At 38.2% G+C, this 57,671-nt stretch carries 44 protein-coding genes (1 of these 44 running past the window's edge); 38 read left to right on the top strand and 6 right to left on the bottom strand.

The genetic code is table 11. The features are described from left to right. The 4 genes from AC0KSB_RS00550 to AC0KSB_RS00565 all read left to right on the top strand — a co-directional run. Positions 1–300, top strand: a 300-nt coding sequence (locus tag AC0KSB_RS00550; RefSeq protein WP_472305715.1) for a transposase, incomplete at its 5' end; no start/stop codon positions are given. 3 nt (positions 301–303) lie between these two features. Then, positions 304–2,193 (top strand): DUF5050 domain-containing protein, encoded by a 1,890-nt coding sequence (locus AC0KSB_RS00555; protein ID WP_472305716.1) that lies wholly within the window; start codon positions 304–306, stop codon positions 2,191–2,193. A gap of 215 nt (positions 2,194–2,408) precedes the next feature. Continuing rightward, positions 2,409–3,044, top strand: a complete 636-nt coding sequence (locus AC0KSB_RS00560; RefSeq protein WP_472305717.1) for a TetR/AcrR family transcriptional regulator — start codon at positions 2,409–2,411, stop codon at positions 3,042–3,044. A gap of 49 nt (positions 3,045–3,093) precedes the next feature. Continuing rightward, positions 3,094–5,454: a hypothetical protein gene (locus AC0KSB_RS00565; protein WP_472305718.1), complete on the top strand. Its 2,361-nt coding sequence runs from the start codon at positions 3,094–3,096 to the stop codon at positions 5,452–5,454. Here the strand turns inward: AC0KSB_RS00565 and AC0KSB_RS00570 are convergent. Then, positions 5,420–6,847 carry a PQQ-dependent sugar dehydrogenase gene (locus AC0KSB_RS00570; protein WP_472305719.1) on the bottom strand — a complete coding sequence of 476 codons (1,428 nt, stop codon included), beginning with the start codon at positions 6,845–6,847 and terminating at the stop codon, positions 5,420–5,422. The two genes, AC0KSB_RS00565 and AC0KSB_RS00570, sit on opposite strands and share 35 nt — an antisense overlap. A gap of 253 nt (positions 6,848–7,100) precedes the next feature. Between AC0KSB_RS00570 and AC0KSB_RS00575 the strand changes: the two genes are divergently transcribed. From AC0KSB_RS00575 to AC0KSB_RS00585, 3 genes are all read left to right on the top strand, one after another. Then, positions 7,101–7,442: a hypothetical protein gene (locus AC0KSB_RS00575; protein ID WP_472305720.1), complete on the top strand. Its 342-nt coding sequence runs from the start codon at positions 7,101–7,103 to the stop codon at positions 7,440–7,442. Further along, on the top strand, positions 7,435–8,613 hold the full coding sequence (locus tag AC0KSB_RS00580; RefSeq protein WP_472305721.1) for a cation:proton antiporter: 1,179 nt from the start codon (positions 7,435–7,437) through the stop codon (positions 8,611–8,613). The genes AC0KSB_RS00575 and AC0KSB_RS00580 overlap by 8 nt, the downstream gene beginning before the upstream one ends. Positions 8,614–8,813: 200 nt before the next feature. Next, positions 8,814–8,939, top strand: coding sequence for a hypothetical protein (locus AC0KSB_RS00585; RefSeq protein ID WP_472305722.1), 126 nt, complete (start codon positions 8,814–8,816; stop codon positions 8,937–8,939). 160 nt (positions 8,940–9,099) lie between these two features. Here the strand turns inward: AC0KSB_RS00585 and AC0KSB_RS00590 are convergent, their stop codons facing one another. After that, the gene (locus tag AC0KSB_RS00590; RefSeq protein ID WP_472305723.1) at positions 9,100–10,479 is read right to left on the bottom strand and encodes a DEAD/DEAH box helicase; all 1,380 of its coding nucleotides are present in this window, start codon (positions 10,477–10,479) and stop codon (positions 9,100–9,102) included. Positions 10,480–10,835: 356 nt separating this feature from the next. On the opposite strand from AC0KSB_RS00590, the gene AC0KSB_RS00595 reads away from it, so the two are divergent. The 7 genes from AC0KSB_RS00595 to AC0KSB_RS00625 all read left to right on the top strand — a co-directional run bounded on the left by AC0KSB_RS00595 (position 10,836) and on the right by AC0KSB_RS00625 (position 18,604). Further along, positions 10,836–11,927, top strand: a complete 1,092-nt coding sequence (locus tag AC0KSB_RS00595) for a substrate-binding domain-containing protein (protein WP_472305724.1) — start codon at positions 10,836–10,838, stop codon at positions 11,925–11,927. 123 nt (positions 11,928–12,050) lie between these two features. Next, positions 12,051–13,535, top strand: a complete 1,485-nt coding sequence (locus AC0KSB_RS00600; protein WP_472305725.1) for a sugar ABC transporter ATP-binding protein — start codon at positions 12,051–12,053, stop codon at positions 13,533–13,535. 12 nt (positions 13,536–13,547) lie between these two features. Beyond that, positions 13,548–14,546 (top strand): ABC transporter permease, encoded by a 999-nt coding sequence (locus AC0KSB_RS00605; RefSeq protein ID WP_472305726.1) that lies wholly within the window; start codon positions 13,548–13,550, stop codon positions 14,544–14,546. Positions 14,547–14,560: 14 nt separating this feature from the next. Next, on the top strand, positions 14,561–15,541 hold the full coding sequence (locus tag AC0KSB_RS00610; protein ID WP_472305727.1) for an ABC transporter permease: 981 nt from the start codon (positions 14,561–14,563) through the stop codon (positions 15,539–15,541). 86 nt (positions 15,542–15,627) lie between these two features. Then, a complete protein-coding gene (locus AC0KSB_RS00615; RefSeq protein WP_472305728.1) occupies positions 15,628–16,638 on the top strand; it encodes a dihydroxyacetone kinase subunit DhaK in 1,011 nt (336 codons plus the stop codon). Between the two features lie 57 nt (positions 16,639–16,695). Next, entirely contained in the window at positions 16,696–17,322 is a 627-nt protein-coding gene (locus tag AC0KSB_RS00620) for a dihydroxyacetone kinase family protein (RefSeq protein WP_472305729.1), read from the top strand. 286 nt (positions 17,323–17,608) lie between these two features. After that, complete coding sequence (locus tag AC0KSB_RS00625) at positions 17,609–18,604, top strand: LacI family DNA-binding transcriptional regulator (RefSeq protein ID WP_472305730.1); 996 nt, start codon at positions 17,609–17,611, stop codon at positions 18,602–18,604. Positions 18,605–18,657: 53 nt separating this feature from the next. Here the strand turns inward: AC0KSB_RS00625 and AC0KSB_RS00630 are convergent, their stop codons facing one another. Continuing rightward, on the bottom strand, positions 18,658–19,254 hold the full coding sequence (locus tag AC0KSB_RS00630; RefSeq protein WP_472305731.1) for a TetR/AcrR family transcriptional regulator: 597 nt from the start codon (positions 19,252–19,254) through the stop codon (positions 18,658–18,660). A gap of 96 nt (positions 19,255–19,350) precedes the next feature. On the opposite strand from AC0KSB_RS00630, the gene AC0KSB_RS00635 reads away from it, so the two are divergent. From AC0KSB_RS00635 to AC0KSB_RS00690, 12 genes are all read left to right on the top strand, one after another. Next, positions 19,351–21,624, top strand: coding sequence for an oxidoreductase (locus tag AC0KSB_RS00635; protein ID WP_472305732.1), 2,274 nt, complete (start codon positions 19,351–19,353; stop codon positions 21,622–21,624). 16 nt (positions 21,625–21,640) lie between these two features. After that, a complete protein-coding gene (locus AC0KSB_RS00640; RefSeq protein WP_472305733.1) occupies positions 21,641–22,918 on the top strand; it encodes an aconitase X in 1,278 nt (425 codons plus the stop codon). After that, entirely contained in the window at positions 22,915–23,355 is a 441-nt protein-coding gene (locus tag AC0KSB_RS00645; protein ID WP_472305734.1) for an aconitase X swivel domain-containing protein, read from the top strand. Before AC0KSB_RS00640 ends, AC0KSB_RS00645 begins: the two co-directional genes overlap by 4 nt. Before the next feature lie 318 nt (positions 23,356–23,673). Next, positions 23,674–24,438: a DeoR/GlpR family DNA-binding transcription regulator gene (locus tag AC0KSB_RS00650; RefSeq protein ID WP_472305735.1), complete on the top strand. Its 765-nt coding sequence runs from the start codon at positions 23,674–23,676 to the stop codon at positions 24,436–24,438. A gap of 380 nt (positions 24,439–24,818) precedes the next feature. After that, a complete protein-coding gene (gene deoC / locus AC0KSB_RS00655; protein WP_472305736.1) occupies positions 24,819–25,559 on the top strand; it encodes a deoxyribose-phosphate aldolase in 741 nt (246 codons plus the stop codon). 137 nt (positions 25,560–25,696) lie between these two features. After that, on the top strand, positions 25,697–26,845 hold the full coding sequence (locus AC0KSB_RS00660; protein WP_472305737.1) for a substrate-binding domain-containing protein: 1,149 nt from the start codon (positions 25,697–25,699) through the stop codon (positions 26,843–26,845). 97 nt (positions 26,846–26,942) lie between these two features. Beyond that, positions 26,943–28,442, top strand: a complete 1,500-nt coding sequence (locus AC0KSB_RS00665; RefSeq protein ID WP_472305738.1) for a sugar ABC transporter ATP-binding protein — start codon at positions 26,943–26,945, stop codon at positions 28,440–28,442. A 15-nt stretch (positions 28,443–28,457) separates the two neighbouring features. After that, positions 28,458–29,483 carry an ABC transporter permease gene (locus AC0KSB_RS00670; protein WP_472305739.1) on the top strand — a complete coding sequence of 342 codons (1,026 nt, stop codon included), beginning with the start codon at positions 28,458–28,460 and terminating at the stop codon, positions 29,481–29,483. A gap of 1 nt (position 29,484) precedes the next feature. After that, a complete protein-coding gene (locus tag AC0KSB_RS00675) occupies positions 29,485–30,471 on the top strand; it encodes an ABC transporter permease (RefSeq protein ID WP_472305740.1) in 987 nt (328 codons plus the stop codon). Between the two features lie 152 nt (positions 30,472–30,623). Next, on the top strand, positions 30,624–31,529 hold the full coding sequence (locus AC0KSB_RS00680; protein ID WP_472305741.1) for a sugar phosphate isomerase/epimerase family protein: 906 nt from the start codon (positions 30,624–30,626) through the stop codon (positions 31,527–31,529). Positions 31,530–31,547: 18 nt separating this feature from the next. Beyond that, positions 31,548–32,663 carry a PfkB family carbohydrate kinase gene (locus AC0KSB_RS00685; RefSeq protein ID WP_472305742.1) on the top strand — a complete coding sequence of 372 codons (1,116 nt, stop codon included), beginning with the start codon at positions 31,548–31,550 and terminating at the stop codon, positions 32,661–32,663. Between the two features lie 11 nt (positions 32,664–32,674). Then, positions 32,675–33,829, top strand: a complete 1,155-nt coding sequence (locus AC0KSB_RS00690; protein ID WP_472305743.1) for a Gfo/Idh/MocA family protein — start codon at positions 32,675–32,677, stop codon at positions 33,827–33,829. A 53-nt stretch (positions 33,830–33,882) separates the two neighbouring features. On the opposite strand, the gene AC0KSB_RS00695 is transcribed toward AC0KSB_RS00690, so the two are convergent. After that, positions 33,883–34,356: a pyridoxamine 5'-phosphate oxidase family protein gene (locus AC0KSB_RS00695; protein ID WP_472305744.1), complete on the bottom strand. Its 474-nt coding sequence runs from the start codon at positions 34,354–34,356 to the stop codon at positions 33,883–33,885. Positions 34,357–34,615: 259 nt separating this feature from the next. Here AC0KSB_RS00695 and AC0KSB_RS00700 point away from each other — a divergent pair, with 259 nt between their 5' ends. Continuing rightward, positions 34,616–37,174 (top strand): GYF domain-containing protein, encoded by a 2,559-nt coding sequence (locus tag AC0KSB_RS00700; protein ID WP_472305745.1) that lies wholly within the window; start codon positions 34,616–34,618, stop codon positions 37,172–37,174. A 115-nt stretch (positions 37,175–37,289) separates the two neighbouring features. Here the strand turns inward: AC0KSB_RS00700 and AC0KSB_RS00705 are convergent, their stop codons facing one another. Continuing rightward, positions 37,290–39,296: a beta-galactosidase gene (locus AC0KSB_RS00705; RefSeq protein WP_472305746.1), complete on the bottom strand. Its 2,007-nt coding sequence runs from the start codon at positions 39,294–39,296 to the stop codon at positions 37,290–37,292. 210 nt (positions 39,297–39,506) lie between these two features. Between AC0KSB_RS00705 and AC0KSB_RS00710 the strand changes: the two genes are divergently transcribed. Next, the gene (locus AC0KSB_RS00710; RefSeq protein ID WP_472305747.1) at positions 39,507–40,313 is read left to right on the top strand and encodes an AraC family transcriptional regulator; all 807 of its coding nucleotides are present in this window, start codon (positions 39,507–39,509) and stop codon (positions 40,311–40,313) included. A gap of 268 nt (positions 40,314–40,581) precedes the next feature. Here the strand turns inward: AC0KSB_RS00710 and AC0KSB_RS00715 are convergent, their stop codons facing one another. Continuing rightward, on the bottom strand, positions 40,582–45,120 hold the full coding sequence (locus AC0KSB_RS00715; RefSeq protein WP_472305748.1) for an InlB B-repeat-containing protein: 4,539 nt from the start codon (positions 45,118–45,120) through the stop codon (positions 40,582–40,584). Between the two features lie 1,138 nt (positions 45,121–46,258). Here AC0KSB_RS00715 and AC0KSB_RS00720 point away from each other — a divergent pair. From AC0KSB_RS00720 to AC0KSB_RS00765, 10 genes are all read left to right on the top strand, one after another. Next, positions 46,259–47,305 carry a response regulator gene (locus tag AC0KSB_RS00720; protein ID WP_472305749.1) on the top strand — a complete coding sequence of 349 codons (1,047 nt, stop codon included), beginning with the start codon at positions 46,259–46,261 and terminating at the stop codon, positions 47,303–47,305. Positions 47,306–47,533: 228 nt separating this feature from the next. Then, positions 47,534–49,897, top strand: coding sequence for a methyl-accepting chemotaxis protein (locus tag AC0KSB_RS00725; protein ID WP_472305750.1), 2,364 nt, complete (start codon positions 47,534–47,536; stop codon positions 49,895–49,897). 283 nt (positions 49,898–50,180) lie between these two features. Next, positions 50,181–51,293, top strand: coding sequence for a substrate-binding domain-containing protein (locus AC0KSB_RS00730; protein ID WP_472305751.1), 1,113 nt, complete (start codon positions 50,181–50,183; stop codon positions 51,291–51,293). 106 nt (positions 51,294–51,399) lie between these two features. Continuing rightward, positions 51,400–52,884, top strand: a complete 1,485-nt coding sequence (locus AC0KSB_RS00735) for a sugar ABC transporter ATP-binding protein (RefSeq protein ID WP_472305752.1) — start codon at positions 51,400–51,402, stop codon at positions 52,882–52,884. Position 52,885: 1 nt separating this feature from the next. Beyond that, positions 52,886–53,902 (top strand): ABC transporter permease, encoded by a 1,017-nt coding sequence (locus AC0KSB_RS00740; RefSeq protein ID WP_472305753.1) that lies wholly within the window; start codon positions 52,886–52,888, stop codon positions 53,900–53,902. Beyond that, positions 53,902–54,975: an ABC transporter permease gene (locus AC0KSB_RS00745; RefSeq protein WP_472305754.1), complete on the top strand. Its 1,074-nt coding sequence runs from the start codon at positions 53,902–53,904 to the stop codon at positions 54,973–54,975. Before AC0KSB_RS00740 ends, AC0KSB_RS00745 begins: the two co-directional genes overlap by 1 nt. 60 nt (positions 54,976–55,035) lie before the next feature. Beyond that, positions 55,036–55,887, top strand: coding sequence for an L-ribulose-5-phosphate 3-epimerase (locus AC0KSB_RS00750; RefSeq protein WP_472305755.1), 852 nt, complete (start codon positions 55,036–55,038; stop codon positions 55,885–55,887). 29 nt (positions 55,888–55,916) lie between these two features. Then, the gene (locus AC0KSB_RS00755) at positions 55,917–57,074 is read left to right on the top strand and encodes an iron-containing alcohol dehydrogenase (RefSeq protein WP_472305756.1); all 1,158 of its coding nucleotides are present in this window, start codon (positions 55,917–55,919) and stop codon (positions 57,072–57,074) included. 11 nt (positions 57,075–57,085) lie between these two features. Then, positions 57,086–57,598: an ureidoglycolate lyase gene (locus tag AC0KSB_RS00760; RefSeq protein ID WP_472305757.1), complete on the top strand. Its 513-nt coding sequence runs from the start codon at positions 57,086–57,088 to the stop codon at positions 57,596–57,598. Between the two features lie 66 nt (positions 57,599–57,664). After that, a protein-coding gene (locus AC0KSB_RS00765) for an FGGY-family carbohydrate kinase (RefSeq protein WP_472305758.1) crosses the window boundary here: on the top strand, positions 57,665–57,671 show its 5' end (the start). It continues 1,490 nt past the right edge of the window; the window shows 7 of its 1,497 coding nt (coding positions 1–7); its start codon is at positions 57,665–57,667; its stop codon lies beyond the right edge, outside the window.

The raw sequence follows: 57,671 nt of genomic DNA on the forward strand, positions 1-57,671 counted from the left end.
GATAGCTTCGACGAGATTACGGCTGTTTTTGCTTTGCCGGAAGCCTATCGCAAACGACTGAGAACCAGTAACAGCATAGAACGACTCAACGAAGAGCTACGTCGTAGGGAACGCGTTATACGGATATTCCCCAATGATGACAGTCTTATCCGACTGATGGGAGCAGTTCTGATGGAGCACCATGAAAAATGGTTGACCGGCAAAAAGTATTTCATAATGGATCGCTACTTTGATGAGAGAGAAACAGCAAGAAAAGAAGCGTTAGCAGAACGAGCAGCATACCTGCATGTTGTCACCTGATTCATGCAGATACCGGAAGACAATTTACACCAACTTTTTGGACTTGACTGTTCTGAGCATACAGAAATTTATTATGATTATGATAATAACATAAGAAAATTTATGGTTCATGATGAAGCAATATATTATAGTAGAAACAATTATGATGATTTATATGATGGGATTTATTCGATAGATATTGCCAGTGGTAATGAAAAAAAATTGGTGGCCACATTTTGCGATAATTTTACATTCTATGATGGAAAACTTCTATACGAAGGAGACTCAAATAGTAGTATAGTTGCTACATATGCTTACGATTTTGATCTTGATAGTACAGTTTTAGTATTTGAAGGAAAAATCAGCTATCCTTGCATTATTGATGAGTATGTGTTTTTCTTGGCAAGTAATAATATAGACTACGCTAGAGAACTGACAAGAATGAATCTTAGAACTCTAGAAACTGAGACATATGAACCAAGAACACTTGGAAGAACCGTTGTTACGGATCAGTATATATTTTTTGTTGATGAGAGAGATTGGAGTATTTATCGCAGTGATAAGGATGGGCGTAATATCATTAAGTTGACTAGCGGTTATTGTAGAGAGCTTTATGTACATGAAAATACGGTTCTTTATATAGGATATGCTAACGGATATAGTGATGAGAGTGTATATGTAGATGGTGTTTTTGCTAAAGATTTTTTACCTTATGGATTATTTGCAGTTGATTTTGAAGGAGAAGAGGCTCGTTGGGTTGATAAAGAAGCAAGGTATGACTCAGTATTCTACAAAAACAATACTTTCAATATCCGAAAATCAAATATTTATTCTAAAGATATAGGTGTTGCAGAACAATCAACAAATAATAAGCCGATATTGACAGAAAATATTAACAATAAGATAAAGACTATTTTTACTATTGCTGATGATTGGATATATTGCAGTATTGAAAATGATAATGATCAATCTGCTTTGGCAAGAATATATATAGATGGTAGCCGAGTTGAATATTTATACGATAATAATGTATATAATCTTAAATATTATGATAAAATGCTTTATTTTTGCAGTTACGGACAATCACAACAATTTATCAAGATGCGTACAGACGGTACTAATGAATCAGTAATTACGACAGAACCAATTTCTGAATATGTAATTCAAGATGACTGGATATACTATATTGATAGAGAAACACAATTTATAAATAAAATCAGAAATGACGGAACTGGACAGAGGAGACTAAATGAGGTTTCAAGTGCCTTTATTCAGGTTGAACAATCTAAAATATATTTTACAAATATGTATGATAAAGGGAAAATTTATGAGATGGATCTCGAAGGTAATAATTCAAAAATAAGAGTCGATCTATTTAACGACTATAGTGATCATACAAATTATTTCACGTTTGGCGTTGATGATTATAAGAAAGCAGAAAAACCAACTGTAGAATATGCAGCAGATGAAATACTATCTTTTGAAGATTCGGAATTTGAACGATTCCTGTGTGCTATGTTTAATAAAGAGCCAGGTACAATAACAGGTAGTGATTTGCTTAGCGTTCGCTTTTTTGGATACTATGATGGACACCCACAATATGAATCAGATCTTAAAAATTTAGGCGCGAATGTTTTATTAGAAAAAAGCATGATTTATTTCAACACATCTTCATTGTCCTATAATATTGATGTTCCTGAAATCATGTTTGATGAAGCAAGCGGAGATACCCTTACATACCGAAACGAATGTATAAAAATGAGTGTTATTAGCAGAGATTGGATGTCAGAGCATGTTTTAAAATATATGTACTATTTCAAAAACCTGGAAGCAGTACTTTTGGCATATTTTGAATTACCCGATGAATTAAATTTACCAGAAGGTGCAGGATACTTTGGCATTAGTATATACTGATTTCGAAAAAAATATCTGTAATAAGCTATTCTTGAAACGCTTGCTTTGTCTAAAGGCCAGTGGTTATGGGAGAGAAAAAGCGAAAACTTTCTTGTGTAGAATCTGTTTTGCTGATTAACACTATACAAAGCGATTGTTTGCGTGTTAATATTAATTGACTACGGTCATTTAATGTTGAAATCGAAATATGTCGGTACGCAAAGGACGTGATAGTTATGTCTTATGACGGCAAGAACAGAAGAGAAATGGCTGATAAGACGAGGCAGAAAATATATGATAGTGCGGCAAAACTGCTTGCTATTAATGATTATAAAGATGTGAGTGTTGATTCGATCGTAAAAATGGCTGGTGTGGCTAAAGGCTCTTTTTATGTTCATTTTGAATCGAAGGACGCTTTAATTAGAACAATGATTCAAGAACAGGTCAGGGAAGCGGATGCCGACTATAAGAGTTTCCTAAAGTCTTTCGCTGATGATGAGTCAGCTGAGGTAATGATGCTTGCTTTGATCAGCAGAATAGCTGATGTTTTGGTAAATAAGATCGGCTGCGATAAGATGAAAGTGGTTTATAGAGCTCAGATCGCAAAGGATGTCGATACTGCTTTAATTTCCGACTATAATAGAGAAATTTATGCGCTGTTTAGTAATATTTTGGAGCGTGGAATCAAGAGCGGTGAATTTTGCACTAATATTACACTTGATATTTTGACTAAGCATTTTATGATGGCTATTCGGGGGATTACCTATGAATGGTGTATTCGGCATCCTGATTTTGACTACAAAGCACAGGCTCTGCTACATTTTAGAATTTTGCTGGAGGGCATCCGTAATTGCTCGGATGTGAAGGGTTAGCAATAGAGGTGAGTATAACTTATCGTGCAGGTTAAGCGAGGAGATTTTGATGATGATTAAGCGTCTGACTGCTGTTTTTATTTGTTTGTGTCTTGTTTTCATTTTTGTTCCGGTTTTTGGTGATGAAGAGCAAGGCTTTATTGTTAATATTCTTGAGGGCGAGGACAATAGTTATACATATTCTTCTGGTAGGTTAATTTTTACCAGAGACGGAACTTATGAAGTAAGCATGGCTGACGATGTATCAACTACTTCTGATGTGATTAAGATATCTGAGGGTGTTGTAGCTGTATTGAAGATAAATAATCTCAATATCGAATTAAATAATGACAGTGCTTTATCGGTTGCGGCGAAAGCTGTATGTGAGCTTGAATTGATGGGAGATAGTGAATTCGATGTCTCTGGTGCCGTTAATACTTATGCTGCCGTACATGTTCCTGATGGCGCAAGTTTAAACATCAAAGGAGAAGGTAGCTTATTGGCTATTTCCAATTCAGGTGCAGGCATCGGAGGAGGAGACGGCGAAAATGGCGATGCTGGCAATATAACGATAAGTGGTGGATCTGTTGATGCACAAAGCGCTTTTGGAGCTGGCATCGGTGATGGATATGGAGGCGCTGGCAGTAATATTACGATAAGTGGTGGAATAGTTTCGGTTCAAAGTCATAGTGGAGCAGGTATTGGTAATGGTGCTGATTATAGTGGTACTCCACAAGATAAAAGCGGTAATATTACGATCAACGGTGGTACTGTCACGGCTTATTCACTTTTTGGTGCCGGTATAGGTAGTGGTTCCCAGACGAGTAGTAATCATATTACAATAAAAGATGGTACAGTTGTTGCACGAAGTGAGTATGGAGCTGGTATAGGAAGAGGAGTTGATTCTGCGGACAAAAGCGGTGTGATTACTATAGATGGCGGTAAAATTATCGCAGAAAGTTTTCAGGGAGCAGGTATTGGAGGTGGCTCCAGTAGTTCCGGCGGTGTGGTTATTATAAATGGTGGCGAGATTACCGCAAATAGCAATTATGGAGCAGGTATTGGCGGGGGTGATCTCTTTGGCTACTCAATAGATCAAGATATCGGAACTTTAGTTACAATAAGCAACGGAACAATTGAAGCCAAATCCAAAAGCGGTGCAGGTATTGGTGGAGGGGTTTTTGGCAACGGCGGCATTGTCTACATCGCCGGTGGTTCGATTTTGGCATCTTCGGAAAGCGCCGAGGCATTTGGTCATGGCTGGGTGGTACCTAATCACCCTCCTCTTGATAATGGTATTCTGTTTGACCGGCCTGAAGGATCACCTGTTTATTTGACAGAGTTTACCACCGATCTTGGTGAGAGCACTTTTCTTGAAGCTGATTCTATAGTGTTAAGTGGCAAGGCATATGGTTATGGTACCAAAAACTTGCGAACAGATGAGGCTGGGAAGTTGTATTTTTATTTGCCAGAAGGATTAACAGTTGCAAAATATAATGGCACCAATTACATAGCATATGTGCAGTCAACTGAAACAAATTCTTTTGAACTGAGACCGGAACAGAAAACCGCTTCTGGTATCATTGTCAACAACATACCTTATCTAAAACTCTTAGCTAACTACGATGACTTTGGTTTTGAAATCAAAGATAATGAAACTGAACTGGCAGTATCAACAGATATTTTTCTGCCCATCGTGCGTGCAAAAATGTATAATTCTGTTTATCCAGAAGCAGTTAAATTATCTGTCCGTTTAGCTGATATATTTTCCTTATCATTTCAAGACGAAGTAAATGAGATTGACAAATTGCTCGCTGCAAAACTCATTGAAACTGCTCCTGATCCCTCTACACTGGCAAAAGCAGAGCAGCTTCTTGTGCTTGATATTTCTCTTCGTACTATAGCAGATGACATAGCTGTTCAGCCGGATAACGGTCTCGTAACAATTTCTATGCCTCTACCTGACGGTTATGATCCGAATAAGACTATGATAGCTCATAGAAAGTCAGATGGAACTATCGAATTTATGGAAAGCACGATTGAAAATGGCTGGATAACCTTTAGCACAGGTAGTTTCTCAAGTTTTATCTTGTTCGAAATGAATATAACGGTTGCCGAGCTAATGTCTCCCCTGCCCTCTGATAATTCAGATAATTCGCAGGATTATCAGGATTCAACTACAGACAGCAATTCTTCTGGTACCGAAGACATTGGCGGCGAAGAGGTCTCTCCTGACGATAGTGGTCAGGCAAATACTAATAACGAGGTTAAGGGATTTCCTGTCGATAGCAAAGAGATACCAAAGACGGGTGAATTTAGTCAAACTGGATCGTGGGCAATAATTATCTTGGCAGCAATCCTGGTTGCTTCTATCGTGAGAAGGAAAATAACAACTACTAGCCAATTCGATAGAGTCTTCCGCCGTCGGTGACTGCATAAAGAGCTCCGTCTGGCCCTTCGCAAACATCGCGGAATCTCTGCCCTTCGTCGGAAAGTAGTCTTTCTTCGGCGACCACTTTGCCGTTATCGATGACCAGTCGGGCTATATGTTGACTGACAAGACCTCCGATAAAAAGATTACCTTGCCATTCTGGCATCTTATCAGAAGTGTAGAACGTCATACCGCTTGGTGCAAGTGACGGATCCCAGTAATAAACCGGTTGTTCCATCCCGGGCATAGCTGATTTTGCTCCGGGAATTGGATCGCCGGAATATTCTGTGCCGTAGCTTATCTCCGGCCAGCCATAATTTTTGCCGGCTTTGATCAGGTTAAGCTCGTCACCGCCCTTGGGTCCCATCTCACTGATCCAGACATCTCCTGTATCTGGCTGAATTGCCAATCCTTGGACATTGCGATGTCCATATGAATAAATCTCCGGCAGCGCACCGGCTGTGCCGATAAAAGGATTGCTTGATGCGGGTTCGCCGTCAGATGTAATATGAACTACTTTGCCATGACCGTTGTCGAGAGTTTGAGCGTTTGGTCTGGTTCTCAGATCTGATCTTTCGCCGGTAGTAACAAAGATATTTCCGTCTTGGTCGAAAGCTAATCGGCTGCCAAAATGCATGCTGTTGTCAAAATATGGTATAGCTCTCCAGATGATTTCAAAATTCTCAATTCTGCTTTCGTCATCGGCAAGGCGACCTTTTCCCAGTGCAGTTAAAGAACCTTGATTTGTTGCTTCTGCCAGTGTGAAGTAAAGCATTCGGCTCGACAAAAAATCAGGTGCCGGTTTCACATCCAGCAGGCCGCCTTGATTCCGGTCATCTACTGCGGGAAAACCGCCAATCGGCTCACTTAAATTTCCTTCTGTAGATAAAAAACGTATTGTGCCGGCTTTTTCAGTTATGACAAGTCGGCCGTCCGGCATAGCAGCAACTGCCCATGGACTACGCAGATCTTCAGTCAAAATGGTTACGGAGAAAGGTGTTTTTGTAACCGTGCCGGGTGCTCTGGTTTGACCTTCAAAAGCTGGTGGGTAGTCGGTGTAAGGAGGATTAGTTTCTACTGGCGGTAGAAGTGTAAGTTCAGGTGTAGGACTTGGTGCTTCTGTTGTTTTTGTCGTGGAAGTTTCATTTGTTTCTTCGGAAGTGGTTTTTGCCGTGGAATTATCCGGGTTTTGTGTTGTGCTGTCTCTATCGCCATTTGATGTATCTGTCGCAGCTTCGCCCGGTGGTTGTGATGTTTCCTCTGTGCCCGAGTCTCCCGCTGCGCAGGCGCTTAGTACAAATGATAAAAGAAATATGATCATCAGAAAACCTGATACTTTCTTTATAGTAAATACGTTGGAAGCCTTTTTAGATGCAGATAATATTTTTTTCATGGAAAACACCTCATTATCGATTCATTATCGCTTCTTCATTGGCTCATTATCGATTCATTATTGCCTAGGTATGCGTTGATTATAACCTGTCTACCCGGGGGTATTGGAATAACCATGGTTACCAACGCTATAATTTGTGGGAAAGAAAAGCGATATAAGTTAATTAGATCAAATGATGAAGGAATGTCAGGTTTAAGTATTGGCTGAAGTTTGATAGAATGGGGGCATTATTTGTTTTTCGGAGGCAGAAAACATGCAAATGCTTGTACTGGTACTGAATAAAACAGAAAAACTGGATGATATTCTCAAGGCGTTGCTTGATATCGGCGTTCGTGGCGCGACGATTATTGATAGTACTGGTATGGCCAGGGCTCTTGATCGTGATGAGTTGTCCATTTTTGGTTCGTTGCGAATGATTGTGGATAAAGACAGGGAAACTAACAAAACTGTTTTTATAGCTGTTCAGGATAGCCTGGTTGACAAGGCTCGTGAAACGATCGATCTGGTTGTGGGTGGTCTGTGTCGACCGGATACAGGTGTTCTGATTGGATTGCCGATAAATTTCTTTGATGGAAAGGTGTCGGAAGATGACTGAACAGTTCGTTTATCTTGCTATTGCTATGATTCTTGGTTTGCTTGGTGCTGCCCTGGCCAATAAGCTTAAACTACCTTCTGTTACAGGGTATCTGACTGCTGGTCTTGTTTTAGGGCTGATCAAAGTTATTCCAATGGAAACTCTGCATGGTTTCGCTTTGCTGACAGACCTGGCGCTCGGTTTTATCGCTTTTTCAATAGGCAATGAACTGAAACTGTCGATTTTGCGCAGGCTTGGAAAAACACCGATTCTAATAACGGTTGGGGAAGCAATGGGCGCTGTTGCTGTTTTGTTTGTCCTGCTGCTGATCTTTGGCTATCCGCTGCCGACGGCTCTGATGTTGTCTGCGATTGGTGCTTCAACGGCACCGGCGGCAACCCTTATGATTGTCAGACAATATAGGGCAGAAGGGCCTGTGACTCGGATGTTGCTGCCGGTAGTGGCTATGGATAATACCATCGCGCTCATAACCTTTTCAATCGCAGCAGCAATTTCGGAAGTATTAGTTGCTGGCAGTTCAATCTCTTTTGTCTGGATGATTTTATATCCCATACTTGAAATCGGCGGATCGCTTTTGGCTGGTTTCGTCATAGGTCTCTTGCTTTCTATGATGATACGATATTTTGAAAAAGACAATGACCGTCTTGCGCTGGTAATTGCCGCAGTATTGCTTGGTGTTGGGATTTCGGCATGGATTCATCTTTCTGCGCTTCTGGTCTGCATGGCAGCTGGTGCGACGATGAGTAATCTCAGCAAGAGTTCGCTTCGTGTATTCAAACTGACAGATGCCTTTACACCGCCGCTTTTTTTAATTTTTCTAGTCTTGTCCGGTGCTGAATTAAATCTTACAATGCTTCGTACACTAGGTGTTATGGGTGTGATTTATATTATTGGCAGAGCTATCGGCAAAATTGGAGGCAGCTTTATCGGTAGTCGTCTGGCAAAGGCGGAACCAGTTATTCAAAAACATATGGGCTTCACTTTGATTCCGCAAGCTGGCGTCGCAATAGGTCTTTCTCTGGCCGCGGTCAGGATTCTGCCTGAGTACGGCGAACAAATAAGAGTTGTTATTCTGAGTGCGACGATGATATATGAACTTGTTGGGCCGGTTATTACACGCCTGGCGCTGAAAAGTGCCGGTGAACTTCCTGATCTTGAAAAAAACTGCTGATAAGAGGAAGTGTGCTAGCTTTTGTCCAAAGAAAACTTCAAATCAATGAAACAATTATTTTGATGATTTTCGACCGCCTCAGGGCAATCCGGGGATCGGGTGGATAATGGGATCTACGGGATATTTGGGCAATCCGGGATCGGGTGGATAATGGACAATGTGGGTAATCAGGGGGAGTGGCAGGATAATGGGGGCAATCCATGATCGGCTGGACGGTGCGGGCGCACAAGAATTTGGTGTTTGTGTCTGGAAATGACTGGTATAAGGTTGTTACAGGTGAATTAGATATAAATATGTGTGTGGCACCTGGTGCCACACATCAATAAAGCTTTTTCCCGTGGAAAAACTTCTACCACAGGCGTTTCCTGAGAAATTTAAAATAAGCTTGCCTGACACATGTGTCAGACAAGCCTTTTTTCGATAAAGCTGCTAAATCAGTAACCGCAAGCTTTTCCAGGGTTTCGGTTGCTTTATGTGAGTGGTACATTAAATCCGTTCTACGGGGCGGCTTCTCCCAGATGAGATAGGGCGTCTGCGCTGAGATTGTAGGGAGCGACCGCCTGTCTGCCCGGTGCGGTTTGATGCACTTCTATTGCTTCTGTTGCCCTGCCCTGATCCGGTCGCTGCTCTGTTGCTTCTGCCTGGTCTGGCGGTACGATTGCGATCAAACATTTTGGTTGTGGTAGCAGTTTCGGTACCGGTCGCTGCAGCTATTTCGTTAGTTTGTAGAAAGGGGTGCTCTTCTACTTTTGGGATGCTGCGGCCGCAAAGTTTTTCGATATCACGTAGGTATTTCTTTTCTTCTACATCACAAAAGGAAATTGCGACTCCTTCATGGCCGGCTCTGCCGGTTCTGCCGATGCGGTGAATGTATGATTCCGGAATTTCAGGCAAGTCATAATTTATTACATGTGATAATTCGTCGATATCGATGCCTCTGGCGGCAATGTCTGTGGCTACCAGGATGCGGATTTTGTGGTTCTTGAAATTGCTAAGTGCAATCTGGCGGGCATTTTGTGATTTGTTGCCATGTATTGCCTGGGCACTGATATTGCGCTTGTTCAATTCTTTGACAACACGATCTGCTCCGTGTTTAGTTCTGGTAAAAACAAGTAATGATGTTAGTGAATTGTCTTTTATCAAAAACTCTAATAATTTGAATTTGCTTTTCTTGTTCACCATATAAAGTGACTGGCTGATTTTGTCTACTGTTGGTGAATCAGGTGTTATAGATACCTTTACCGGATCTTTCAAAATAGAGCGTGATAACATTATGATTTCTTTTGGCATAGTAGCTGAGAAAAAAAGTGTCTGTCTTTCTTTGGAGGTCTGGGCGATGATGTATTTAACATCGCGTGCAAAACCCATATCGAGCATCCTGTCAGCTTCATCAAGAGTCAGAATTTCTACATTCTGCAAATCTACCAATCCTTGATTCATCAAGTCTTTTAGGCGTCCTGGTGTAGCTACCAGAACATCTGCACCTCTTGCCAGTGCCTGTTCTTGTGGTTTTTGCGAAACTCCTCCAAAAATAACGCTGATTCGGAGTTTTATATTACTGCCATAAGCACATAGATTTTCGTATATTTGTAAAGCCAGTTCCCTGGTGGGTGTTAAAATTAATGACCTGACATGGCCGCTGGAATTTCTTTTTGCTCTTACCGGTTCGCCTTTTTCGAGGTTTTGTAAAATTGGTACTGCAAAAGCGGCTGTTTTGCCTGTGCCTGTCTGGGCAACAGCCAGCAGATCTCTGCCGGCGATTATCGGTGGTATAGCCTGGCTTTGTATTGGCGTGGGTTTTAAATAGTTTTCTGTTTTAAGTGATTTGAGTATTGAGGGAATAATGCTTAATTCTTGGAATGTCATGAAATCTCCTTGATTATTAATTTGTTCGTAGTCAACCTGACACTTATACCACATATTCGGTACAAAAGATATAGAGAAATCTGAAAGTTGTGTCATTAATTCAAAATAACAAAAGTGTTTACTAAACAAATAAAAACAAAAATGCATGAGTTTACGACCTTGTTTTGTTGTTAAATACATAAATATTTGCTTTTTTTACAATTTTACTGGTTGTAATGTACATAAAATTTCAAAAATAGGCTTGACATTGCTGAAAAATAAAGATAATATTTCATTAACGTTTATTAAACAAATAAACGTTGTGCAGTAAATGGTTTTGTCAAACGCTAATGAGCACTATTGTAAAGGAGATTATTATGAAAAAGGCTACTAGAAAAGTTCTGGCATTGTTACTGTGTATGGTTTTAACACTTTCGATTGCAGGATGTGGTTCTGTTAATGACACAGAGGGTACTCCTACAACAGAAAAAGCTGTTACTGAAGGTAATGATACAGAAGGAAATGACACACAGGCTTCAGATGATGGTAATAAAGATGGTTACACAATAGCAGTTGTACCAAAATTGACCAGTATCGCCTGGTTCCAAAGAATGGAAGTAGGTGTCAATGAATTTGCTGAAGAAACAGGTATTGATGCTTTTTATACAGGTCCTTCAGAGGGTGATGGTGCGCTTCAGGCTCAAGTTATAGAAGATCTGATTGCTCAAAAAGTTGATGCTATTTGCGTAGTTCCATTTTCTACAGAAGCACTGGAACCAGTTCTAAAAAAAGCTATGGATGCCGGTATAGTCGTTATTGCACATGAAGCTGCTAACATGACAAATATCGATTATGATATCGAAGCATTCGACAATGAAGAGTATGGCAGACACTTTATGGAAAGAATCGGAGAATTAACAAATGGAGAAGGTGAATACATTTTAACAGTTGGTTCACTTACTTCTGCTTCGCATAATCAATGGGTAGATGCTGCTAAGGCTTTGCAGGAAGAAAAATTCCCTAATATGTCTCAGTTTGGAGATAAAATTGAAACTGCAGATGATCAGTCCGTATCTTATGACCGGGTTAAAGAAGCTTTGACTGCCAATCCCAATATAGCTGCTATACAAGGTTCTGCTATGCCGGATGTAGCGGGTGCGGCTCTTGCTGTTGAAGAACTAGGTTTAGCTGGTAAAGTCAAAATAGTTGGCACATCTTTGGTTTCTGTTGCTGGAAAATATGTTGAAAATGGAACTATAGATACCATCTCTTTCTGGGATCCTGCTTTAGCCGGTAAAGCAATGATACAGCTTGCTATTAAAGTTCTAGATGGTGAAAGTATTGAAAGTGGTTTGGACTTAGGGGTAGAAGGGTATAATAATTTAACTCTTGACGACAAGGTTTTTTATGGTCAAGCATGGATTGATGTAACAAAAGATAATGTAGATGATCCTGCTTTCGGATTCTGAGTTTTTATAAATAGGAATAGTTCAAACATTGTATGAATAAAAGTACGAACTTTATTGGCTTTATCTTAATTTAAAAATGAAGTTCGTACTTTTTTATTACACTATATCTGGCAGGTGGATGATATGTCTGATGCATTTATGAAATTGAAAAGAATTGAAAAATCTTTTGGTGGTGTGCAAGCCTTAAAAGGTGTTGATTTAGAGATAAGAAGAGGGGAAATACACTGCCTGGCTGGAGAGAATGGCTCTGGGAAATCTACTTTGATTAAAATTATATCCGGTGTTCACAATGCGACTGCCGGTAGTGTTTACATAGATGGTAAAGATGTTGGAAAACTGACTCCTATGGATGCGATTAATTATGGTACCCAGGTTATATATCAGGATTTTGCAGTTTTCCCTAATCTTACTGTGGCTGAAAATATTGCTATGAACCGAGCTGTTATGACAAAAGCCAAGAGAATGAATTGGAGTGAGTCAAGAAAAATAGCTTGCGAAGCAATGGAAAAAGTAGGAGCCCATATTGACCCTGATATTTTGGTAGAAAGGTTATCAGTTGCAAATAAGCAAATGGTTGCAATTTGTAGAGCCATAATCAATGATGCCAAACTTTTGATACTAGATGAACCAACAACTGCTTTGACAGCAAAAGAAGTAGAGAAATTGAATACTATTATCAGAAATCTAAAAGATAAGGGTATAGGAATTGTTATTGTAAATCACAAGCTGGATGAAATATATGAGATTGCTGATTATTTAACGATTTTGAGAAATGGTGAAAGTGTCGCTTGTGGTCCCATTGGTGAATTTGATAGAGCTAGGTTCATAAAAAATCTGACTGGAAGAGATATTGTAGATACTAAATATCAGCCTGTTGCGTCAAAAGAAGAAGTCATAAGAGTTGAAAATTACTCTAGAAAAGGTGCGTTTGAAAATGTAAATTTTGTACTCAAAAAAGGTGATGTTCTAGGAATCACCGGACTTCTTGGCTCTGGGCGTGGAGAAATTGCTGATGCTTTATTCGGACTTGCTCCTGCAGATTCAGGCAAAGTATATAAATATGGAAAAGAAATTGAAATCAACTCAGTAGAAGATGCTATTAATAATAAAATTGGTTATGTGCCCGAAGACCGTTTAACGCAAGGCTTATTTCTGGATATGTCAATTCAGGATAATACTGTATCCTCTTCGATAAAAAAGTATTACAAAAAAGGCAAAATTAATTACTCTAAGATGTATGAGGATACAAAAGATTGGATTTCTAAAATAGGGTGCGTTGCTCCTTCGCCGGACGTAAAAATCAGAACTTTGTCCGGAGGCAATGCTCAAAAAATTGTTTTAGCTAAATGGTTAAATGCGCAGCCCGATTTAATTATTCTAAATGGACCTACAGTGGGTGTTGATATAGGTGCAAAGTCAGATATTCATAGCAAACTTCATGATCTGGCTAGAAAAGGTGTAGGAATAATTGTTATTTCGGATGATTTGTCAGAGCTGATAATCAATTGTAACAAAATCATAGTTATGAATAACGGGAAAATATCTGTAGAAATCAATACCAGAGACTATGATGAAAGCGAGCTGGCTGGTTTGCTTAATCAGGATTAAAGGGGGTGCGATATGAAAAACAAGCTGAAATATAAAGTTGTTTCGAATGAAATGATAGTTATATGTATAATTTTTGGGCTTTCTTTGCTCATTGGATTGGTTAACAGTGCTTTTTTTGGCGTGCCAACATTAATCAGTCTTACTCGTTCGATGTTGGTGACTTTGATATTTGCTATAGCGGAAATGATAGTTGTGGTTTCCGGCGGTATAGATATTTCTTTTCCGGCGGTTGCATGTCTTTCTCTTTACGGAACAGTAAAGTTTATGTTGGCTATGGAAATAGACAATGCTTTATTTGCCTTTGTGATGGCTGCCGTAATAGGGATATCAATAGGTTTCATAAATGCAATTCTTATAGCTAAATTCAAAATACTACCGTTGATTGCGACTTTGGGTGTTAGCAGTTTTGTCAGTGGCGGAACGCTTGCTTTTTTAGGTACAAATGAAATTTCAAATATACCTAAAAATGTAGATAAGCTATCACAGATGTTTTTGTTTACATATACGAATCAAAATGACATTAAATTTTCTATGACGGTTTTAGTTTTGATACCGGTAATTATTTATCTGGGTGCTCATATAATTATGCGGCATACTATGTTGGGTAGAGGGTTTTATGCAGTCGGTGGAGACCCTAATGCTGCCAGAATAGCTGGTTTTAATGTCACCAGAATACAATTTATTTCTTATATGACTTCTGGTTGTCTTGCTGGCATAGGTGGTATGACATATATGATTTTGATGAGGCAAGCAAGTCCTCAAGCTTTGATGGGCAGTGAGATGATGGTTATCGCTGCTGTTGTAATAGGGGGGACAAGAATAAGTGGTGGCCATGGTTCTGTATTAGGAACTTTTCTAGGAGTTACTTTAATTGCACTTGTTCAAAACAATTTGATCATGCTCGGAATTCCGACGCATTTTCAAACCCTTGTTGTTGCACTGATCATAGTCATGGGTACCACTATTACATCTGTAAGAGCAAAAAGAATAGCTAATAGTGCAAAGATATAAGGAGGTGGCAAAAGGTGAACAAAATTATTTCAACTCTGAAAAAAACGGATAAAGATTCGGCTACCTTATTTTCAATTGCTGTTGTGATATTTGCAGTAATGAGTATTCTGTCACCAAAAACTTTTTTGAGTGCTACAAATCTTCAGGGGATGGGTATTCAATTTGCAGAGTTTGGTATTCTGGCTTTTGGTATGTTGCTGGCTATGATTTCCGGAGGTATAGATCTATCCCTTGTCGGTATTGCGAACTTTTCAGGAATAGTAGCATCGGTGGTAATGATCAGGCTTGGAGGCAGTAATTTTTCGATTGTTGTGGGTGTTTTTGCCGCTTTGATAATCGGTCTGCTATGTGGTTTGCTTAATGGCTTTTTTATAGGTTATTTGCAAATAACGCCTATGCTGGTAACTCTTTTTGGGTTGCAGCTTTATACCGGATTGGGGCTGCTGATTACCAAAGGGCCTGCAATTACAGGATTGCCTGCTGCTTTTAGCATGATTGCAAATGGAACGTTACTTGGATTCCCGATTGCAATCATTATATTTATTATAGTGGCAATTATTATGAGTTTTCTACTTAAGTCAACTATTTACGGTAGAGAAGTTCGTTATATGGGTACTAATTCAGTAGCATCAAAATACGCAGGTATAAATAATCTTAAAGTGACGCTGAAGACTTATGCATTTTCTGGAATAATGGGCAGCATAGGAGGTATTCTTATTTCTTCTCATTATAATTCCGCAAAATCAGATTATGGAAGTTCATATACATTGCTGACATTGCTGATAGTTGTGCTAGGGGGAACGAACCCTAACGGTGGGTATGGAAAAGTTGGCAGTGTTACTTTATCTATTATTGTATTGCAATTGATTTCCAGTGCTTTTAACATTTTGCGGGTAAATGCTTTTATAAAAACCTTTGTCTGGGGTCTTTTGCTGATATTGATTATGATTGCCAATTATCTGGTGGCAAGAAGAAAACAACAAAAAGCCAACTAATAATTATATGAAAACAAATAAGAGTATATTTGACAGAAACTGTTAACTCTAAAATAAAAAACTTGAAATACAAGGAGGAATTAGAAATGAAAAAAATAATTAACAAACCGGAAAATTATGTGAATGAGATGTTGGAAGGGCTATATATCGCACATCCTGATCTGATAACTTATACCAATGATGATCTTCGCTGCTTGGTGTCGGCTAATAAAAAAGAAGGCAAGGTAGCTATTGCTACCGGTGGTGGATCAGGGCATTTGCCTTTGTTTTTGGGTTATGTGGGAAAAGGTATGCTGGATGGATGTTCTGTTGGTGATGTTTTCCAATCGCCCAGCGCAGAACAGATGCAGGCAGTTACAAAAGAAATTGATTCTGGAGCAGGTGTCCTTTATATATATGGAAATTATAATGGAGATATATTCAATTTTGATATGGCCGCTGAATTGGCGGACTTTGAAGATGAAATACGAGTCGAAAGTGTTGTTGCCGGAGAAGATGTTGCGTCTGGTCCTTTGGCAAAAGAAGGTGAAAAAAACACAAGAAGAGGGGTTGCTGGAATATTCTTTGTTTATAAATGTGCTGGTGCAGCAGCTGACGCAATGTTGAATCTGGATGAGGTTAAGCGTGTGGCTCAAAAGGCTGCTGCTAATGTCAGATCTATCGGAGTGGCTTTGACTCCTTGTATAGTTCCTCGAGTTGGAGAGCCAGGTTTTTCCATTGGTGAGGATGAAATGGAAATAGGCATGGGGATACATGGTGAAACCGGTATACGTCGCGGGAAAATAGAAACTGCAGACAAAATAGTAGACGAAATGTTAAATAAGCTAATAGAAGATATCCCACATGAAGAGGGAGATGAATTTGCAGTCCTGGTCAATGGTCTGGGTGCAACGCCTCTAGATGAACAGTATATAGTAACTAGAAGAATTGAATCTCATCTCAAAGAGAAAAACCTTAAATCTTACAGATATTATATTGGCGAATATGCAACCTCGCTTGAAATGGCTGGTTTTTCTATTTCTTTGCTTAAATTGGATAAAGAGTTAAAAGACCATCTGAATGCGCCTGCGCAAACGCCGTTTTTCGTCCAGTTATAAGACCGTATATAAAAAACAAAGTTTGAATTAAAATTTAAGAAGAGGAGGTTTGATGTTTTGGACAGATTATATATAGATAAATTTTTTAAAGAGCTGCAAGATATTATGTGCGAGAATACAAAGTATTTAATAAAACTGGATAGTGTTGTTGGGGACGGCGATTTAGGACTGACAATGAGTGATGGTTTTGTAGCTGCTTATAAAAGCGTAATGGCAAACGAAACATCTGATATAGGCAAATTGCTTTTTGGTGCAGGTAAAGCAATGTCTCAGGCGGTGCCTTCGACTATGGGTACTCTTATGGCATCAGGTCTTATGCAGGCTGGTAAGGTTCTAAAGGGTAAACAAGAGTTAGAATTTGAAGATATTGTTGATTTTTTTCAAGCTTATTTTGATGGTGTTGCGAACAGAGGTAAGGCTAAGGTTGGTGATAAAACATTTTTAGATGGATTAGAACCGGCGGTTTTTTCGCTCAAAATATCTTTGCAGACTGGTGATTCTTTAATCACAGCGGCAGAGAAGGCAAAAAAAGCAGCTGAGGAAGGCTTTTTAAATACAACAAAAATGATTGCGGTTCATGGACGCGCAGCTTCAAGAGGAGAAATGTCAAGATCTTTAGAAGATCCGGGAGCTGCGGTTGCTGTGCTAATCATGAAAGCATTTGAAAATTCGCTCAAAAAATAATTATAGTTTTAAGAAAAGTTTAGCTGTTTTAGCCCTGCAGGTATTAGCATAATTCAATTTGGAAATCTTTTGCTAATGCTTTTCCTGCAAGGGCTGAAACATGTATTTTGAAACATGAAATGCCATTTGCTCTTGATTAAAATCTGGTTATAATAGAGAGCAGGTAACTAATATCTGTGACCTGAAGATATGAATTGCTGGTATATTTTCTGAAAGGTTTTATAAAAGCAGAATCTCAGGTTTGAAAATTTAGTATTTTATCCTATGTTTTAAGGAGCAAAAAAATTTGAATTTAAGAAAGTTGTCAAAAATCGCAGGTGTATCTCCTTCTACTATTTCGTTGGTGCTAAATAACAGGCCGGGAGTAAGTGAAGAAACACGCAAGCATGTCTTGGATGTTATTGCACAAAACAATTATATTTTGCCTAAAAAGACTGATAATAAAAAGCAAATAGCTTTTATTAAGTATATTAAAAACGGTATGATTGTTGAAGAAAATTCAGGTTTCATATCTAATATTATGGATTCTATCCATAATGAATGTATGAACCATAATTATAGTTTGAATATTATAGTTTCAGAAAATTGTCTGGAAAAAACTCTTATAGATCTCAATTATGATAATTATCAGGGAATAATTCTTGTAGGGACTGAATTAGAATGCGTGTCATATCCACTTTTGAATCGGATACCTATTCCTTTTGTTGTGCTTGACAATATTATGCCGAACCTAAACTGTACTAGTGTGGCTATAAACAATAGCGAAATAGTATATAAAGCTTTGGAATATCTTGCTTCAACTGGTCATAAAGAAATAGCCTATTTTAGAAGTGATATGAGTATTCAGAATTTTGAAGAAAGAACGGAGACTTTTTTGACGGCTCATAAACAGCATTCTCTAACATATAAACCTGAGCATGAATTTTTCCTGACTCCTACACTCATAGGGGCTTATGAGGCCATGAAAAAATATCTGGAAAAAGGAGTGTCTTTGCCGGATTGTGTTTTTGCCGATAATGATACAATCGCAATAGGAGCTATAAAAGCGCTAAAAGAGTTTGGCTATAAAGTTCCTGAAAATATTTCAATAATTGGTTTTGATGATATACATTTTTCTGCAATTAATTCCCTTACGACGATGTCCGTGCCGACTAAACTGATGGGTTCGGTTGCTTTTAAACAATTGTTAAACGCTATGGAAGAACCTTCAAAGTACAGCATGAAAATACGTATTGGTGGCGAATTAGTTATTCGTGATAGTGTTAAAAACAAGTTGGATTAAATATATTGAAAAAGTATAGCTTTCAATATGATCGTTATAGAAAATGAGCTTTTTCATCCTTTTTCAAAAATGGCGTCCATAATCAGATTTAATTCTTTTTCCAGGCGTTCGGCTATTTCATAGCTGAAATCATGCAGGCACCAGTCAATGATGCTGCCGCGAACATATTTTATTAGCATATCTGCAGCTTCTTCTGGGGCAAGTGTTTGGTTCAAAAATTGATCCGATGCCCTTATACAGGATAGAACTGCCCTGTAGTATTTTCTGTTTGGATCTACTGCGGAGTGATTTGAGTCATTCAGTATATTTAAATAATATTCTTTGATAAGTGGACCTGCTTCTGTAACAATGAAATTTGTCTGTTGAAGTAAAATTTTCATGATAGCTTTTTTAGGAGGTCTGCAATCTTCTGTGGATCTTTTTTTGTCCTCAAAATGTTCATTTAAAGTTTCGTCAAATAAAAGAAAAGACTTGTTCATGACGTCTTGTTTGGATTGAAAGTGATGATAAAAGGCGCCTATGGAAACATTGGCTTTTTTGCATATTTCTTTAATGCTGGTTTTTTTCCAGCCGCGTTCGCGAACTATTATTATTGCAGCTTGAAGTATAGCTTGTTGAGTTTCTTCTGATCTTTTTTGAACTTTTTTCATAAAACATACCTCTTTAAATTTGATTGTAATGTGCATATATGATAAATTAAAACAGAATCGTGTTCTGTTTTAATTATAACACAGGAGGTTATTTCCATGAAGACAGATGTTCTGATCCAGGAACTTGTTGACAGCTACGGCAGTTGGGTGAGAAATGATACCGATAATCAGGCGGGAAGTACCGGTCGTATGACAAAAGAGCTTTATCCATATGACAGTATGTTTTCCCCTATTAAGGTAAACAGTGTTACTTTGAAAAACAGGATCGTTATGGCTCCTATGGGCAATATCGATATGTGTGAAGAAACAGGCAGACCTAATGATAAAATGCTGCAGTATTTCTTTGCCAGAGCCAAGGGTGGAGTAGGCCTGATTACGACCGGACTGGTACCTGTTAGCCATGGGATAGACAATTCAATAACAGAGATGGATGATCTTTCTTATTTCCCACGGATAGACCGCAGCCGTACAGTTTTTGCCGGCTGGCGCGATCTGGCACAGGGTGTGCATGCCCATGGCAGTAGGATATTCATTCAGCTGACTCCGGGTCTAGGCCGCGTGGGTAATCCGCAATGTCTTATAAATGAACATAAATTCCCGGTTTCTGCATCATTTAACCCTAATTTTTATATACCTCAGATTCCTTGTGTGCGATTGTCTGACCGCAAACTCAAGAAAATAATCAAAAATGCAGGGCAGGCTACAGCCGATGCCAGAGCTGCAGGTATCGATGGTGTTTATCTGCATGGTCATGAAGGCTATCTGCTGGAGCAGCTTACCAATCCGGCTTTTAATCGAAGATCATTAGGTAAATATTCCGACTGGCAGCGCTTTGGCATTGATCTGGTCAAAGAACTCAGGCGCCGAAGTGATAATAAATATCCGATTATGTATAGAATTGATTTGTCTCTGGCTCTCAATGAGACTTATGGTGAAGAGGGTATGAACATATCTGCTCTCAAGAAGTTCAAAAATGGTAGAACAATTGAGCAGACACTTGATTATATGACCAATCTGGTAAAAGCAGGTGTGGATATGTTTGATGTCGATCTTGGCTGTTACGATAACTGGTGGCTGCCGCACCCGCCTGCAGGTATGCCGGCAGGTTGTTTTCTGAAAGTTTCAAAGCTGGTCAAGAATCATTTTTCCCAAAATAATATCAAGTCTAATGCAGGGCTTGATGTTCCTGTAGTTGCTGTTGGTAAGCTAGGCTACCCGGATATAGCGGAGCAAGCTTTGCGTGATGGAGAATGTGATATGGTCATGCTTGGCAGACCTTTATTGGCAGATCCGGATTGGCCAAACAAGGCATACTCTGGCAAGGTTGAAGATATCAGACCATGCATCGGCTGTCAGGAAGGTTGTATAAATGAATTCGTAGATGGCGGTCACCCACAGTGTGCAGTTAATCCGCGAACTGGTTTTGAGCATAACGTAGTAGAGCTGCCGATGCCAGCCGCGGTGAAGAAAAAAATAGCGGTAGTTGGATCGGGTCCAGCCGGCATTGTGTTTGCTATAACGGCAGCTGGCAGGGAGCATGAGGTCACGATATATGAAAAGAGTAAGCACGTTGGCGGGCGAGTTATCCCTGGCAGTATTCCTAAGATTAAATATGAGCTCGATAATTACAGGGCTTATCTCGAGAGGCAATTGATGCAGGTAGTCAAAAAAGGTAAAGTCAAGCTGCACTTAAATACAAAGGCTAATTTGGAAATGCTCAAGGAAAAGAATTTTGACAGTATTGTTTTTGCTTCAGGCACAGTAAATGCAGCGCCGAAATTTCCGGGAGCAGAAAAGATTCGTACTGTTCAGGCAACGGATCTGTTAAATGATCCGGCGTTGATCGGTGATGCTTCAAAGATTGTTGTTGTAGGTGGTGGGGTAGTTGGATGTGAGACTGCTTACTGGCTAAAATACGAATATGATCGCGATGTAAAGGTTGTGGAAATGCTGCCTTATATCATGCATGGTATCTGTACGGCAAATCGTGGTCACTTAATTTATTATCTCAAAAAAGAAGGTGTGGAACTGCTCAACTGCACTAAGGTAACTGGTTTTGATAAGGATAAAGTAAAAATTAGTCGTAATGCGTCTAAAGGGGTTCCCAATCCTTATAATACCTGGCAGCCGATACTGCCTGAAAATATAGAAAATCCATTGGCTCCTAAAATTGGTAATGAAACTGTGGAAGAGTTCTTAGAGGCTGACCTTGTAGTTCTTGCTCTTGGCGGCAAACCAGATAACAGTATGTTCTATGAGGCGCAGAAAAATAGAGCTTCTGATGAAATATTAAATATAGGAGACAGCTTTGATGCCGGCAAAGTGCTCGAGGCTACGAGAGCAGCTCAGGCTCTGGCATATACGATCTAGAAGGAGGTATGACAAAGTGCAGCTTACCAAAGAGCAACAATCTATTCTTGATGGACAGCAAGGCGAGATCATGGCCAAGGTATTGAAAACTCTTGTCATGTACGGAGAAACCTTTGGCGCTGAACATATGGTTCCAGTAACCGGAACAAAAGGACATCTGGTAACGAGTTTTGGTTTGTCGGTAATGAAACCTGTTTACTCTCTGATGCAACAGCTGATTGAGGCCGGAGTGATTTCCAAGCAGTCTTTTAGCGTAGATCCGAGACCTCTGGATAAAAATGTGCCTGCTAGTTTGTTACAGAACATAGTTTTTAAAGTCATGTATTCCAAACAAAAACAGTATGAAAAACAGTTGACAGATATGGGTCTGATGTCGGCAGATGCTTTTACCTGTACCTGCTATATGGATGAAATTGGCAATATACCTGAAAAAGGGCAGATTTTAAGCTGGGCTGAGAGTAGTGCTGTAGTATACGCAAATAGCGTATTGGGGGCAAGGTGTAATCGTAACTCGGGCATAATTGAAATGTTTGGGAGTATTGCGGGATTTGTACCATATTTTGGATTGCTTACAGACCAAGGGCGGAAGGCTTCGTGGGTTGTAGAAGTAAAAACTACTAAGAAACCGGAAGCCCAGATTTTTGGCAGTGCAATCGGGATGAAGGTTATGGAAGAAGTGCCGTATATAAGAGGTCTTGATCGTTTTTTGGGAAATGAATTAAATTCACAGACCAAAGATTTCCTAAAGGATATGGGTGCAGCTACTGCCTCAAATGGTGCGGTCGGCCTTTATCATGTAGATGGACTAACGCCCGAAGCAGTGAGCCAGAAAGACGACTTGATTTTGCCTGATGCCAAGACATATATAATTGATGATGCAGAACTTGAACGGGTAAAAGCTGGTTATCCTATCATCTGGGAGGATCCAAAAGCTACTCCCAGACTTTGTTTTATAGGTTGTCCTCATTTGTCTTTAAGTCAGCTTCGGGAATGGACTGAAAAGCTTGAAAAGTCACTTGAATCAGCCGGTAAAAACAAGGTGGAGCTGCCCGTTGTTATGACTGCTGCTCCAGCGGTAAAAGCAAAGTTTGAACAGACATCAGAATTTCAAAAACTTAAAGCTCTGAAGGTTGTACTCTCTGATATTTGTCCTCTTATGTATATGAACAATCCAATGTGTCGCAAGATGCCGGTAATAACAAATTCAAATAAGCTAAGAACATATACCACTGCCAGATACTGTACTGATGAAGAGATCTTAAATGCTATAGTAAAAGGAGGTCTGTCATCATGAAAACATTCAAAGGTAGAGTTGTAGTATCAGGAACGGCAAAAGCAGAAGCGCTTGTCAGCCGTTCCGGGTTCAATACTCTGGCAAGTTTCCAGAAAAGTCTGATGTCCGGCGATAAAGATGCAACTTGCTCAGATCAGAATAATCAGGAAATTTTCGGAAAACCAATGCATGGAAGGGCTCTGTGTCTGCCTCAGACTATCGGCTCAACGACAGGAGGAATGGTTTTATACTGTGCTTCTTCTTTGGGGCAGCAGCCGGCATGTCTGCTTTTTTCCGGGCCGATAGATTCTCTAGCGGCTGCCGGAGCCATTCTTTCCGATGTCTGGACTGATGTCAATATGCCAACCATAGACAATCTTGGTTTAGAGTTTTTGGAATATGTACAGACCGGCAAAAATGTGATTGTGGAAGAAGATGGAACAGTAATAGTTGAGTGAGCAGTTTTGTCAGATTACTTTTAAAGATCTTATCTTTGAGATTTTTATACCAATTCTTTGGTCTGGCTTAAAAGGTATGTCATAAAAAAGTCAGAGTATATTTTCTGAAAACATTTTAATCTAGGCTGAGATGTGATTTTTAATCCATAATCAGTTTAAGTTGATTGGTTATGCAAGAAAATGCAAGAAAATGTCTTGAGATACAAAGCCAAGCATGATACAATGTGGGAAATTAAATCTATTACCATAATAGCTCGACATTTTAACGTTTTTATTACTCGATTTTTGGAAAAGAGAAGGGATAGGTATATGTAAAAAATGATTGCATCAGAGAGACGGTTGTACATAATGGAACAATTAAGTATAAAAAGTGTCGTTAGTTTAAAAGATGTATCCCAGGCTTTAAATGTTTCAGAGGCGACTGTTCGAAGAGATTTCGAATTGCTTGAAAAAACGGGGAAATTGCTTCGTGTCCAAGGTGGAGCACAACGAGCTGACAGTATAGATGGTCAAGATGTTTCAGCAGAGCTAACGATGAAACAAAAAAAAACACTTAATTATGCAGCAAAAGTTCAAATTGCAAAAAGAGCTGCGCTCTTTGTGAAAGATGGAGATTGTGTATTTATTGATGGAGGAACTAGTTTAGCGCCTCTTTTAAAAGAACTCGCGCACAAAAAAATAAAAATAGTAACGCATAATCACCTTAATATTCACGAATTAATTAATCCTACTGCTGATATTTTTCTAGTAGGAGGTGTTTATTTACCTGCTTTTGGTATGTGTGTTGGGCCTTTGGCGGAAGACTGTTTGGCACAATTTAATTTTGATCATGCATTTATAGGCTGTACAGGAGTAGATTTAGCTCAAAAAATGGCTTTTACATCGGAAATCGACACTATGAACATGAAAAATATAGGCATTGCGCACGCAAAGAGGACACACCTTTTAATTGATCCCAGTAAATTGCAAGTGACAGCTTTTTGTAAATTTAAGTCATTGGATGTGTTTGATGATATAATTTGCAACCAATCTCCTTTGTTTTCTTCTTATCCAAGTAATTTTATATTTGCAGATCAAATGTAGAATAAGGCGAAATAACGAAAGTTGATATTGGCTTTGCATGAAAAAATTCGTGTTTGTTTTGTGAATTTTCTTCTAAATTAAAGATAAAAAAGAAAAATATTATTAATTTCACAGGAAAGTATTGAAACAGGCCGCTAAAAATTGTTTTTAGCGGCTTTTTTAGGTCTTGGTGGTGGTTTGAAATTTATTTGGCTTTTAATAATTATTTCTTTCGTCTTAGATAAAAATGAAAAAAAAAGATATAAAATGACGTAAAATGAAAAATAATGATTGACAATGAAAAGTCAAATGTTATAATTTGCTTGTGAAAGGGTGATGTTTGTCTCTAAAAAAAGATGCACGGAAATGAGTACACTAGCAAACATCATAATATTAGATTTATGAAACCGATAAAAAAAGCAAGTGAGATGAGAATAGATGAATTGGCTAAGTACATAGACCAGTCAGTATTGAAGCCAGAATTTACAGTTAATGAAATTAGAAAGTACATTCGAGAGGGAATTGATTATGGTTGTAAAACGGTTTGTATAAACCCTTTTGCGCTTGATATTGCTAAGGAAATGACAAGTGGCACTGATACAAAGATTTGCGTAGTATGCGATTTTCCTTTTGGTAATTCTTCAACTGAGTCTAAAGTTGCACAGACAAAAATGATTTGTGAACAGGGAGATGTTTTTGAGCTTGATGTAGTAGCTAATTATGGCTTGATAAGAAGCGGTATGTGGAATGAAGTGACAAAAGATATTCAAAAAGTTGTAGAAGTATCTCACCATTATGGGACAGCAGTAAAAGTAATTCTCGAAACTGATGCACTTAATATTGATGAGATTGTTAGAGGGACGGAGTGTGTTGTATCTGCTGGTGCTGATTTTGTTAAGACATCAACAGGGTTCTTTTGTGGCGGGAATAACATAGGAGCCTCTTTTGAAATAATTGATTTAATGTTGAAGACAACAAAAGGCCGCTGCAAAGTAAAAGGCTCTGGCGGAATTCGTGATCAAAAGCATTTTTTTGACTTGATTGATTTGGGAGTGGATCGTATGGGAATCGGATACAAATCGACGCCTGTAGTCCTTGGAATGGTTGAGCGCAAGAAAGAAATTTTAAATTCTGAGTACTAAATTTAGCTTGCACAAGAAATCAATTTTATATTTCAAGTTGTTTATATTTGAACGCTAGAAAACATAAGAAAGGAGTAGCCTAGTACTGAAATTAAAAAAGAATCATAAAAATTTATCAAATTTTTGAGGAGGAAATTATGATTAAAGTGGCTAAAAAAAAGATTTCTTTATTATTAGTGAGTATTATGCTTATTACCATCACCTTAACCGCTTGTGCTGGTGTAAAAGAAGAAAGCACAACCTTACAAACAAGCTCTGTTGAAACAACAGAAGTTACTGACGATAATGAAAAAAGTGATGAAACAGAAGTTAATGAAAATAAAAAAATACCGGTAGTAGGTATTTCAACTGGTTCTTCAGGAACATCGTGGCGAAATATAATGATTGAAGCCCTTGAAGAAGTAGGCACAGAATACAAAACAGCTGGAAAAATTTCTAATTATAAAATTGTCAACAATGTTACTAATGGGGATGCTACTGAACAGGCTAACATACTTAGAAATTTTATATCCGAGCAAGTAGATATTATACTGGTTAACCCAAACTCGCCTGATTCATTAAATGGTGTCATTAAAGAAGCACAAGAAGCAGGTATACTAGTAGTAGCTTTCGATGCAACTGTCACGGCTCCGGATGTTGTTAATATTACACTTGACCATTATGCGTGGAATAAAGCCAATGTGGATTATATCGCAAAGTATCTTGGTAAAGGCAATGTTATAGAAGTATATGGTTTGGATGGACATCCTGCAAATAATGATCGCGTTCAAGCGACAAAGGATGTTTTAGCAAACTATCCTGATATAAAAGTATTGCAAAGTACATCTGGTGGATGGGATCAGACAAAATCAAAAGAAGTAACGGCACAAATTTTGGGATCAGGTCAACCAGTTGATGCTATTATAACGCAGGATGGAATGGCATATGGCGCATTATCTGCATGTCTTGATGCAGGTGTTTTGCCGAAAATTATGTTCGGAGATCCTGGTACAGCTTTTTTTAGGGAGTGGAAACTTTTAAGGGATGCAAATGAAGATTTTACAGCATGCTCACAACCTAATCCTCCTGGAATTGGTGGCACTGCTTTGCGATTAGCTCTAAATTTATACAACGGTAAGGAATTTAGAGATAATGTTCTTAGTGGAACAACATATTATTACATTGTTAAATCTTTCTTTACAGATGAAAATTTTGATCAAGCTTGGGAAATGCTGAAGGATAAACCCGATGATTATTTGCTTTCAGAAATAATGTCTCAAGAAGATGCAGATGCGTTGTTCAAATAAAATAGAATAAATCAACTTATTTGGAAACTATTAGCCATATACAGGAGATAATGTGCTCCTGTATATGGATATTCATAATAAGGATAGGTGAATTATAGTGAATGCACTAGAAGTAACGTGCATAAAGAAGTGCTTTGGCGGTGTTACTGCTTTGGCAGACGGGAATTTGGTCTGCCAGTTTGGAAAAATAACAGGCCTTCTAGGCGCAAATGGATCTGGGAAAAGTACAATTTCTAAAATTATTGCTGGAGTTTATTCTGCCGATGAAGGCGAAATAAAATATCAAGGGAAAGTGAAAAAATATCGAAATCCTCATGAAGCAAAAAAAGATGGAATCTCAATGGTATTCCAGAACATGAGCTTAATTCCGGATTTAACTGTATGGCAGAATATTATTCTTGGTGCAGAAGTAAGAAATGGAATGTTTCTTGACAATGACCATGCCAAAAAAATGTCAAGAGAAATAATAAAAGAACTGCAACCAGATCTTAATATAGAAAAAAGAATATCTGAACTTAACACAGGTGAAATGCAGATTGTTGAGATAGCAAAAGCTATTTCTGCTAATCCCAAATTATTGATACTTGACGAACCCACTGCTGCTTTAGAGCAGGAACAAGTCAAAAATCTCTTTAAATACATGCATCAACTTAAAAATAAAGGTGTTTCAATGATTTTTACTTCACATCGTATGTGGGAAGTGATGGAGATATGTGACAATATTGTTATTTTTCGAAATGGGAAAAATGTTGGATCTATTGACTCAAATATAAAAGATGTAGATCCTGAAAAAATTATTTCCTTTATCAGCGGAGAATGTTCAGCAAAAAAGAAAACAAAAATTGAAATAAAACCATCAAACAAAGTTTTATTAAAGGTAGAAAAATTAAATTTAAGCAAAAAACTTAAAGATATATCTTTTGATCTTAAAGAAGGCGAAATTTTAGGGATAGGAGGGTTGGCTGGACAGGGTCAAAGTGAGTTGATGTTGGCTCTGGCAGGTAATTACTCTGAATTGAAAGCTGAAGTAGAAATGCAAGGAAAGAGCATTAAACTTAAAAATCCGCAAAAAGCGATTAGAAATAATATTTTGTTAGTTCCTGGAGATAGGCAAAAAGAAGGATTAATGCTAAAAAAATCTATTTATAATAATATAATTTTTCCTAAGATGGCACTAAAAAAACAGCCTTTTTTTATACCCAAAAAGAAATATGAAAAAGAGTGCTATAAAATAATTAAGTCTTTATCTATAAAGACAGAAGGTATAGATACTTTATTAGGAAATCTTTCAGGCGGTAATCAACAAAAAGTTGTTGTAGGAAAATGGATGCCGTTTGATGCAAAAGTTTTATTACTGGCTGATCCTGCTAAAGGAGTAGATATTGTTGCTAAGCAAGAAATGTATGATTATATCCTCAAACAGGTAAAAGAAAAAAGAATGAGTGCGATTCTTTACGCAAGTGACACAGAGGAATTGATGGATTATTGCGATCGATTGATGATTATGTATGAAGGTAAGATTGTTGCAATACTATCAGAAAACGAAATTAACGAGGATAAAATAGTTTCGACATCTATGAGAGTTGAAAATTGTTAGGAGGAGAAGAGAAGTATGCGTTTGATAACAAAATCAAAAATGACTATGACAAAACTTCTACAAAAACCCGAATCCTCCAGCATTTTGATTTTTGGCATAATGTTTTTGTTAACTGCTATTATACAGAACAATTTTTTTAGCAGAGCTGCAGTTATGCGTAATATTGACGCTTTTTCGCCATTGATTCTTATGGCAATGGGGCAGGCTATTGTTATAATATCCGGTGCTATAGACCTTTCCGCAGGAGCCTCTTTGTCGTTGATGACCTGTATTTTGACATTTGTAATGAAAACAGATCAACCTATTACGGGAATTACAGCGATGATTATTGCCTTTTTAGCAGCAGTTCTTATAGGTTTGATTAATGGTTTTGGTGCAGGCTTTTTGCGAATACCACCAGTTATACTAACATTTGCTACTTCATATATTTGGCTAGGAATAGCTTTATTTTTGAGACCTACTCCTGGAGGTGAAACTGTTGAATGGTTCAAGCTGTTTTATGATTTCAAAGCGATTAATAATATATCGCCCGTGTGGGTTAGGTTTGGAAACTATGTTTCACCTGCATTGTTATTATTAATTATCGGTTGTTTAATTTGGTTTTTTGTTTCAAAAACAAAATCTGGGCGATATTTTTACGCTGTTGGTAGTAATGGAGACGGAGCTTACGAAACTGGTATTAATCCCGCAATAGTTCAGATCAAAGCTTATATTCTGAACTCAGTATATATTTTTTTGACTTCCCTATTTTTTGTAGGACAAAATATGTCAGGTGATGCCCGAATGGGTGATCCTATGACTCTTAAAGCTATAGCTGCAGCAGTTATTGGAGGGGTTTGTCTTTCAGGAGGCAAGGGAAGTGTATATTTTGCACTAATTGGTGCTCTTATTATGGAGCTGGTCAATAAGATAATTTTCTTTGCTGACATTCCGAATGCCTTTCAAACACTGGTTGGCGGATTGATTGTTATTTTGGCTATTGCGAGTTCGACTATCTATAGCTGGGTGAGTCAGAATGCTTCAATCAAGGAGAACAGTTGATATGGAAAAAGCGATAAATTTCAAAAACAGAAAATCTTTTAAAGAGGTGATTGATTATTACAAAAAAACCATAGTAGTATTGTTATTAATCCTAGCTCTGTTTATAGCTGGAGAAATTATGGCTGGATACTTTTTTAGTGTTAGTCAGTTTTTGCTTACTATAAAAATGGCATCTTTTATCGCCCTTTTTGGACTTTGCCAAATGTTTGTAATCTCAGTAGGCAGTAGTGGTCTTGATCTCTCAGTAGGATACATGGCTACCATGACAGCAGTTTTTACAGCTGGTGTCATGGATGGGCAGAATGAAAATTTATATAAAGCAATTTTAATAGCGATACTCTTTGGTGCTATAATTGGGTTTATAAATGGGACATTAATTTCGTACATTAAACTTCCTCCTTTGATTGTGACACTTGCTATGTCTAGTGTTTTACAGGGGGTAATAAATGTTTATACTTCTGAACGTAACATTACAGGAAAGCCATCTCCAATGCTGCATTTTATAACTGCAAAATCCTCAGGCATAGTGCCAAACATTTTATTTCTGATAATCATTGTGGTGATATTTACAAATGTTTTGTTTACAAAAACAAGATTGGGAGTAGCAATTTTTGGAGTAGGAAGTAATGATCGGAATGCTTATTTGAGTGGTATAAATGTTCAAAGGATCCGTATGCTTGCTTATATGCTTAGTAGCATAATTGCAAGCATGATAGGACTGCTTCTGATTGGTAATATGGGTACAGCTTTCAAAGATATGGGTTCAAATTATGTAATGCCTAGTATAGCATCTGCGGTTGTTGGTGGCGTATCAATGTCTGGAGGAGAAGGCAGTTATATAAATGTATTCTTAGGTGCAGTTTTCTTACAAACCCTGACTAATCTTCTGGTTGCCATGGGTTGGGGGGATGCCGGTAAATGGTTAGGTTTTGGTATTGTTCTTTACATATTGCTCATTGCTTATGTTAGCAATCGTAGAAAACGCTAATCCTTGTTTGAAAATTTGATATTCCAAAATATCTTTGATTTTTAATATGTAAATAGATTTTAGAGTCATTACTATTTTAATTACAATTGAATCAAAAGCAAAACCCCGTTTTGATAATCAGTACAGAGAAAAAAGTTTTGGAGGAAAATGCTATGGAACTAGGATATTTAAGTGCTATTTTACCAGAATACTCGTTTGTTCAAGTTGTTGATTTAGCAGCTAAGCAAAAACTTAAATGCATAGAACTCGCTTGCTGGCCGCGAGGCGCAGCAGAGAGAAGATACGCAGGGGTTACACACATTGATGCAGATGATTATAATAAGGATGAGATAAAAGAAAAATTGATTGATACAGGAATTAGAATATCTGCTCTTGGTTATTATCCAAATCCACTAGACCCAGATTTAGATCTTAGAAAACATTGCATTGATCATATAAAAAAATTAATTGTTGCGGCCAATAATCTTGGAGTTGGAATTATAAATACATTTATCGGCAAAGATCCTAAGAAAAGTATTGAAGAAAATTTTGATGAATTTCGAAAGGTCTGGCCTGATATTATAAAATTTGCTGAGGAATATGATGTGACAATCTGTATAGAGAATTGCCCAATGTATTTTACAAAGGATGAAGCACCAGGAGGAAAAAATTTAGCTAGTACACCTGCAATTTGGGAAGAAATGTTTTCGATTATAGATAGTAAGAACTTTGCGCTCAATTATGATCCGTCCCATCTTGTAATGATGCAGATGGATTACATAAAACCTATCTATCAATTTGCAGAGAAAATAAAACATTTTCACATCAAGGATGTTAAGTTCTATAAAGAAAAATATGATCAATGTGGCTTTTTGGCACCTCCTCTCTCGTATCACCAACCTAAATTGCCAGGTCTTGGAGATATCAAATGGGGTGAAGTAATTACAGCACTTAATGATATTAAATATAAAGGATCAACAATAATAGAAATAGAGGATCGCGCATATGAAAGTACATTGCAAGATCGAATTAATTCAATTGAGCTGGCAAAAATTTTTATGAGTCAATATATTATTTAACAGTAAAAGGAGATCGGTGTGAAAATTGAATTAGCCAATATTATTGAAAAAATGGACGGAAATAAAATTAAGGCTTTAGTTGGGTTGGATGGTTTTATTGATGAAGTGGTGCATGTTGTTGATAAGCGTTTTAGTTTCAATAAGTTTGATAGAATACCAACTATGGAAGAGTATGGAAAAAGAATAATTAAAGGAGCAGGACTTAGTACAAATATTGAAATCGTACCGGTAAATAGAAAGCTAGGTGGAAATGGTCCTATTTTTGCTCTTGGACTAAAAAAATATGGAATAGAAACAATATATATTGGTTGTATAGGTGAAGTAGCAATAGATCCTGTATTTAATGAACTGGCAGAAGATTCAATAGTTTACGGCATTGCAGACCCAGGCAAAACAGATGCAATTGAATTTGAAGATGGAAAAATAATCAGTTCTAAACTAACATCCTTAAATGAAGTCAACTGGGAAAGCATTATTAGTAGTGTTGGCTTGAAAAGGTTAATTCGAATAATGAATGAATCGAACTTAATTAGCTTCAATAATTGGACAATGCTTCCTCACATGAGCGATATCTGGAAACATTTACTCTTAGATGTAATTCCTGAAATGTCGGCAGACCCTAAAAGTAAAACAATGTTTTTTGATTTGGCAGATCCTGAAAAAAGAACTAAAGAGGACATTATTGAAGCGCTTAATCTTCTAAAACAATTTAAGGCTGTTGGTTTCAGAACGGTTTTAGGATTAAACAGAAAAGAGGCTTGTGAAATTGCAGAAATAATCAGCAACGATATAGAAAACGTGTCAATGATTCCTCTTAAAGAATTGACAGAATGTATTGCTCAATATCTTTCAATTGATTGTTTGTTGGTACATCCCATAGACTGTGCAGCTTGCGTTACTAATGGCAATTACTATGAGGTGGAAGGCCCATTCTGCTTGAAACCAAGGCTTACGACAGGTGCTGGAGATAATTTCAATGCTGGATTTGTTTACGGATATATGAATGAGTTGAACCCAGATCTTTGCTTGCTTTTGGGAACCGCAACCTCTGGCTTTTATGTTAGAAATTGCAAGAGTCCTAAAATAAGCGAAATATGCCACTTTTTGAGAAGTTGGGATAAAGATTTAGTCTAAGGAGGAATTTTATGAATTGCATTAATGTAGGTGTAATTGGGACTGGATTTATTGGGCCTGTACATATTGAAGCGCTGAGGCGTTTAGGTTTTGTAAATGTTGTTGCATTATCGGATGTGAGCCAGAAAATTGCAGAAGAAAAAGCTGGTCAACTTGGTATAGCAAAAGCATATGGCAATTTTGAAGATCTTATCAATGATCCTGAAGTTGATAGTGTTCATATATGCACACCTAATAATCTTCATTTTATGATGGTAAAAGCTGCTATTGCTGCAGGTAAACATGTCGTTTGCGATAAGCCAATGGCAATAAAAGTGCAGGAAGCAGAGGAATTGGTTAAACTTGCAAAAAAACGAGAAGTTGTAGCTGCAATGAATTTTAATATTCGTAGTTACCCATTGATACATCAGGCTAAAGCAATGATTGAAAAAGGTGATTTAGGTGAAATTTTTGCTATAAATGGATCTTATCAGCAAGACTGGCTTCAAAAAGAAACAGATTATAGTTGGCGCCTTGAACCTTCAAAAACTGGTAATTCTAGGGCTGTTTCAGATATTGGCTCGCATTGGATTGACTGTATTGAATTTATCACTGGTCTTAAAATAAAAAAAGTTTGTGCTGATTTTGCAATTTTCTTTCCAAGCAGGAAAAAACCTTTAAAAGCGATAGAAACATATTCAGGAAAGATTCTTAAATCTGAGGACTATAAGGATGTTAAAATTGTAACGGAAGACTATGCAACGATTTTATTAAAATTTGATAATAGAGCTCATGGATCACTTACGGTAAATCAAGTAGCGGCTGGCAGAAAAAACAGGATGTACTTTGAAATATATGGCAGTAAGGCTTCTTTGGTTTTCGATTCCGAGAGATGCAATGAATTATGGATTGGGAAAAGAGAAGGGAATAATGAAATAATGATGAAGGATCCTTCTCTTGCGTATCCTTATGCTGCAGATTTAATGAATTATCCAGGTGGACATAATGAAGGTTTTGCAGATACTTTCAAGCAATGTTTCAAAAAAATATACACGTACATAATAAATGATGGAATTAAAAATAATCTGCCCGTTGACTTTCCTAGTTTTGAAGATGGTTTACGAGAAATGTCGATTTGTGAACTAATCGTTGAATCTGCAAAAAAAGAAACTTGGATAGACGTTTAAGAGGGTAAGTTTTATTGAAATCATACTTTTAAAGATCTTATCTTTGAGATTTTTTATACCAGCTCTTTTGCCTGTTTGCCTGTAATGTGATCAACATCTATCGCGATGATGTGTGAGCGGGAACAGCCGGTGATCTCTTTATGTTTGGCGTCGGCGGGCTGATCGCCGGAATATTTTTCAACAAGGGCGGTGAATGCATCAATCCATTCATCGCCTTCTGCTATGCGGGCTTGACCGAAAGCGACAATGCTTCTGAAATACGACGTGTATTCAGCGCTGACGATTGTGTCTTTGTCAATAACGGTGAAAGATACTTTGGGATTTTTGGCTATGGCATCTATTTTGTGTCCGGTTTTTGCCGAGTGGAAATATATGCGCTTATTGTGCCAGACAAAATTCAGTGGTACCGCATATGGATAATTATCGTCACCGATGCAGGCCAGTACGCCGTTTGTACATCTTTTCATTATGTTATTTATATCATCAATAGATAATTGTTGTTTGCTTCTGCGCATTTCTCTAAACATAATTTTGTCCTCTCTTTTTTGCGTTTTGAATAGTATTAAGATAGTATATCATCAATATTTTCTATAGCCCATAAGGGTATATTTTCAAGCCAATAATTTTGAGTGACTTTGTTGTACAACAAACTACATTTTTTACAAGAAAAAAGTGTAGGATTGCTACACTTTTTGCAGAGAATAATGTTTCAGGATAGCTAAATTGACATTTTGTGACTGCTTCATCTAAAATAAACCTTATCTAAATCAGGGGGGGATTTTTTAAATGAATCAATGGTATCTGAGTAGGCAGGGTAGTTCGCACGGTCCATATGCTGAAGGGCAGTTACTGCAAATGCAGTTGGCTAATCAAATTACTAATGAAGATTTGTTCTGTCTTGCTGGTGATTCGCGTTGGATTCCTTTGTCGCAGGCCCTCCCTTATTGGCAAAATAATCAATCTTCTGTTCATGGTGCTGCGCTGCAACCTGCAAATGCAGCGTCTTATAATGCTTCAGGTTTCTCAGGTGCTGGTGCACCTCCTCCCAAACGCAGGAAAAAGCATGGTTGTTTAATCTCTTTTCTTGTATTTGTGCTGGTGATTGCCGTTGCGATTGCTGCAATAGTTTTTACCAGAAAGAGTGATCGTGTAAGGGTAGGACGTAGTCAAGCTCTAACTAGTGAATCTATAGGTAAGCGTGGTGGAACTATTGTAATAGACAAAAATGGCGGTGATCTGTCAGGGATGACTTTGGAAATTCCCGGAGGTGCTTATGATGATGAGCGCCGGTTCAAAATATCTTCTCGGCCGGTTGAGCGTCATAAGCTTGGAAGTGATGTTGAGATTTTATCACCGCTTATCAGTATAGATAATGGTCATGATTTCTCGGCGGAGCCAATGCTGCTTACGATTCCGATTGAGCTGGAGGAAGGGCAGTTTGCGATGGGCTTTTATTATGATCGCAAAACTGGTGATCTGGAAGGGATACCTTTTTCAGAACTAACCAGCGATAGTATTACCTTGGTTACACACCATTTTTCAGATGTTTTAATTGCTGCAATGGATATTCAGACGCTTTTAGATATGAATGTGGATACGCAATATCGTCCAGGCCTTGATGACTGGCAGTTTACTAATTATGGTTCTTATGTTGCGCCTGATGGACATTGTGCTGGTCAGGCCTTGACTTCGATGTATTATTATACAGAGCAGCATCGGGCAAAAAGTCAGCCTCGTTTGTATGGTCGTTATGACAATAACAATTATGGCATATCGACACCGGATTTTCAGTTTGATGATTCCTGGGGATATCGTTATTCTTCAGTTGCACAAGCTGAATTAGTCTGGGATACAGGAGTTTTGAACTGGCAAATTTATATTGGAGATGCCAGTGACCGCTATTCTTTGGCTGCTTTTGCTTTTTCGATGCATCTTAGTGGTGAGCCGCAATTTGTTTATGTGGCTGGTAGTGGGGAAGATGAGCACGGAGTAGTTAATGATTATGCACATGCTATAGTTGCTTATCGCATAGAAAATGGCAAATTGTATGTGGCTGATCCCAATTTTCCGGGCAAAGCAGATCGTTTTATTTCTTTTACGGAAGAAGGTAATTTTGAACCATATGGTTCTGGTGACAATGCGGCACAAATCGAAGCAAACGGGTTGTTTTTCTATACAAGGATCAGGTATTTGGCAAAAACATCTTTGATTAACTATAGTAGCTTGGAAAAACATTATCAGAAAATGGTTAAAGGAGAAGTCGGTTCTGACTATTTTCCTGATTATTTTATAGAGTACTTAAGCGCCGTAGATCCTGATTCTGGTGAGGAAACTTGGACTGCACTTGGTGAGCATTTGGAGCTTAGCAGCGAGGATACTGAAAAAGCAGGCGAAAAAAACCGTGGTAAATTAGTTTTTCGTATGACTAATACTGGTGATGCCGAGATGATTTATACCTTGTTTGAAGATGTTGAGTATATTCATTGGACTTACGTCAGTTCCAATATTAGCTCTTCCGGTGGTGATTATATACAGACTATAGAGCTAGAACCCGGCATTGCTCATTATGGATTTAAAATAGAACATTTTTATGATGATAATAAGCATGCTTATTCTGATTTTTATCGGGTAAAAGTAGTTTTTGATCAGGAGGCAGAAATTTCTCTTACAGAAGATCGTTATAAAACTATAGCAGGGCAGGAAATAGAATTTTCGGCAAAGGTAAAGGATGAGCCTGATGAACCGGTTTATGTGTGGGATTTTGGTGATGGCAAGGATCTGATTGTGACAAATGAGCCGACTGTGCAATATACTTATGATTCTTCTGACCATGTGGTGCTGTCTGTAACTTTGAAGGATGAGGAAACTGATGAGTTAATGGCTGTGGATCAAACTTCGGTTGAAGTAATGGATCTTTTTGGCACTTGGTATCTTGACTATACCATAGAAGAATCTGATATGCTTGACGGTTTTCTGACTCAGATTGCGCGAATAATAGGTGGTTTTATTGTCCAGTTGTTTGAGTTGGATTTAGACCCTAATGAATTAGAAGTTACTTTGCGGGGTACGGTAGTCAATTGTGTTATGGAAGTTTTCCCGCCAGAATCGGGAAAAGAAGGTGATCCGGTTGAGATAATACTTATGCAGCTAGCTACGAACCGCGATTTTGTTGAGCCGACTGATGAAATTTGGGAAGGTACACTAAGTTATGATGATGAGAAAATTAAAATTGTTATAAGCGTAGATGGAGAGAGTATGAAATTCGAAGGAACAGTAGGGCAAGGAATAATGTATGGCAGTATGGATGCAGTTATTATTAAAGGATCATTCCAGGCGCAGAGGTGATTGTTTTGCAAAGTGGTTTTGCCATTATTAAGGCTAGTGCTACAATATCAGTTTTAATGATATTAGATAATTGTGGAGGTGTGGGAGCTCGCTCTCCACACCTTCTTCGATGTTCTTAATGTTCTTTTATTATATAAGTATCAAAAGGTGCAAGTACAGTTTTTGAAGTTAAGTTTTTGCCGCTGAGTATATCTTCCTGACCTTCAAATATGTCAGGTAGATTTTGGTTTTCTCCGCTTAAGTTGATTATAAAATAATAACGTTTGTCTTCTGCAATTCGGCAGGTAATTTCAAGTTTGGTATGTTCAGATATTATAGGATTAACAGTCGATGTTTCAGCTGCTAGAGACAATGCTTTTGCCAGGGCTGATGTTTCTGGTTGCGTGCCGATGTAGTAAACCGTACCTTTGCCGAATTTGTTTTTTGTTATTGCAGGTGTGCCTTTGTAGAAATCGCTGGTATACTCTGCTATCATTTCAGCTTTTTCCAAATGTATAATATCGCATAAAAGATTGCATTTGTATTCTTTTCCGTCTGCAAATTTTATCTGGTTAAAGGTTTCAGGTGCCAGCGCATCGATTTCTTCCACCCATATGCCTGCAAGTTTTCTCAAAGGTCCGGGGTACCCTCCGAGGTGGACATTATCTGACTGGTCTACGATGCCGCTCATAAAACCGGTGATAAGTGTGCCGCCATTGTCTACGTATTCCTCAAGCGCTTCTCCGACTCTTTCTTTTACCATATAGAGCACGGGCGCTGCGACTAATTTGTATTTGGAGAAATCTGCATTTATGGGTATCATGTCTACTGCTATATTGCGCTCGTAGAAATATTTATAGTATTGATGAATCTGTTCTAGATATTTCAAATCTGTATTGGGGCCGCTTGTATATTCAAGTGCCCAGTAATTTTCCCAATCAAAAATCAAACCGACTTTCGCCTGGTTTTTTGTGCCGATTATCTGATCTCCCAAAGCCGTAAGTTCTTTGCCCAACTGACTGACTTCACGAAATACTCTTGCATTCTCAGTGCCAGCATGCGCTATAACAGCACCGTGGAATTTTTCACAGGCGCCAACAGAGCGGCGCAACTGGAAAAATTGAATCGTATCTGCGCCGTGGGCGATTGTCTGGTAACTTTGTGCACGCATCTGACCAGGTTTTTTGAGTGAATTATAGGGCTGCCAGTTTTGCTGGCTGGGAGTTTGCTCCATGAGCATGAACGGTTGATCTTTTAAGCCGCGCATAAGGTCATGACACATTGCTACATAACTCCAGGGAGTATCGTATGCAGGATAGTTATCCCAGGAAATAATGTCGATCTCTTTTGCCCAACTAAAATAATCCAGCCACTTATAAGTGCCCATCATGTTTGTAGTGATAGGTGTTTTTTGGTCGAAACATCTGATCGCATCGCGTTCCATTTTGAAATTATCAAGCATACTGTCTGACATGAAGCGGCGATAATCTATGGATATTCCTGAAAAAGCAGTTTTATCTGTTTCGATGCCTTCACTAAGAGCGTTTGGCAAAACAATTTCCTCCCAGGTGTAAAAAGTATGCCCCCAGAATTCGGTGTTCCAGGCCTGATTAACAGCGTCAAGAGTTTTATATTTATTTTGCAGCCAGACACGAAATGCCAGTTCGCAATTTTCGCAAAAGCATTCGCCGCTATACTCATTATTAACATGCCAGCATCTGATAGAAGGATTATCACCATAGCGTTCTGCAAGTTTAGCCGCCAAACGGCCGGCATATTTTTGATAAACCAGACTATTAGGACAGGCATTATGACGTTGGCCGAATTTGTGATGGCGGCCTTCATAATCTGTACGTGTTGTTTCTGGATATTTTGCTACTAACCATGCTGGTAAAGCTGCTGTAGCAGTTGCAAGAACAATATCATAATTTTTACTGCTAAGCATAGCAATGATTTCGTCCAGCTCGGCAAAGTCGTAAACTTCCTCTGAAGGTTGCAATTTTGCCCAAGAAAAAACGTTGATTGTAGCACTGTTAATGCCCGCCTTCTCAAATAAAAGCATATCTTCCTGCCATATATTGCGCGGCCACTGATTAGGGTTGTAATCGCCACCATACAGAATCCTGTCAAAAAATTTTTTCATTTAAATAACCTCCGATAATTTATCTTGTTAAAACTACCAAACTGCAAAATAAATTAATTCTGAAAATACATAGAACTGATTTGGTGTGTGCTTTGATATGTTTTTTTTATTGTCTGCAGTGCTTATTATAGAAGATAGTTGACCAGTGATGTACAATAAGAATAACTAAAAATACCATAAATCGAAACAGTCTTTAAGCAGGGGTGACATATGCCTATTTTTTTTACTTCGGATCGAATGAATTTGCCTATTTATATTTATAGCATAGGAAATAACTGGTATCAGAGCACTGTCAGTAGAGATGCTGGATTTCCATATTATCACTGGCTGCAAACTGAACGTGGTGAAGGCGTAATATATGTAGGTGGTAGATCAATAATTTTGAAACAAGGATGTGGAATTATGCTGTCACCCCATATTCCACATAGATATGAACCGATTGCAGAGGAATGGCAGACGTCTTTTGTGTCCTTTTGTGGTACCTTGCAAAATCAACTTGATTTGTTTTCTGGTCAAAAACCTTATCTGCTTGCGGAAAATAGCGACAGCTTTTCAGTATCGGACTGGATAGACAAAATAATATACAAATTTCAGAAAAATATTTATGATCCTGAGCAAATATCGGTTGAATGTTATAAGTTTTGGCTTGGAATAAGTAGATCACAAACACTAAAAAAGTCTAATTCTCAGCATAAGTATAAAAAATACGTTGAACCTGTATTGGCCGAAATCAGTGCCGATTATGGCGATAATATAACTGTGCAGCAGCTTGCTGATAAGGTTTATGTAACTCCTCAGTATTTATCACGTCTGTTTCAAAAATATCTTAAAACCACAACGCATGAATATTTAACAGACTATCGGATAAAAATGGCAAAAGAAATATTATTGAATAGCCCTGATTTGTCCGTACGGGATGTAGGTATTTTGATAGGAATACCTACCACTAGTCATTTTATTTCCGTCTTTAAGGCACGAGTAGGTTATACTCCTCATGAATTTCGTAATTTGCATTAATTGGAGGAAAAAAATGCTGTTTTCTCTAGTATGTTTTTTTGGAATTCCTGTTTAATAAAACAATTTAATGGAGAAGTAAAATCGAAAAAGCTAATAATATACCTCGAACAATGCAATCGGTACGTTACCATGGTCCGCTTGATTACAGGCTTGAAACTATCCCTGCTCCAGAAATAAAAAAGATGAGGCTCTCGAATTTTACTTCGCGAACCTCGTCTTTTTATATATTGATCAAAATTTTATGGAGTGAGTGAGTAAAGTGATGATTTTATACTGAATCGCTATCGTCAGTCGTATTTGTTTCTCCTATGTGAAGGTTTGCACATTCGGAAATTAATTTTTTGTTTTTGCTATGCACATAGATTCTAAATCCACCTGCAAGTAACAATAAGGACATTAACACAAAGAGATAGACTTTTGTTGAATCATCACTGGTTTCGCCGGTTTTGGATATTTCCACCTTTTGGTTTTCGGCCATCTGCATTATTGCAAATACAGAGAAACTATCCGTTGTGAAACTTATCATACCGTCTTTTACTGTTGATTTAAGTATTTCGACTGTTCCGTCTGATTTTATATGTGCAACAGCAATTCTGTCAGGGTTAAATCCGGCAGGTATAGGCATTGTGATTGTTACTGTTTTGTCGGCATTAGGTTGTACGCTTCCGCCGGCTGCCGTGATTGCCTCTATGTTAAATAATGCAATCTCTTCTATTCCATTGATGCTTCCGCTAAGTTTCTCCAAAGCAGCAATGCCTTCTTCACTAGTTTTGCTAATAGGTCTGATTTTTATCCTTATTGATTCATTAAATGCGCCCGCATCTGCTTTGGCTACTGCGTTTGCTCCTTCTTCTAAATCAACGTTTAGAGCTTGTTCAGAGTCACCGATGATTTGTGTTGGCTGTATCGTTTCCTGGTTGATTTGTTCAATGGTAGACTTCGTCGTTGGGGCTATTGATTCGGTGACTTGCTTGGTAGATTCTGTGATTGGTTTAGTAGTTGGTTCGAGAGTTGGTTTAGAAGTAGGCTTAGTAGTTGGTTCAGTCGTAGGCTTGGTTGTTGCTTCAGTCGTAGGCTTTGTGGTAGGTTTGGTTGGTGTAGAATACCTTGCGTATAGAACAGTGTTCGATTCAAGAGGAGTATTAAAATTAAATTTTACACCGCCTTCTAGAGATGTATACCAACCGTCAAAAACAAATCCTGACTTTTCTGGAGCGTCAATTGTTGTTGCTTTTGTGCCTATATTCAGACGTGTGCTATACAACAAATTTCCTTCATGATCATTGAAGAAAAGAGATGCAATTGTATCGCCGCTTTCGAGTAGATTTACTATCATATCTCCGTAACGAGCTCCGCCTGCAACGTTTCCTTGTGAAAGATATACGCGTCCGAATATTCGTGGATCACCAGTTACACTTCTTACATCTGAGTAGGCTAGGGTTCTGTTGTCATAAGGATCTTCAACTGTACCTGTTGGCTCTATATTGCCTGCTATATTTAAGAAACTTTCAGAAATTTTGGTCCAGGTGCTTCCGCCATCTAATGAGCGATATACACCATAGCCGGTGTTTTTGTCGCCGTTTACAGGTGAAGTTCTACCATGAGCATAAAGTGCGCCGTTAGTGTTAATTATACCGTCAATTGTTTGTCCTAAACCTAAACCAGCACGCCCGTTTGAACCTGTCATACCAAATTGTTCAGAGTTAATGTCCGTCTTTATAACCTGTGTTGATTTGGCTTCGTTAGTAAGTTTGTCGTATTCGAGCTTGAACAAACCATTTCCGTCAATCCAAATAACTCCAAAATTACCTACTTCTCCTCGTATTTGACGACCGGCATTTTGTACTGTATTTAGACCGCTCATAGGTAAAGTAATTTCGTCCTCGTATGTTATAGTTACAGGATAGAAATTTAAGCCGCCATCTCTACTTGCATATAGTGTTGAGGGTCCAAAAGCATAAAAAACATCGGGATCTACTCGGTCTGAAACAATTTTTATACCTGTATTATTGGCTATTTCGGTTGTTCCTTCAGAGTTTGCCCAAATTATGGGATAAAACCAGTCTTGTCCAAGTCCCATAGGGTTGGTTGCTTTTGTCATTACTAATCTGTCATATCTGTTTGTTGCTATACCCCAGAATAAAGTTTTTGCATCTGCTCCAATTGTTACCCAGCCACAGGCGGTTCCGCCGGCGCTGTTATTCCCTTTTAGTGTTTCAACGAGAGTTTGCAAGGCTGTAGATGGATTATTCTGTCGATCTACAGTTGGCATTCCGTTTCCGACACCAAGCAAAGCATATCCTGGAGGATTTTGTTGAGATCCTTCAAGATTTGGAACCCAGCCGTCAGGTACATTATGCCAAATCATACCGCCGTCGAAACTTATTATGGGGCCGCCCTTGGCGTTAAAGTGCCAATCGGTGCGGGCTGTTGAAATAATTATGTCTGGATTGGCATCAGGGTAATCTGTATTATCCCCAGAAATACCACGATTGGTTGGTGCATATATTGTGTAATTCTTTCCGTCGTCAGGTTTGGCAGGAAGGTATTTAGGGTCGATATTATTTGTGTATTCCTGCCAGTTTATGGTGCTGTCTGTTCCATCAAATAGGTGATTCCATTTAGGATCAATCCATTGTGCGTAGCTCCAACCATTCCAAGGTAAATGATCAAGACTTTGGAATGCCCAACCGGGATAATCCCAAGTGTTTGTAAGGACGATGTTTTTGCCTGATGGAGGACTAAACATTCCAGAGGCTTTTTGTACAGTCATAAAAAGATCTGGAGCGGTTTCCCATTTGACTGATTGTTCTACAGAAATTCCAGTAGGGAAATCTGCTGTTTTGATTCTGAATGCGGGGTATGAACTTGTTCTTCTATTTGTGTCAATTCTTCCGTCTGTTGTTGTGAATAATTTGCTGCTTGCATCTTCAATGGAAAGATTTGCCTGTTTTCTGGCATTAGGCACTGCATTTCCATGGATTTTGGCAATGTTATCTATAGCAGTTAGGTTGTAGGTTACATACGTACCAAGTCCCGAATTAAGCATCAACATATCTGAATCGTGTGGATTTATTTTGGGGCCAAAGCTCCAATGTAAAAATGTCCATGGTTCCCACCAGTATTCTGAAGCTATCTGAGTAGCGGCTGCATCCGAGTTAGGATTTTCCCATCTGTTTGTGTTGAATTCTCCATTAACGGCTGGAGCTGCATAGGGTGCTAGGTCTCCCCAACGCAAATCGCCGAACATGTTGTAGCCGCACAAAATAGGGAACCATGTTTCTCCATAATCGAGTGAACGGAAAATTGCCTCCATGCCTCTCTGATTTCTTCTGGTGTCAACATGATAAGGATCTGTATTATGGGTGCTTACCACCAAGGCTCCGGGAATATTCGGATCTACACTGAGGCCGGCCATTCCAACACCAGCCATTCTATTTTGGGTGCCGCTTGCAGCAACACTTTTAACTGGAGTTTCATAAATCATGGTTGGAGTTACATTAACTCCATCGCCTATTATATTCCCTTCGATATCAATTTCCCATCGGAAAACACAGCCGTCTGCTCCATTCCCATCATTGACGCCTGCAGTGTTGCTGCCTGAGTCATTATATGTAACAAAAAGATAGCGATCACCTTCCTGATTATGAGGCTGTGTAAAAGCTGCTTTACAGGGGAAATAAAAACTTCCGCTTGATCTGCGAACAGGTTCTCCTGGCAAAGCTGACCATGTATTGCCGCCATCGGATGTGAAGTATACTGTCCCGTGATCTACGCTTGTTGTTGCATTGCGAGCAGATCCAACAACTTGTAGATTGGTATTGTTTTGATCATATGCAACAAATGTGTATTGAGTAGAACCACCAAAGTTTGAGTTGATATTTGTCCATGTTGCAGCATCATCGTTAGATAATCTTATACCACCGTTGGAGACTGCATATATGGTGGGAGCATCATAATCCGCGGGATTTTTAGATCCAGCTTGGGCTCCGTCCTTTAAATTAGGTATTACAACAATATTGTCGCCACCAAGACCACGGAGATTGCCAGAGTTTCCTCCCATGCTGATGCCGATGTCTCCGCTATTGATCCAAGTATCGCCACGATCTTTTGAAACTAACAAACGACCTGTTGAACCATAGGATAAATATACCCAGTTTTCGCGACCTGGAGTGGGATCAATACCAAGTCCTCTCGACTGTCCGACTCCTTGAGTGCTGGGTGTTATCCACTGTGTCATATCTTCCCATGATTTTGTTTCAAAATTGAATCTATGGGCTCCGCCTACGTCGGTTTGAGCATAAAGTATGTTAGGCTGGGTAGGATGGAATATATATCCACAAACTGCACCGCCGCCAGGAATTTTTAAATTGCCCCAGTCGTATTCTCCTGTGTCTTCGTATAGGTTCACGGTAACTTTGAAAGTTCGAGAGGTGGTGGCTGTCCCTTTCTTTGCTGTGACTGTTACGTTAGTATGACCTGTTTCGCCATAAGAAACTAATGTTAAAACATTGCCGTTCAGACCACTGAAAGATCCATTAATAAGCGTTGGATCTTCAATTTCTAATGTAAAATCAACATCTGCATAATCTTCGCCGATAAGCCTTATCGTAAGCACAATTGGTTCGGCTCCCCAATTAACACTTTTTGGATTATCCGATGCTTGAATAATTCTTAGAGTTTGATCATCAATGTTTTCGATGGTCAAACTAGGATTGGTTTCGGCAATAATAGGAATTGCTGGTATTAAAGTAATGCACATCATGAGAGTAAGCAGTAATGCTAAAAATCTCTGTTTAGTAGTCATAAATTTCTCCTTTGATTTTAATGCTCTGATAGTTATCGGAGCATGGCTGCTCTATATAAAGGATCAGCTTTACGCTTCTCCGTTGTCTTTGGTAAAAAATAGAAAGAAAATTTGCCAAAGTCTTTTAGAATGTATGGCAAAAAATATCTAAACAATCAGGTTGTATATGCTGGGTTGCTTAATATAGTTATATTAAACGCTAAAAAACAGGCTCTGCAACAAGTGTCTTCCAAAGCGGTTCAAAGTTCAGACTTATAAAATATCTAAGCAACTTAGTTTGCTAATAAATAAAAAATATAAGAGGCTTTTATCAAGTTATAGTTGATTGGTTGTTGTGATTATGAAAAAAGAATAAAATTTGCCTGATTGTTGTTATGTTTATTCAAGGAAATCAATTTTTAAATCTTTTTATACATGAAAAAACAGATTGATAATATTTAGGCGCAGATATTTTAGAAAACAGCATCTTTATCCCCTCCTCTAGTTGCATTTTCCTTGACATTTTCCTTGATAATATTTTTACTAAAACGGTTTCTTTTGTTTGTATTGTATTAGGAGGTAGACATTTTCGCAATGATATTTCGTAATTTGCCTAATTTTTGTACTTTTAACATATAAATGAATGCTCTAGTGATGCATTTTAAACATTTATGTCTTAGTGTCTTGATAAATAATCCAAATAAATATCACGAAACACTTTCGTTAAAAGTTTATTAATGGTTAAACTGTATTGAGTTTGGTTGCTAAATAAAAGGTTTAGAGAAACAATATTGATAATAAAGTTAATTTATGACAATTTATTTATAAAAATTTGGTGGCTTAAATTTTATCTAAAACGGTTTCGAGATGCGGGTTTTGGTGTCATTTAATAAAAATAAAATTTGTTTTTTAAAAAAACAAGCATTAGTAATTCTTGCTAGGCGATTTTAATAAATTTATAATGCCTCAAATTGCTTAGTTTTCCTATAAGAAAAGGCAAAATACTAGTGAATCATACTTGAATAAATTTGTTGCAATATTTTTCATTGTACCAAAGGAGTATACCCCGTATAATTAATTGTGTGAATGCTTAGTATTCATATGAGAATCGAAACCTTCTGCAGCTCTGTTTCGATTAGAAGATTAATTGGGGTTGATAATGAGAATAATGATAGTTGAGGATGAACTGCTAAATCTTGAGAGTCTGATATATAAGGTATCAGACTTTTCTGTCTGTGAAACGAGAGTTTTTTCATTTGATAATCCCAAAGATGCAGCAGCAGCGGCAGATAAGCAGATTTTTGATTTAGCACTTATAGATATCAAGATGCCTGGAATGTCGGGTATAGAACTGGCGCGCATTTTGCGGGATAAGCAAAATGAATTACAAGTTGCTTTTACTACAGGGTATAACAATTACGCTACGGAGGCTTATGAAGTTGGTGCGGTAGATTATCTTCTTAAACCGGTGAAAAAGGATCGGTTGCACAGGCTTTTGAATAAAGTTTTTTGCGAGTTGCAACAAAAAAAAGAATTAAGAGGTATAGAATCAGCAAAAAATAAAGTTAAAGCAGAAAACCAGCAGCCGGTTATTAAACTTTTTGGAGGTTTAACCGTATTTGCAGGTGATGAAGTTTTGCGTTGGAAGCGCAGCAAATCTGCGGAGCTTTTTGCTTACCTTCTTGTGCATATGGGTAAACCGGTCAGTAAATATCAGATATGTGAATTTTTGTGGTCTGAGTTAACTGAGAGTAAAGCTTTGGTGAATCTGCAGACTGCAATTTATCAGTTGAGAAAAAATATTTCTGTTTTTGGACGCTCTCACATGAAAATAGAGTATGCAGATAATAATTATAGGATGATTACCAATTGCTGCAAGGTGGATTTAATTGAATTTGAAGCTGCTTTTGTAATGGCAAAAAAGGCTATGCTCAATTCTGGTCAGTATTCGCCGGAACAGATCGAACAGAGCTTTGTAAAGGCTGTTCAACTTTATAAAGAGCCTTTGCTAAGTAGTGAAGGTTGGTCATGGGTTCACTCTTATCAAGTTGAACAGGAGCATAAATATGTCGAGGCTCTCAGATATTTAATATCTGCTGCTTATATAAAAAATGATAAGATAACTATGAGAGGATATCTTAAGAAATTAGCTGCTGCTTATGGAGAAGTTGATCTTAGTTTTGAAGATTTTTCTGAATTTTATTAAGCAAATTCGAAAGTAAAACCTGTTTAATGTCTAAAATGCTTTTGTAAAATCAAAAACGATAATTGTTGTTTAAAAATTATAATAAAAGCAGTTTCAATAAGAAACAAATTATGCTTTTTGTCAGAGTTTTGTCAGAGTTCTTTTCTATAATCATCCTTGGATCTTTTTTTTGTTAATTTAATAATTTTTTTATTAAATTGTTGATGATTGTGGATGGGAGGCACTGGAATGAATTGGATAAGAAATCTTAGAATTGGCACAAAGTTGATTAGTGCATTTGTTATAGTTGCGCTGATCGCAGGTATTATTGGTGCGGTGGGATTATCAGGAATTAATCATGTGAAAGAGCTTGATTATAAAATGTATGAAACCATGACAGTTCCACTAGGTGAAATGGTATTGATTGCTGAGTCTTTCCAGATAGTACGTGCTTCTATAAAATCGATTGTGCTTGCGGAGTCTGCTGAAGAAATTGATCAACACAGTGCAACAATAGAGCAATATGCAGAAGAATACAGAACTAATCTGGATAGCTATTATACTACTTTGTTTTCCGATGCTGGTCGGGAAATGACTGCAGAGATGAAAGAGCAATTTGATGAATACATGGTTTTTGTGGAATTGATTACAAAACATGCTAGAGTGGGTGATACGGAAACGGCTGTTAATCTTCTTAGAAGCAGGGAGCAGACTTTAAGTTCAGGAATAGAAGAAAATTATAGAACTATGCTGGGTTTAAAGGTTGCTGCTGCAACAGATACAGTTAACAGTAATGCGGATATTGCTCAAAATACAGCAAGAATCGCTATGATACTTCTGGTCGGTGGAGTGCTCCTGGCACTTGTGCTTGGATTTGTAATTTCCAGATCTATTGCCAATCCTGTTAAAAAGGCACTTGTAATGATCAGAGAAATGAGCCAAGGCAAGCTTTCTTTGCGTATCAATAGTAAAAGCAGAGATGAAGTCGGCAAAATGGCTTTTGCAATGGATCAATTTGCCGATGATTTGCAAAATAAAATCGTCCACAATATGAAACTTATTTCTGAAGGAAAAGTAAGTATGGAGCTTACAGACCTTGGTCCTGAAGATGAAATCACACCCGCTCTTAGAGAAATGATCAGAGCGATAAGAAGTATGGTCAGTGACGCAGGAATGCTTGCAAATGCTGCCATTAAAGGCGAGTTGTCGATACGCGCTGATGCTTCCAAGCATGGCGGAGATTTTAAAACTATTATTGCCGGGGTTAATAAAACTCTTGATTCAGTTATCCAGCCGTTAAATGTTGCAGCAGAATATGTAGACCGCATATCTAAAGGAGATATACCAGAAAAAATAACTGCTGATTACAATGGTGATTTCAATACAATTAAAGACAATCTAAATATTTGTATTGATGCTGTTAATAGTTTGATAGAGGATACAGGTATTCTCTCAGAGGCTGCTTTGGCTGGAAGATTGTCAACCAGGGCAGATGAAACCAGACATCAAGGTGCTTTTGCTGAAATAGTTAAAGGTATAAATGGTACATTAGATGCTGCAATCAAGCCGGTTCAAGAAGCGTCTGTGGTTCTTAGCGAAATGTCACGTGGTAATCTGCAAATTCGTGTAAATGGGGAATATCTTGGTGACCATGCTTTGATAAAAACATCCGTTAATAATACAATAGATGAATTTTCTGCCTGCATAAAAGATCTTTCTTATGTTCTGACAGAAATGGCAAATGCTAATATGCAAATTGAAATTGAACGTGAGTTCCCTGGAGATTTCCAGGCGATAAAAGATGCTCTCAACCTCATACTTGATTCTTTTAACAATATGCTGTTTGACTTCAATAATGCGGCTGATCAGGTTGCTGCAGGGGCAGGGCAGGTCTCAGAAGGAAGTACCTCCTTATCACAAGGTACAACAGAACAGGCTAGTTCGATAGAGGAATTGGCTGCTTCGATTACTCAGATATCCAATCAAACAAGGGAGAATGCTTCTAATGCTGATCAGGCTAATAAACTTGCTTTTAAAGCAAAAGATAATGCTGAGAGTGGAAATAGTCAAATGCAGCAAATGCTTGGTTCGATGAGAGAAATCGCAACTTCATCGAATAATATTTCCAAGATCATAAAAGTTATTGATGATATTGCTTTCCAGACAAATATTCTGGCACTTAATGCTGCTGTCGAGGCTGCTCGTGCAGGACAGCAAGGCAAAGGGTTTGCCGTAGTAGCAGAAGAAGTAAGAAATCTTGCTATGCGCAGTGCGCAGGCCGCAAAAGAGACAACGGAGCTTATTGAAAGTTCAATTGGTTCGGTCGAACAAGGCTCGGCATTAGCAGATACTACAGCAAAAGCTCTTGAGCTAATAGTAGATGATATTACTGCAGCAGCCGATCTTGTTTCATCAATTTCGTCTGCCTCAAATGAACAGGCATCTGCTATAGTCCAAATTAACGAGGGTGTACAGCAGGTTTCGCGGGTTGTCCAATCTAATTCTGCAACTGCTGAGCAAAGTGCAGCTGCAAGTGAGGAATTATCCAGTCAGGCTGGACTGCTTAAAAATCAGGTTAGCAGGTTCAAACTTAAATCAGTAAATATTAATTAAAAACTGATTCGAAGATTAAAATTCAATACAAAAGTCATCTCTGGTTTGAAAGTGGTAAAAGCTTCAGAGATGACTTTTTTGTCGTTTTGATTAAGAAGTTCAATATATAGGCGGGATAGTTGCGATAAAGTGCACAACATATGTGTTGACAAACGTCAAAACATATGTTAGATTGATCACAACGCATTTTACAAATTCCAAGACAATTGTCAAAAATGTGAATTCCCATTTAATCACTTGTTAAAAAAACAAGCTTCAAAGCAAAAAACAAGGAGGAAAAACAATGAAGAAGACACTATCCATTTTGCTTGTGTTAGCGTTAATTGTCAGCCTCGGTATGATCGTTGGCTGCCAGGAATCGCAAACAGAAACAACAAAGGCTCCAGAGACAACTACTGCAGCGGCTACCGATGGTGAAAATACATCGGAAGAGACAACAGAAACAGTTGAAGAATCGCTTAAAATTGCTTTTTTCGTCTCCGATCTGAGTAATGTTTTCCATCAGGCTCAGTTTGCTGCTGCGAAAGAGTATGCAATGGAAAAATACGGTGCGGAAGTGTTTGCATTTGATGGTCAGTCTGATGGTAATATTATGACACAAAATGTTGATCAGATACTGGCACAGGGTATGGATATGGCGACTTTACATGTATGGGATGATGAGTCTGCTATTCCTGGTATTATGGCAGCTTTGGATGCTGGTGTAACAATGGCTTCTTTCTTTGGCCCCTTCCCTGGCACAGGTATACCTGTTGTTCGTAGTGATGAAGCTGGTATTTCCTATGCGATGGGTGTTGAAATGGCTACACAGTGGAAAGAAACTTTCCCTGATAAACCAATAGTTATGGTTCAGCTTGGCTGGCCTAACCATACAGAAGTTAAATCTGGGCGTACAGATCCTTTTGTTGAAGGTGTATTATCTGTAGATCCAGATGCAACGGATCTCGGCTGTTTAGATGCCAGTGGTGGTGCTGATGCTGCTAAACAAATTATTGCTGACTTGGTTGTTACAAATCCTGAGGTCAACCTGATTTATTCAGAAGCTTCAAATCTTACAGTTGGTACAATGGCAGCTTTGAGAGAAGCTGGTAGAGGTAAATTTGATAATGGCACACCTATTACAGAAATCGTCTGCAGTGTAGACTTTGATGAAGTGGAAATGACAGATGTTTATGATCCCAACAGTTCTCTTAAACTTTCAATGGGTCTTCCCCCTATCGAAACAGGCAGAGCAAGAATTGATAATCTTTTTGCAATTCGCAACGGAGAGCTTGATCAGGTAGGAGAAACAGAAGTTGAAACTTTTGCCAAGGCATATAATATATCATATTGGACAATGGATCGTGCTGATGCGGTAAAATGGTTAAATGAGCAGTTTGGTACAAATTTAGAGTAAAATAGTAGAAAACTTCCTATAACTTCTTATTAACTAGAGTTTTATGGCGGGAGAAGTTTAGACTTCTCCTGCTATAAAATAACAGAAAATTTCTGGTGGCAAATTTATGAGTGATAATGTTTTGGAAATAAGAAATTTGGTTAAAGACTATCCTGGTGTTCGGGCTGTTAATGATGTTAGTTTCAATATACAGCGTAATACTGTGCACTGCCTTGTTGGAGAGAATGGGGCAGGTAAGTCTACTTTGATAAAAATATTGACTGGTGCGGTTGCAAGGACAGATGGTGTAGTTTTGCTGAATGGCAAAAATTATTGTGCTAGCAGCCCTAAAGAGGCAAAAAATAAAGGCATCAGCACACTCTTTCAAGAGCTTAATGTTGTTGATCAGCTTACAGTTGAAGAAAATCTTACATTGGGAGCAGAAGACACTCGTTTTGGCTTTCTTAGAAAAACAGATAAGATAAAAAAAGTTATTGACGTACTATATAGCTTAGAACCATCTATTAATCCTAAAGAATCGGTTGCCGAGCTTAGTGTTGCTCAAAAGCAAATTGTTGAGATTGCTCGGGCAGTTGCCAGTGATGCCGATATCATTATTATGGATGAGCCTACAGCCGCGATATCTGAATCTGAGATTAACCGGCTTTTTCAAATAATCCGTTGCTTGCGTGAAAAGAATGTTACTGTTATATACATATCACATCGACTTGATGAAATTTTTGCTCTTGGAGATAATGTGACGGTTATGCGCGACGGACGCCATATAGATACTTTACCTGTTTCTTCAATTAAAGATCGTTCAGAGTTGATAAAGCTAATGATAGGAAAAACTGTATTTGAGTCCTATACACCTCCTGAAGAAGAAACTAAAGAGAATATATTAGAAGTAAAAAATCTAACAAATCATAAACTTAAAGATATTTCGTTTAGTGTGAAAAAAGGTGAAATTGTTGGTTTCTATGGTTTAGTTGGTGCTGGCAAAACGGAACTTGCCAGAGCGATTTATGGAGCTGATTCATGTGATGGTGAGATTATATTTAAGAATGAAAGATTAATTTGCTCACCTAGCAATGCCATTGAAGCAGGCATTGCATTAGTTCCTGAAGAAAGGCGCTCTCAGGGATTGTTTACAATATTGACAATCAGAAATAATGTTCCGGTAATGAATATGAAAAAAATATCCAAAAGTGGAATTATTAATTCTGCAAAAGAACGTAAAGTTGCGCAGGAATATGTTGGACAGCTCAATATTGGCACCAGTGGAACGGAGAAAGAAGTTTCCAAACTTTCTGGTGGGAATCAGCAAAAGGTAGTATTTTCAAAATGTTTATTTGCAGATGCGGATCTGTTGATGCTGGATGAACCTACGCGAGGTGTCGATGTTGGAGCTAAAAGTGAAATATATAGTATTATTCGGCAATTATCCAAGCAAGGCAAATCAATAATGATTTTTTCATCAGAACTGCCGGAAATTATGAATATGTGTGACAGCATATATCTTCTGTTCGATGGCTATATGAGAGCCAACTTGAAAAACAGCAGTGATATTGATAATGAAACGATTCTTCATATTGTAACAGGAGGAGAATAAAGTGGCGAATCAATCCTCTCAAAATGTCATCAAAGATAAGATTAGCAATGAAAGCTTTATAAATCTATTTATGTTTATAGTTTTAGTGGTTTTATTTAGTGTAGCATCGGTATTTGTGCCGAATTTCTTTTCTCTGCGTATCATTATTAATCTGATAACCAACTATTGGTTCATAATCTTAATTGGAATAGGTGTCACTTTTTTGCTGACCACAGGTAATTTTGATATGTCTGTTGGCGGTAATATTGCTATGACAGGAGTGCTGTCGGTCTATTTTTGCCAGTATTCAGACGGGGCGATGCCTTTATCGACCGGACTGGGACTGCCTTATGGTGTAGCTGTTGTTTTGGCACTTATCTGTTCTCTTGCAATTGGAGCTATTAATGCATTTTTTATTGCCAAACTAAAAGTGGCATCAATAATTATCACCCTTGGAACGATGTCCTTGGCTCGAGGTATAGCACAAATCGTTACTTTGGGCGCACAAAGAAATACAAGTTTGCCCCCTGTTTATGGTGTGATTGGTAATGCTTCAATACCTGGAACATCAATAAAAATTTCAGTATTGATCATGGTGGCATTTGTAATAATTGCTATATTTGTTGAGAAAAAGACTGTTTTTGGACGTAGAACCTATCTGATAGGAGCTAATGCTGAAGCGGCAAAGCTTTCTGGTATAAAAGTTGCTAAACATGTAACTGCTTTGTACCTGACCAGTGCTTTTTTATCTGGTGTTACGGGAATTCTTCTTGCATCAGAATACAAAGCAGGTATGTCTAATCGTGCAACAGGGAATGAGTTTGATGCACTTGTTATAACTTTGCTGGGTGGAACCAGTATTAATGGTGGCTTTGGTTCTGTAATCGGTACTGTTGTAGGTGCACTTATTCTTGCTGTGGTTACTTCCGTTGCCACAGGTCTGCTTTTCCCGCCTGATATGCAGTTCATTATCAAAGGTGTAGTAACCTTTCTGGCTATTTTGGCGCAACGATTTGCACTTGACAGGAGAAAAGGCTGATGTCGTCAGTAAACTTTAGCGATGCCAGAAATGCACAAGGAGTAAAGAAAATGGCTGAACCAATGAAAAAACAAAGTTCGTCTAAAAACTGGAGAAATATAGCAAAAGACTTTTATATTTATGTTTTACTGTTTTTGATCGTAGTGGTGTTTTCTTTAATGAAACTAGATCAGGTGCAGATGTTTGGACGAGGACATTTTCTAAGTCCTGACAGTATTATTAATCTGCTTCGAATGTCTATACCCATAATAACTCTTAGTGGCGGCTTCACATTATTAATGATTTCAGGACATATTGATCTTTCTGTTGGCAGTGCAATGAGTTTAAGTGCTGTGGTTTATTCCTGGCTTGCCATCAGAGGTGTTCCTTTTATTCTTGCTTTTGCTGCTACCTTTATACTTGGTTTGATTTTGGGATATATTAATGGTTTTCTTGTAGTTAAGCTTAGAATCACGCCGGTAATTGCAACTTTGGTCAATTTAAATCTCTACAAGGGAATAGCGCTTATGATTGTTCCCAGAGGAGTTTCAGCTATAAAAAGCGGTGATGATTTGCGCATGCCTGCATGGATAAACGATTATGGACGTCAAAATGTATTCCTGGGACTGCCTGCTGCCTTTTATGTTGCTCTTTTGGTTATCGCGATTTTGATGATTTTGCAGCATAAAACAGTTATTGGTAAATATTCTGCAGCTATTGGAGGAAACAGAACGGCGGCTGAATTGTCCGGAATAAATGCCAAAAAAATGATTTGGATATTATATATGATTGTGGGAGTTCTGGCTTCTATGGCAGGTGTTGCAAGGGCAAGTTATATGTCTCTGGGTGATCCGTTATCTGGAGATGGCATGGAAACAGACTGCATTATTGCGGTGCTTCTTGGTGGTACGGCTTTTACCGGCGGTGAAGGTTCTGTTATAAAAACAATTGTAGGTGCCCTGATCATAATGTGTATGACCACCGGCTTGATGACTGTAATACAGCCTTATTATCAGACTTTTGCTAAAAGTGTAGTTTTGATTTTGGCGGTAACCTTGAATCATCTGCTGGTTAGACGTAAGGAAAATGCATAATCTTAAAAAATAAACAAATTAATATGAGGCATGCATATATAGTCAAGATGAGGTGTCTTTGTGAAAGATATTAACTTAATTGGGCTCTATGAAAAAGCTTTGCCTAAATATTTTACATGGGAAGAAAAGCTTTCGATTGCAAAATATGCTGGTTATGATTTTGTTGAAATGAGCGTTGACGAAACTCCAGAAAAGCTAAATAGAGTTTTTGATTTGGAAAAACAAATCAAGGAAATATCCCAGGCGATTAAAAAAACAGGGGTGCCTGTTGTTTCAATGTGTTTGAGTGGTAACCGTCGTTATCCGATTGGCAGCAAGTCTCTGGAAATAAGAAAAAAAGGTATTGAAATAATCAAGGGAGCGATCATGCTTTCTGTTGGTATAGGAATACGTACAGTGCAGCTGGCGGGATACGATGAGTTTTACAATGAATCTGATCAGATAACAAAAAAGATTTTTGAAGAATCTCTGCAGGAATGTATTGAAATTGCTGCGAGAAATAGTGTTATGTTGGCCATTGAAACTATGGATACAGAGTTTATGGGTTCAATTACCAATATTATGACGCATATCAATCGGATAAATTCACCTTGGTTGAATGTTTATCCTGATATAGGAAATCTTTCTTCCAGAAAAGTAAATATTCGAGAAGATTTTCTGGCAGGGAAAGATCATATTGTAGCAATACATGTTAAAGATACTCGTGAAAACGAGTTTCGCCGGGTTGCTTTCGGTGAAGGAATAGTAGATTTTGATTCTTTTTTTATATTACTGATGGAAATGCAGTATAAAGGCCCATTGGTTGTAGAAATGTGGTCAGATGATGATTTAAGTTATATTGCTGAAGTAAAAAAAGCCAGAGAATTTTTGCTTGCGAGAATTCTTGAAGCCAGAAAAATTGCCGTGCTTTAAAAGTCAATTGAAAGAGAGGAGAGAATTATATGTTAAATTTTGAAAACTTTGTTCCCGTAAAAGTGGTTTTTGGTAGAGGGAAGTTAGATGCTATTGGTGCTCATACAAAAAATTATGGTAAAAAAGCTCTGATTGTCACAACGGGATCGTTTTTCAAACAATCTGGTCTGGTTGATAGAATTCAAAGCATTCTTGCTGCCGAAGGAGTCCAGAGTGCAGCTTATGACAATATTTCACCTAATCCACATGTGGAAGAGGCTCAGGCCGGTGCTGATTTTGCCAGAGAAAATGATTGTGATGTTGTAATCGGTCTTGGTGGAGGAAGTGCCATTGATGCGGCAAAGTGTATTGCTGTAGCAGTTTCTCAAGGGAATGATATCTGGCCGTATTGGATGGGTGAAAAAGATATTTATGCTGCATTGCCAACCATAGCTGTTACTACTACTTCTGGAACAGGCAGTCATATATCTTCTTATTCGGTAATAACAAATCCTGAGACAAATGAAAAACCTGGTGCGGGTTCAGAGCTGCTTTATGCTAAAGTTGCTATTGTAGATCCGGAACTTATGATTTCTTTGCCACGTGAATTGACTGCTGCTACAGGTTTCGATGTTTTGGCACATGCAATAGAAGCTTATACAAGCAAAGATGCAACACCCTTTTCAGAGCTGTATTGCGAAAAATCGATTAAACTGGTAGGACAATATCTTAAACGTGCAATGGCAGATGGTGGAGATTTAGAAGCAAGAGAAATGATGGCGTTAGCAGATACTTTGTCGGGTTATTCCATTGCGATTGCTGTTATAACTATGTGTCATGCTATAGGACATGCAGTAGGTGGTGTCTGTAATACTGTTCACGGATTAACTTTGGCAGCAATGACACCAAGTACAATGCGCCACAGTATGAAATTCAGTCCGCAAAAATATAAAAACATTGGTGCATGGCTATCTGGGCATGAAGTGACACCGCAGGAATGGACTGCAGAACAAAGTGTTGAAGCTGTCAGTCAGTTTATCAGTGATATAGGAATGAATATTCCGTTATCGCAGCAAGGCGTAAAACGTACAGATTTTGACAAAATTATTGAGGGAACCATAAGTTATATGGGTGGAGGTTGTGATCTTGATCCTGCTGCTCCTATTAGTGCAGACGATGTACGTAAAGTTCTTGAAGAATCATTCTGAAAGGGTATATTATGAAAAGCGTAGGATACCGAACCTTGACTAAAGAAGCTTTTGCGAAATATGGAGACTATGCAGGTATTATGAAACCTGCCGGCATTAAATTTGGTGAACCTCCGGTTGAGTTTTATCGTGATATGGTTCAGCAATATCTTGGTAATGCTAATAGTGTTTCATATTCTGCTTGTGTTGTCTGTGCAAAGGAAGAGTGGATAATAGATAGTGCTGAATATCACAATCATACATGTGAAGCGATAATATGCCTGGATGGCGATTATTTGATGCATGTTGCACCTGCTTGTCAAGAAGATTGTGAGCCATGGGATGAAATGGAAGTGTTTCTGATTCCAAAGGGTACGATGGTAGTTACACGGCCAGGCGTATGGCATCAGGCTGGTTTTCCTTATGGTTGTGAAAAAGTACATATTTTATGTGCTTTGCCAGAACGTGCATATGCCAACGATTGTATTTTTAAAACTATTCCTAAAGAAAAGCAAATCAGAGTGCTTGATCAGAAAATTGATTAAAACCGGAGCAATTGATTTGCAATTATAATTGCAAAAACAACTAAAACTGCAGCGAGAGGAAAGATTATGTCAT

It is taken from the genome of Ercella succinigenes (assembly GCF_900002895.1).

Bases quoted from the DNA above. Each gene is read 5' to 3' on its own strand.
- AC0KSB_RS00575 (WP_472305720.1), top strand. From the start codon at position 7,101: ATGCAAATGCTTGTACTGGTACTGAATAAAACAGAAAAACTGGATGAT.
- AC0KSB_RS00710 (WP_472305747.1), top strand. From the start codon at position 39,507: ATGCCTATTTTTTTTACTTCGGATCGAATGAATTTGCCTATTTATATT.
- AC0KSB_RS00695 (WP_472305744.1), bottom strand. From the start codon at position 34,356: ATGTTTAGAGAAATGCGCAGAAGCAAACAACAATTATCTATTGATGAT.
- AC0KSB_RS00670 (WP_472305739.1), top strand. From the start codon at position 28,458: ATGCGTTTGATAACAAAATCAAAAATGACTATGACAAAACTTCTACAA.
- AC0KSB_RS00605 (WP_472305726.1), top strand. From the start codon at position 13,548: ATGAAAAACAAGCTGAAATATAAAGTTGTTTCGAATGAAATGATAGTT.
- AC0KSB_RS00745 (WP_472305754.1), top strand. From the start codon at position 53,902: ATGTCGTCAGTAAACTTTAGCGATGCCAGAAATGCACAAGGAGTAAAG.
- AC0KSB_RS00720 (WP_472305749.1), top strand. From the start codon at position 46,259: ATGAGAATAATGATAGTTGAGGATGAACTGCTAAATCTTGAGAGTCTG.
- AC0KSB_RS00585 (WP_472305722.1), top strand. From the start codon at position 8,814: ATGATCGGCTGGACGGTGCGGGCGCACAAGAATTTGGTGTTTGTGTCT.
- AC0KSB_RS00730 (WP_472305751.1), top strand. From the start codon at position 50,181: ATGAAGAAGACACTATCCATTTTGCTTGTGTTAGCGTTAATTGTCAGC.
- AC0KSB_RS00650 (WP_472305735.1), top strand. From the start codon at position 23,674: ATGATTGCATCAGAGAGACGGTTGTACATAATGGAACAATTAAGTATA.
- AC0KSB_RS00570 (WP_472305719.1), bottom strand. From the start codon at position 6,847: ATGAAAAAAATATTATCTGCATCTAAAAAGGCTTCCAACGTATTTACT.
- AC0KSB_RS00635 (WP_472305732.1), top strand. From the start codon at position 19,351: ATGAAGACAGATGTTCTGATCCAGGAACTTGTTGACAGCTACGGCAGT.
- AC0KSB_RS00735 (WP_472305752.1), top strand. From the start codon at position 51,400: ATGAGTGATAATGTTTTGGAAATAAGAAATTTGGTTAAAGACTATCCT.
- AC0KSB_RS00615 (WP_472305728.1), top strand. From the start codon at position 15,628: ATGAAAAAAATAATTAACAAACCGGAAAATTATGTGAATGAGATGTTG.
- AC0KSB_RS00725 (WP_472305750.1), top strand. From the start codon at position 47,534: ATGAATTGGATAAGAAATCTTAGAATTGGCACAAAGTTGATTAGTGCA.
- deoC (WP_472305736.1), top strand. From the start codon at position 24,819: ATGAAACCGATAAAAAAAGCAAGTGAGATGAGAATAGATGAATTGGCT.
- AC0KSB_RS00555 (WP_472305716.1), top strand. From the start codon at position 304: ATGCAGATACCGGAAGACAATTTACACCAACTTTTTGGACTTGACTGT.
- AC0KSB_RS00590 (WP_472305723.1), bottom strand. From the start codon at position 10,479: ATGACATTCCAAGAATTAAGCATTATTCCCTCAATACTCAAATCACTT.
- AC0KSB_RS00715 (WP_472305748.1), bottom strand. From the start codon at position 45,120: ATGACTACTAAACAGAGATTTTTAGCATTACTGCTTACTCTCATGATG.
- AC0KSB_RS00675 (WP_472305740.1), top strand. From the start codon at position 29,485: ATGGAAAAAGCGATAAATTTCAAAAACAGAAAATCTTTTAAAGAGGTG.
- AC0KSB_RS00595 (WP_472305724.1), top strand. From the start codon at position 10,836: ATGAAAAAGGCTACTAGAAAAGTTCTGGCATTGTTACTGTGTATGGTT.
- AC0KSB_RS00680 (WP_472305741.1), top strand. From the start codon at position 30,624: ATGGAACTAGGATATTTAAGTGCTATTTTACCAGAATACTCGTTTGTT.
- AC0KSB_RS00580 (WP_472305721.1), top strand. From the start codon at position 7,435: ATGACTGAACAGTTCGTTTATCTTGCTATTGCTATGATTCTTGGTTTG.
- AC0KSB_RS00690 (WP_472305743.1), top strand. From the start codon at position 32,675: ATGAATTGCATTAATGTAGGTGTAATTGGGACTGGATTTATTGGGCCT.
- AC0KSB_RS00700 (WP_472305745.1), top strand. From the start codon at position 34,616: ATGAATCAATGGTATCTGAGTAGGCAGGGTAGTTCGCACGGTCCATAT.
- AC0KSB_RS00755 (WP_472305756.1), top strand. From the start codon at position 55,917: ATGTTAAATTTTGAAAACTTTGTTCCCGTAAAAGTGGTTTTTGGTAGA.
- AC0KSB_RS00560 (WP_472305717.1), top strand. From the start codon at position 2,409: ATGTCTTATGACGGCAAGAACAGAAGAGAAATGGCTGATAAGACGAGG.
- AC0KSB_RS00630 (WP_472305731.1), bottom strand. From the start codon at position 19,254: ATGAAAAAAGTTCAAAAAAGATCAGAAGAAACTCAACAAGCTATACTT.
- AC0KSB_RS00645 (WP_472305734.1), top strand. From the start codon at position 22,915: ATGAAAACATTCAAAGGTAGAGTTGTAGTATCAGGAACGGCAAAAGCA.
- AC0KSB_RS00760 (WP_472305757.1), top strand. From the start codon at position 57,086: ATGAAAAGCGTAGGATACCGAACCTTGACTAAAGAAGCTTTTGCGAAA.
- AC0KSB_RS00600 (WP_472305725.1), top strand. From the start codon at position 12,051: ATGTCTGATGCATTTATGAAATTGAAAAGAATTGAAAAATCTTTTGGT.
- AC0KSB_RS00565 (WP_472305718.1), top strand. From the start codon at position 3,094: ATGATGATTAAGCGTCTGACTGCTGTTTTTATTTGTTTGTGTCTTGTT.
- AC0KSB_RS00660 (WP_472305737.1), top strand. From the start codon at position 25,697: ATGATTAAAGTGGCTAAAAAAAAGATTTCTTTATTATTAGTGAGTATT.
- AC0KSB_RS00705 (WP_472305746.1), bottom strand. From the start codon at position 39,296: ATGAAAAAATTTTTTGACAGGATTCTGTATGGTGGCGATTACAACCCT.